Here is a 57,671-nt window from a genome sequence, read left to right on the forward strand (position 1 = left end):
GGAGTGGGCGGCACGATAGAGTTCGTCACCACGAACCCATCCGTCATATTGCCCGTCACGGCCGACTTATACCCCTCAACGGCAACTTCCGCGATCTCGTAATTAATGAGATAACCACCCGCGCATTTATCCACCTCAGCGAAGGTAGCCGTCCAACCTTCCGCTTCACCAACAGTCTTTCGGGCGACTTCCTTGCCGTCAGCGAGCAGAACGAAAGTGATGTTCTCCGGGCGGGTCTGCTTGGCATTATCGTTATCCTGCCAGGCCTTCGTTGCCGAGACATCAGTGGCCAGAGTATTCGTGAACTTGAGGGTGCCATCCGGATTCATGCCCACATCGCTGCGGTACCCGGGCGTGGGAATTTCGGTGATATTGTACTCAACCTCGTTATCTCTCCAGGTAGGGCCGGCAAGCTCATACTTGGGGACGCTGAAGGTGAAATTCCAGTCGTCAACCGTTGAGGGATAATTGATGACCACGAATTGGTCCTTACTTGCCTCGTAGCGTGGATTGATCCAGATTTGTTCGCTGCGATCCTGGTAGACCTTGAAGACCGCGTACTTGATCGTTTCCTTCGGGACCTCCGTGAGCAGATTACCTTCGGCGTCGCGCGTGTACTGCGTTCCCCACAGCTCCAGGGTGATGAAATCCGGGTGTTCCTTGGCCGGGCACTCTATCCGCGCGGCCGGACTATCGGCCGGTTGCGCTTGCGCGGAGGATGCGATCCCCAGCAAAGCCAGAAGGAGCGCTACCGCTGCAGCACCGAGTTTTCGCATATACGTCATCTTCGTCCTCCCTTCATCAGCTCAGCCATACCCGGGGCGCAGGACATCATCATCGCCGCATTCCGGTCGCGAAAAGGCGTGTTTTCTTGTTTTCGCGCGGCTGCTTGTCTCATCCTCGCCCATCGAAAACGTGACGTGCGGGCTCTAAGTCCCGCACTTTAAAAACGACGACGCAGCCACCTCCCCCACCAGCGCATATGCCACGATGGCGCGGAAAAATTGATTATGAGAAACTGGGGTATGTCCCAAGAATTGCGCGTCATCACGCCTAAATATCAAGCCACGCTGGAACCGCCGGTTATCGGAGCTGCGCTTGTGGAGGCCTCTATTAGCTACGACGGTTTGCCGGTGGCGATCTGGAGCACTGCTGAGGACGTGCGTAAGTTTTTCGGGCGGTCGGACGATGGCTGTCACCCTAATGTACATGTCAATGGTGTTGTTGAGGCTCTGCTGACACGTCATAACAGTGCCGGCAAGGTTATCCAGAAAACACCTATTTTTCGATTCCCAGTTTGTTTCCCCCACATCCAATCATTACCCTCGGGAGCTTTTCTTCTCGTCGGGTCACGGTGCCGATGGCATGCAGCGGAGAAGCGTGCTGACCACAACGCTTTCATCTATGACTTCGAAGGCAAGCTACTCCGGAGCGGCGCTGTTGGAGACGGAGTTACCGATGTCCAAGCACTCAGCGACGGTACCTTCTGGACCGGATATTTCTACGAAGGAATTATTGGTAATAACGGATGGCATGCGCCGTTTGACCCCGATGGCGCAGATAAGGAAACTCGCGAACCAATCGGCACGTGTGGATTGATCCGCTGGGACAACAACCTCGAAAGCGTCTGGCGCTACCCTACTGCTGAGGAGCTGACTCCCGCCTTCGGTGAAGAGCTTGCCCGCCGTGCATATATCGACGACCATCGTGCGTTGCACTGTACGGATGAGGTCACAACAATATGCCCAAATTACGACTTTGCCATCATGAGCATTGCCGGTAATCAGGTAACCCGTATTGTTGAAACCCACGGCGCACTACGCGATATTCTCGGCCTCGCCGTATCAGGTTCACACATTCTGGCCTACTGCGTGGAGCGCGGTGGCGGAGACCACTACTTCGTCTTATCAGATACTACGAACGGGTATCAGGAAATTGAGAAGTGCCACATCGATTGTCCAGAAGAAGTCTATGGTCCATGGTGGCTTGCGAGTTGCCGAGATTCAAAAATACATTGGATTGACGACTTTGGCGTGTGGTTCACTGTGGATATCAACGACGTGTGGCCGGATGAGTAGCGTGAACGGTGCGGCGTCGTCGTACCTTAGCGTGAAAAAGTGAAGCGAGGGAAACTAAAGCATGGCTGAAGAAATGCGCGTTATTACGCCCCGGTACCAAGCAACTCTGCAAGCGCCGGTCAAGGGCGCCGTGCTTGTGCAAGCCTCCATTAGTTATCACGGGTTGCCGGTGGCGATCTGGAGCGATGCAGAGGGATACGCGCGCTTTTTCGAACGTAACGAGAATTTTCCGAGGGTTTTCGTTTCTGAAGAAGCGGATGCGATTTTCGCGCTGCACAATGCTGACGGGACAGTGCGCATCGCATCGGCACCCGTCGATCTGCCCGTTTCCGTTCCCTGTATCCAATACTTGCCTGACGGTACGTTCCTTGCCGTCGGCGCGCGATGCCGATGGTCCAACGACCGGCATGAAGCCACGCACAATGCCTATATCTATACAGTGAACGGGGAGCTGGTGCGATCCGGGGTGTTCGGTGATGGCATCCAAGATGTTCAGGCGCTCAGCGATGGCAGCATCTGGACAAGCTATTTCGATGAAGGAATTCTTGGTAACTTCGGCTGGGATTTCGGAGTACGCGGGGAGAAAAGCGGCGAGGCGGAGAACCTCGCTATCGGATTTTGTGGGCTCTGCCGCTGGAATAGCGAGCTGAAAGCCGAATGGCTGTATCCTGACCGGCACGATGTGGAACCGGAGTTCGGTGAGGAGCTGGCCCGCCTGACCTTTATTGCCGATTGCTATGCCATGAATTGCACCGAAGAGCAGACGGTTATTTGCCCCTACTCAGACTTCCCGCTGGTTACGATCGCAGGGGATCGGATTACGCGGATTATTGATACCCGCAAGGAAATACCGCGGCTGAGAGGTTTGGCAGTTTCGGGAAATCATGTGCTCACCTACGGCGATTACCGCGAACCTATCTGCGCCTTTGCAGATACGAGCGACGGCTACCGCGAAATCACCCGCTGCCAGGTACAACACGCGGACGATGCCACGCTCCCGTATTATCCCGCCGGGTCCCGCGGCTCTGCGATCCACTTCATTGACAGTCTGCATCGGTGGTTTGTGCTGGATGTGGATGAGGTGTGGGTGGAAGCGTGAGGCTGGCCTGGAGAATACTCCTGTGGCTAGCGTCGGATCCGGGTTCGATTCCCGGAAATCTCCACCTAAAGCTGCTCCCCTCTCCAATACATCGACGTGACGAATTTAAAAATAGGTACAGATTCTTACTCCGAAATAGAATTCGGACTTCATTACATAGCAGCGGGAATAGCGCATGCGGCGCCGTCGTTGTAGACTAGTGAATCCACCGCGTTGCCGGCGTTGAATGCCGGGCGGGTGGGACTGTTTGATAACAGCATACGGGGATGATCGGTTTCGACGGCGGTAGTTAGTCGGAGGGAAGCGGGCCGAGGATGTAGAGTCACCTCGATAACGCTCTCTGCAACCTATAGGTGCCAAGAACAAGAGCACCGATTTCGCCCTCGCTGCCTAAGCTAAGCGACCTGCGAAATCTGCTGAACTAGGTGTGCTTTCCGCCTAGACCTCAGCATCGTTGAGAAAGCCACTGGTGAGTACGTTTGCTACGGGCGTGCTCGCGACACCAACATAGATAGGTTCGTCAGGGCCTGGTTCGTGTGGAACCCTGGAGCCGAAAACAACTATCAACGAACTGCGCCCGGAGAATACTCCTTTGGCTATCGTCGGACCCGGGTTCGATTCCCGGCATCTCCACTTATGATGAGCACCCGCTCCGATTTTTCGGCGCGGGTGCTTACTTTTGCACGGAGATTCTTGTAGAATCAAAGTGTAGGGAGAGTGATTCAGTATGAGTGCTAGTGAAGCTAGGATCGGCCAGCGTATTGCCGCCGCGCGTGCGTGCGTGGGAATGTCGCAGCGCGATTTAGCTGCAAGTTCGGGCCTGTCCCAATCCACAATCCACCGGATAGAGGCGGGGGAACGCCCTGCAACTCTCATTGAGCTTTCCCTTATTGCTGATGCCTGCGGAGTTCTGGTCGATCATTTACGGGGTACGGACTCAATTCAGAGTGAGGTCCGTTATGCCGGCCGTACGGACACCGCGGGCGCTGAGGGTCTCTATGATTACCTTGTCTACGCTCTTGGTCTTGCCCGGCGTCTTGACGATATTGGGATTCCGGAGGCGGCATGAGCAACGAAGAAATTGCCCGGAAAGCCGCTGCGCAATTCCGCCAGGAACACGATTTAGGATCCGCCCCGATTCTCAGCGTGACCCAGCTACTTGAACGCGTTATGAACGTTGGTGTCGCGTTTGTTGCTGGTGCCGCGCCGGGTCACGGGATGGTGGTGGACTGGGAAAATAAGCGGCTTGTTGCGGTGGGTTGTACGGATCAGCCCATGCAGCTACGTTCTACACTTGCCCATGAACTTGGCCATCTGTGGCTAGGGCATCTTGACCGCCACATGAGCACTTCACAGGAATGGAGCACAGGTACTCCGCGGGAGGATCAGGCAGATGCTTTCGCTCGGCATTTCCTTATGCCAGCAGAAGCTGTAGCTGATGTCACGCAAGGAAAGGAACCCACTCTAGCTGTGTTATCAGATCTTGTTCACAGCTACCTGGTTTCGCCGGCGGACGCTGCCGTTCAGCTTCGTGAGAGTGGTGTTATCGACCAGAGTACATGTGAAGAATGGAGTGCTATTCCCGCACCTTCACTTGCCGCGCAATTTGGATGGTTGTCCGAATACAAGCTCCTCGCTGCGCTGGCAGAACAACCACGCGCTCCTCAGAAACTTCTTGCTCGGGCGATTGAAGGCTATCGATGGGGTGCCATTGGCCCGGCCGCTATAGCGCGCCTGACGGGCAGAAATGATTACCACGTTCTGATTAAAGAGTTGCGAGCAGCTGGAATCACTCCTGTTGAGATGCCGGATATTACGGCTACTGCCCCTCACGATACCGGTGCGGAATTAACTGCTGAGGAATTGGCCCTTTTGACAGGTGAATCAGGCCGCGCCACCCGGAAGCTGGCGATCCCAACGGGCGGATAGCTGCGATGTATATTCTCGACACGGGACCGATCTTTAAATTCTTCGCCACAGATTGTGTACCACAGCTAGTGAAAGCACTGGGCGGTAACCCTGTGCACGTACCGGAAGCTGTGGAATTTGAAATCTATGACACTCCGAAACGTCGTCCTCAATTTAAACGAGCTGCTGAGACATGGCTAAGGCTTCCGGGACGGTTCAAAAGCATTATCTCGGATGCTCCAACAGAGGATATGCAGCAATGTTGTCGCGATGTACTGGGAGTTGAGTTTGATGATATGTACTCTCTTACGAAGGACAGAGGCGAGAATATGGCCATCTTGCACGGTGTCCTTCTGGCGCGATCCGGGGAAAAAGTTGTCCTTGTTTGCGATGAGGAAAATGGAACTTCCCTGATCAAGAAACAGGCTCGTTTGCTGATGATCCAGCATCAACGGGGGCTCCATGTGCCCGGCGGTGCGATAACGCATGCCACCACTCTCACTCTTCTGCAGTGGGCAATCGAACGGGGCGGGTTTAAGAATCGTGCCGAATTCATCAAGAAATACCATGCGATGGCGTCTTTAGATGAAGCGCTACCGAACGACATCAAAGCTACTGGTCTCACAAAATCGCCACCTTGGCCGAGAGAATCACGCTCGAATGATTCGCAGTAGGTGGCAGCTTCGCGGCATTCTCTGTAACTGACGGCCGATCAATCCTTAAGCTCTGGAGGTCTCTGCCTGCGTGGCCGAAAGAATAAGCGCACCGGGCCAAGGCGGAATACTGTGGGACTTGCAGCACCGCCCAGCTCAGGCAACCACAACTAAAATTAGGGTGTGAAACGGCAGATTATCTTAACCATGATCGCCGCCCTCGCTCTCACCGCGTGCGGCACCACTAGCAAGTCCAAAGAATCAGCATCAACGCCAACCCCGACTCCCACAACAACGGCCACATTCAATAAATACAAGGGTAAAAACCTCGAGGTGAGCATCATCGATAAAACACCTTTTGGCAACTCGAAAAATAATGGGGACGGCACCTGCACTCTGCTCGAGAACGTCGATATCGGCGTATACGAGCAAAGTGATACAAATCGGAATAACGTAATTGCCTTCGGTAGCGCCCCGGCCGGAACCCTAGGCGAGCTTCGGGATAACTTCTGCGCATATTCGCCAATTCTCACCCTGCCCGCGAAAAGCTGGAACAATGGCGACGCATGGTTCATCGACTACATCACGCCAAGTAAAACCTTCATAAAAGCAATGCATGCGGATCGCACCGTCCGACTGGTCATCTCAGCGAACGGGCTGCGTTAGGTCAGGATGCTGCGCCTTCACAGGGCGATTTCACCAACCCCGAGATCTGCAACCTCAAGCCTTGCCACTCATTGCGAGGAAACGCTACCGCACCAGCCCTTCGCGGCGGCGTGCGGCAGACATCGCCCGCTGCGCCTCCCGGTCCGCTTCGCGCCGGCGGATCGTCTCGCGCTTATCCCATTCCTGCTTGCCCTTGGCCACCGCGATTTCCAGCTTGGCCAACCCGCGCACAAAATACAGCTCGAGGGGCACAATCGTATAGCCCTTCGCCTCGACGGCCCGCGCCAGCTTCTCGATCTCCGATTTGTGCAGCAGCAGGCGCCGCTTGCGGGTGGGCGCGTGATTCGTCCACGTTCCCATCGCGTAAATCGGGATATTGATCCCGTGCGCGTACACCTGCCCGCGATCCACCTCGATCCAGCCGTCCACCAGCGAGGCCCGGCCCATGCGCAGCGCCTTCACCTCGGTTCCGGATAGGGACATCCCCGCCTCAAAGGTGTCCTCAATGAAATAATCGTGGCGCGCTTTCTTATTGCGCGCGATCACCTGATGCGCATCGGCCGCCGCTTTCGCCTGCTGGGCCGCGCTCAGCTTTCCTTCTTTTTTCTTCGCCACGCGGGCTTCTCCGTTCTAATCCTTGAGTTCGCGCTGGTCAGTGATGAGGAACCACACAAAAATCAGGGTTCCGGCCAGCAGCACCACCGCCGGCGCGCTCACGTCCAGCAGATGATCGGTGAAGAACGACGGCGCAGCTGCCGCATCGGTATTCACCGTCAAGGTGATAATCAATCCAATAACAAAAGTAGTCACGCCGGTAGCTACCCCGGCTACCGCGATTCCCCGCCGCGTGGCAATCGTATTAATCATGCGGCGTACCATCGCCAACACAATGAGCGCCGCGAAACCAACCGCGAAAAGCAGCGTGCCGACCGCGTAAGGCGAATCGGTGATAGCAGCCCGATCCCACACAAACCAGGCGAGCACCAATCCCAAAACACCGGTGAGCACCTCATAGGCGGTGGCTTTGCGCTGCCCACGCGCGTAGCGTTTCTCCAATTGCCGGCGCGAATACTCGCTCACATCAGTTTTCTGCTTCTTCTTCGCCGGCGCGGATGTTTCCGCGGAAGTCGGAGCACCTGCGCCCTCACCAGCCGGAACTGCCTTCTCGGTTTCCCCGAGTTTGGTAGCGGCACCGGGCTGAGCAGCCACCCCGGCCGGCTTCTCCGCACTAGGCAAGCTGCCCGGCCCTTGCGGCGGCGTCGTACTAGAAACGCCCGGCGCGGTGTCACGTACGGTTGAGGGTGCGTCGGTGGTGGGAGCGGGATCGGTTGAGCCGTGTGCTTGTGTCATGACATCCTCTTCGTCAACTTCGCGTCAGGCCGCTCCTTGCGCCGGGGCATTCGGCCACGGCGACGCGAACGGGTACGCCGCGCTATTCGTAGAATCCGGGCAGGGACATCGGGTCGATGACCACGCCGTCCTGCCACACCTCAAAGTGTACGTGGCAACCGGTGACCATGCCCGTCATACCGGTCCAGCCAATCACATCGCCCTGGCCCACGCTCTGCCCCACGGACACATTGAAACCGGAGAGGTGGTTGTACACCACCACGTAGGACGAGCCGTTGATATAGCCGAGGTTGAGGATGACCTGGTTGCCGTGGGTGCCGTTGCCGGAGGCCGGGCGCACCGCCGCCACCACCCCGGCGGCCGCCGCGTATTGCGGATTACCGCAGGCAGAACGCAAGTCCACGCCCTCGTGCATCCACCAGCCGCCGTCGAAGGGATAGACACGCATCCCGAAGGGCGAGGTCACGTACAGTGGGGCCGGCACGGGCGGAATGAGCGCACCCGAAGCTGCCGGGGGCGCCGCCGGGGCACCTCCCCCGCCACCGCCCTGAGCTGCTGCTTCCGCGGCGCGCCGCCGGTTTTCTTCATCAATGCGAGCGATCTGCGCGGCGGTGTCATCGCGGGCCGCGTTCATGGCGGACAGCGAGTTCTGGAATTCCCCGCGCCGAGCCTCCAAAGCCTGGGATTGCTGGGTGACGGAAGCTTCCAGATCCGCGAGCTCCTTGGTGCGGGCCGCGGCCTGCGCCTCCTTCGATTTCTTTTCCGCCACCGCGGCATCGGCCTGGCTCTTGAGCTGGGAGATCTCCCCCTGCACTGCCTTTTGCCGCTGGGCGCGGGTCCGATTCGCGGCCGTTGTTTGGGTAACGTCGGTGAGAGTTTGGGATTGCACCCGGGTGATCGCCTGGTTCGCGGACAGCGCGTTGAAGAAATCCGCGCTCGACTTCGCGCCGATCAGAAGCTCCACGGTGGAAACCCGGTTATCACCGCGGTATTCGGAACGCGCAATCTCGCCGAGGTTATCGCGCGTTTCGCTCAGTTTCTTCTCCCCCTGAGCAATCGAGGTGGTGATGGAATCGAGCTCCCCCTCAGCCGCATCCAGGCGCGCCCCAATCTTTTCTTGTTCGCGCTGAGCTGCTGCGGCGTCGTTCTGCGCCTGCAATAACGCGGCCTGCGCCCCGGGGACCTGCGCCTGCGTTTCCTGCAACTTGAGGTAAACGTTCTGCAAATCCACGTCCACGCCCTCGAGGGAGGAACGCAGATTCTCAATTTCGGCTTCCTGCTGTTCTTGCTGGCGGACGAGGTCGTCGCGGTCATCGGCACGCGCCGGCGTCGCTAACCCGGCAACGCCCAGCGCCCCCGCAGCCAGCGCTCCCAACCATCGTCTGCTCCCGATTCTCACCGGTTCACCTTTCCTATCCGTATGCGGTACGACGACGCCGCGGCGCCGTCGCCCCACGTTCACTACACGCGCGCGTACCTGCGCAAAGCGATCCAGGACGCCAGGCCGGACACCACAACCGAGCCGATGAGCAGCCAGGGCGCTACCTGGAGGGCTTCGCTGACGCCGATCACGCGAATCCACGGCAGCGATTGGGAAATCCAGTCCTCGAGCAGGAATTTCGCTGCCAGCCACAGCCCGCCGACCGCGAAAATCGCACCGACGAGCGAGGCGATAATTCCTTCGAGGATGAAGGGCAGCTCGATGAAGAAATTCGAGGCGCCCACGTAGCGCATAATCCCCGTTTCGTTACGCCGCGACATTGCCGAGAGGCGGATCGTGGTGGGGATGAGGAGAAGCGCGGTGAGGATCATGACCGCGGCCAGCCCGCCGGCAATTGCGGTGAAGCGGTTGAGGGTGGCGAAGACCGGCTCGATTTGTTCGCGCTGGTCGTACACGCTCTGCACTCCGGGGCGGTTGCCGAGGTCTTCCACGAGGACCTGGTACTTTTCCGGGTCGTGTAATTTGACGCGGAAGGAGACCTGCATCTGGTCGGCGGTCACCGTGTCACGCCACACCGAATCGCCCATTTGTTCGCGGTAGTTCGCGAAGGCTTCTTCTTTGGTTTCGAATTCGTAGCGCTCCACCTGGGAGGCGAGCGGTTCGGTGGTCAGGGCGGTATCGATGGCCTTGATTTGTTCCTCGGTGGCTTCGTTACCGGCGCAGGGTTCGGTGGCGTCATTCGCCGCACACATAAACACCGAGACTTCCACCTGGCTGTACCAATCGGCACGCAGGTGGCTGATCTGGGTTTGGAGCAGCGCGGCCGCGCCCACGAAAAGTAGGGAAACGAAAGTGACGAGGGAAACCGAGGCAGCCATCGCCTTGTTATTGATAAGTCCCTTGAATGTTTGGGACAGGACGAAACGACTGCGCATTAGTGTTGCCCTCCTCCGTACTGGCCGCGATCCTGATCACGGACGATCACGCCGTTGGCCAGCTCAATAACGCGTTTCCGCATCTGGTTGACGACGGTGGCATCATGGGTGGCCATAACCACCGTGGTTCCCGAACGATTGATGCGATCCAGGAGGCGCATAATCGACAGCCCGGTATTTTGGTCCAGGTTGCCGGTCGGTTCGTCGGCGAGGAGGATTTCGGGGCGATTGACCATGGCGCGGGCAATGGCTACGCGCTGCTGTTCCCCGCCCGATAGTTCGTTCATGCGGCGGCGTTCCTTACCGTCCAGGCCCACCATTTCCAGCACTTCCGGCACTTCGGTGCGGATGCGGTGGCGGGGCGCGCCGATGACCTGGAGCGCGAGCGCCACGTTATCGTGCACGTTCTTATCGGGAAGGAGCCGGAAATCTTGGAACACCGTGCCGATGCGGCGCCGCAGGAAGGGGACGCGCCGCTGGGAAACAGTGGCTAGATCCTTGCCGAGCACCTCGATTTTTCCGGATGTTGGCCGTTCGGCAACATTGATGAGCGAAAGCATCGTTGATTTTCCCGAACCGGAGGGGCCCACGAGGAAAACGAATTCGCCGCGGTCAATATCCGCGCTCACCGAATCCAGCGCGGGTTTCGCGCCCTTCTGGTAGAGCTTCGTCACCTTGGTAAATGTGATCATAAACTTGCCCTTAGATTACTACTATCGTGCTTTACCCTACGGAACAGGCCGTAAAATCGCGCGGGACGCGCCGCGTACCCGGGGAAATTCATGCGTTTCCTCCCCCGCTTTCCCCACTTAGTCACCGGTTTTGTCGCCTGCCTTATCGGTGGTCTTGCTGCCGGTTTTATCGCTGCTCTTTTCGCTCGCCTTTTCGCCGGCTTTTTCGCCTGTGGCGCGCCAGCGGATACCGGCGTCGATGAAACCGTCAATATCGCCGTCGAAAATCGCGTCGGTATTCCCCGATTCGTACCCGGTGCGCAGATCCTTGACCATCTGGTAGGGCTGGAGCACGTAGGAACGCATCTGGTCGCCCCACGAGGCTTTGATATCTCCGCGCAATTCTTTCTTTTCGCGCGCTTCCTCTTCCTGTTTGAGGAGGAGCAGGCGCGATTGCAGAACCCGCATCGCGGCGGCGCGGTTTTGGATCTGCGATTTCTCATCCTGCATGGAGACCACGATCCCGGTGGGAAGGTGGGTGATGCGAACCGCCGAATCGGTGGTATTCACGGACTGACCACCCGGCCCGGAAGAACGGAACACATCGATGCGAATGTCCGTATCGGGAATATCGATATGGTCGGTTTGTTCGATCAGCGGAATAACTTCGACGGCGGCGAAGGAAGTCTGACGCCGCCCCTGGTTATCGAAAGGCGAGATGCGCACCAGCCGGTGGGTCCCGGCTTCCACCGAGAGCGTGCCGTATGCGTAGGGAGCACTCACCTCAAAGGTGGTTGATTTCAGCCCGGCTTCTTCCGCGTAGGAGGTATCGAGCACCTTGGTGGCGTAGCCGCTGCGTTCAGCCCAGCGCAGGTACATGCGTTGCAGCATCTGCGCGAAATCAGCCGCGTCCACTCCCCCGGCCCCGGAACGAATGGTCACCACCGCATCGCGCTCGTCGTATTTGCCGGAGAGCAGGGTGCGGATCTGGAGTTCTTCCAACGCTTTTTCGGTGCTCGTCATCTCTTCGCCGAGCGCTTCGTAGACTTCACGAGCCGAAGCCGGATCCGAGAGTTCTTCTTCCTGCGCGATTTCAAGGAGCGCACCGGCATCGTCAATACGGGTACGCATTTTCTCGAGTTTCTCCAGTTCGCTTTGTGCGTGGGAGAGTTTCGAGGTGACCTCTTGGGCGCGGGCGGTATCATCCCAGAGCCCGGGTGCGGAGGATTCTTCCGTCAGCGCGGCGATACGCGCGGTGAGGCCCTCCACATCGGTCACCGCTTCGATTTGGTGAAAAACACTGCGCAGATGGTCAAGACGTTCGGAAAAATCACTCACGGCATAAGGCTACCTCAGGTCAAGGCGCGCCCGGGCCTGCGCACGTATCGGCACGGGAAGGTCCAGTACCGGAAGCCGCACCGTTTTTTCCAGGGCGACGACGACGCCGGCGCTATCCGCGCGGGTATCTGGCAGCACGCGCTCCGCGGGGAATGTTGCGGCGGCGAGCTGGCGCACGGTGGCTGGGCTGGGATGGCAATCGCTCAGGGGCGCGCTGCTGAAATAGCATTCGCGGGTGATCTCTTGGCTGATCGCGAGCGCGGCGGAATCGGCTTGCCCCTGGAGTGCGTGCCGGGCGGTGAGGATGGTGGCGAGGTAGATGAAACCTAAGCACAGCACGGCGCTGAGCGCCCAGGTTCCCAGGCCCAGGATGAGGATATTGCCGAGTTCCCGGGGTGCTGCTCGTGCCTGCAGTGCCCGAGCTTTCGCCAGGGTGTTCACGGCCGTACCTGTCGAAAACGGTCTAAGGTTGTTCACGGCCGTGCCTCTCGAAAACGATCAACGGTTGTTGAGGCGCTCTGCTCGATAAGAACAGTGCGCCCGAAATAAACGAGCGGAACCGATACCTCAACCGTGACGGTGATGCGTGCTCCCGGGCTCAGGCACGGGTGTGCGGAGCAGGAGATCCGCGGGGGCGCGCCGCTTAGGCCGGCGCTGCTAACCGCAGCATCGCTCACCGCGGCGTGGACAACCGCCCGAGCTCGCGCTGTTCCACTGGCAGTGTTGTCCGCAGTTGCAAAACTGCGGGCTGCTTCCTGGGCTGCCTGCGCGGCGACCGCTCGGGCGCGGGTAATCCCGGTGCTTTCCACGGTAAACATGAGGAGCGGGAGAACAAGCACAATAAGGACCGCAAGGGCTTCCAAGGTGCCGTTTCCCTTTTCGCGGATGCTTCGGTGGTTCACCTGGTTTTTCATAACCGCGCTCCTTTCGCGGGTGGCGGGTGAGTGTTAGCCCCGCGAGCGGTGAGGACGTGTGCGTGGGCGCGCAGTTTGACTGGGTGTGTTCCCAGGAGGGAAGAATATGTTCCGGTGATCTCGACTCGTAGGAAGTCCTCTTCCCCAATGCGGATCATGCTCGCGCTGGCCGTGCACTGACAGGCGGGTAGGCGCGCGGTAATGTCCGCGGTGGCCTGCGTGGCTATTTCAGGAAGGCTGAGCTGGCGCACCGCTCCCGCCCGAGCGGCCCGCGCTGCACAATCACGTATCTGTTCGATAGCAAAGACGCGGGATCCGAGAACCGCGAGTGCCAGGGCCGCGAGGACCACCACCCCGGCAAGGAGGCAGAAATCAACGACTGCACTGCCGCGTTCGGAATCTGGCGCGCGAGGAACTGGCGCGCTAGACGTATGCGCGTCAGATGGTGACTTACCGGGAACTGGCGCTCCAAACACATGCGTGTCGGAGAGCGGCTTGCCGGAAAACTGTGCTGCGGGTTCAGGTATCGGTGTCATGAAAAACTCGAGATGCGTTCGATGGCGGTGGAGAAGAGATTCGTGAGGGCCGGGCCGGCTACTGCCCAGATGGCGAGCACAAGACCCACGGTCATGAGGGTGACAAGTACCCAGCCGGGCACGTCTCCGCGTTCGCCGGAATCCGGAGCGGTCCACGTTGCGGTTGGTAAATCAGGGTGGATAAGCGCGCCGTGCGTACTCACTGACATAAGTAGTTCCTTTCGCTAGATAGGTTGGTTGTGGCGGTGGTTTATGGAGAGGTCAGGGGAAGGAAGGTGAGTCGGGCCAGGCCCGGGTAGAGGGCGATGACCACGATGAAGGGCAGGATAAGGAAAACAACGGGAACCATCATGAGGATTTCGCGGCGTCCTCCACGTTCGAGGAGTTGGCGGCGCGCGTAATCTCGTGATTCTTCGGCTTGTACCCGCAAGGTATCTGCGAGTGGGGAACCGTGGGCGAGTGCGGCAAGTAATGCTTCGCATAGGCTTTGCAAGGCCGGGTTGTGTACCCGTTCGTTGAGGTGGCGCAGGGCCGTGGTGAGCGGGTCGCCGGCATAGACATCTCCGAGGGTTCGCCGCAGTTCTTTTCCCACGGCTCCGCCGGCTAAGCTCGCAACGTATTCGATAGCTCCCACGATGCTGGTGCCCGCCCCCACCGCGATACTCAGGAGGTGGGCGATATCGGGAAGTTCGGCGGTGATAGCGCCGTCATGGCGGCGCAGGCGCGCGGTGAGCTGGGAGTCCACTGCAAGGATGGCACCGATGAGGAAGAGGAGGGGGCAGGCGGCCGCGAGCGCCGCGGGTAATCCGCGGGCAAGGCAGGCGAGCCCGAGTGCGATACCGACTGCTCCCGCGAGTACTCCCGCGCGTAATTGGGCAAAGCGGAAGTCTGCGACGTCGCCCTCCCCTAAACGGTGGAGGCGGCTCGTGACCGATGCGTGAGTGGAACCGAATTTTTCCGCACCGCGCAACACCATCCGGACGATGCGATGGGGCAGGCGCGGGCGGGCACCGCCCAGGTAGGGCGCGATGCGTGAGACCAGTGCAGGGCCTGGCCAGAGCCACCACCAGCCCAGGAGTACGAGGCCAGCCGCGGTGATGCTACCGGTAAATACAGGAAGGGGTGCGCGAACAAGTGCGGAAAGGGAAAGAAACATAGGAGCGGCCCCTTCTATACTGCGGCGCGCCGGGCGCGACTGGGACGGGGCGGCGAGGATGGATCAGCCTGTGAGGCTGCCGGCACAGCAGTAGGCAAGGCAACCTGCGAGGCTCCCGGCGATGCTCTCCGTGAGGTTCCCGGTGATACTCCCGGTGAGCCGGCCAGGACGCGTTGCTCTTCGGGGAGTCGGCCCAGGCGGAGCATGAGCCCGTAGGCGAGCAGTGTGGTGCCTAGGCCAATGAGGAGGATGAGGGTGCCGGTAGGCGAGGTGAAGGCATCCATTGTGCCCGGCCTGGTGGAGAGCAGGAGGAGAACGAGCCACGGGGCAAGTGCTGCCACCCGTGCTGCATTGACGGTCCAGGATTGCCGGGCTAGGAGTTCGCCCCGGGCCCGGTTTTCTGCTCGCAGGGATACCGCGAGGGATTCCAGGACGCGGGGTAGATCGTGGCCGCCGTGGCGCACCGCGAGCCGAAGAATTTCGAGGACCCGGTCTGATACCGGGTCGTGGAAGGAATCTTTGAGGCGGGTCAGGGAGGCGTCAAAACTTCCGGTTGTTTCCAGGTGAGTGGCGAAGGAGCGCAGCGCGGGCGGGGCGTCTGGCCGGGTGGCGAGATAAAGAAGAGCTTCGGGGATAGTGCGCCCAGCCCGGAGGGAGGACAGTAGCTTATCGATACGGTCGGGCCAGGCCAGGCGTTGTGTATCCCGCGCTTTCCTACCGGCGTGACGAGAATGCCAGAACGGCAGCCAGAGCCCTACTACTCCCCCGGCGGCGGCGAGGAAAGGATGCCCGGTGCCGAGCACAGCAGCTAAGGCCAGGCCGAGGCCGCAGCAGATACTTATCCCGAGCCGGCGCCAGGAAATTGCGACGCGAGCCGACCCGAGGCGCCCCGGTAGTCCCGGCCAGCGCGGGTCGCCAGTGTGGCGCGGGCGAGCCAAACTACGCGCCCCACCCGGAGTGGACAGAGCACGAATAACCGTGAGGATTCCGGTGGTGAGTAAAGCTCCAACGATCAGTCCCATGGTTAGCTCACCGCCCGGGTAAGAATGCTGCCATCTGGCCCAAGGCCCATGACCTCCAGAATCTGGGCAACCTTACGCTGCCCGCTGGCCGCCCGGGTCACGTGGATGACGAGGTTAATAGTGGCGGCAACGGTGGGCGTTACGAAGCTTGGCGTGATGTTTTCACCGGCGAGGAGCGGGAGGATCTCCAATTTCGTGAGGGCTTCCCGTGCACTATTGGCGTGAATGGTACAGGCCCCGGGGATGCCCGCATTGAGGGCCACAAGAAGATCGAAAGCTTCTGCCCCGCGTACTTCTCCGATAACGATGCGGTCCGGGCGCATACGCAGACTTTCGCGCACGAGGTCGCGGAGCGTCACCGCGCCGCGCCCTTCCAGGGACGGCGGGCGCGTTTGCATCGCAACAACATCGGGAAGGTCGATACCCAGCTCAAAAACTTCTTCAGCGCTGATAAGCCGTTCGGTTGGCGCTATCCCGCCGAGGAGCGCACGCAGGAGGGTGGTTTTACCGGCCCCGGTTGATCCCGATACCAAGATATTGCTCCCGGCGCTCATGGCTGCACTCAGGTAGTCTGCCTGCGCTCCTTCCAGCATCTGCACATTCACCAGATCGCTGAGCTTGCGGGCCCGGACCGTGTATTTTCTGATATTGATCGCCCAATATCGCGCGGTGATATCGGGAATGGCCACGTGGAGGCGTTCCCCGGTAGGAAGCTGGGCATCAACAAACGGGGTGGAGAGGTCCAAGCGCCGCCCGGAGGCATAGAGCATCCGCTCGACCAAGGTGTGGATCTCACTTTCTGCCATCGTGAGATCAATACGAGTGGAAACACCGGAGCGGGCCACAAATATTTTATCCGGGGCGTTGATCCAGATTTCTTCTACCTGCGGGTCGTCGAAGAATTTCTGTAGCGGCCCGTAGCCGCTCAGCTGCGAGATGAGGTGGGAGCGTACGCTCTCCGTATCCGCCAGGGCCGCGTGGTCCCCGCGCACTGATTCGTCATTAAAAGTGGTGAGGGTTTCTCCCACGATGGTTTCCAGGAAGGCGGCGTCACGGCGCGGATCAATTCCGCGGTGCCGAATCGTTTCCCGCACCCGTTCTTCTATGCCCTGCCGGGTGGCGGAAGCAGCGCGATATGCACGGCTGGCCAGGTGCGGTGGGCGAGCCGAGGCGAGGCCCGCGGGCCGGGGATATGCCGTGTCGTGCATGGCACCTCCTTTGAATATTGGGGTGGTGATCGTGGTGAGGTGCTCTCACTGTAGGGTCTCCCGTGTCTGGGAATAGCATCTAGCCGGCTGGCTGTGGATAGGGGATGCATTTCGCGATCATGTGGATAGTTCCGGCAGCCGGCCTATATCCGGGGTGTAGGCAAGCACGTGGCTGAGTTTTCGGATAAATTGAGGGGGTGACTACTTCTCCGCTCTATCTTGCTGCGCTTGCCGTCGGGGCTCTCGGCGTCGAGATTGTCTCCACGCGCCAACCGTTTGTTGAGACGGAAGATTTTGTTTCCGGGTGCGTCCTTGATTCTCAGGGGCGCCACTGGATGGTCAAAGTTCCTCAGAATGGCACGGCGGCGACGTCGTTAGAAGCCGAAGCGGCTCTGGCTCCCCAGCTTTTGGAGGAATTGCGGGCCGGGCGCCTGCCTTTCGATATTATGCGGCCGGCCGGTTTTGTTGATGCTGATACCGGGGGTCGCGCGGTGGTCTACCCGGAGCCTTTTGGGCGGGCGCTGGTTTTCGAAGCTCTCGGTGAGGAAGAAGTGCGGGAAATGGGCCGCACGCTTGCCGCGATTCACAGCATTGACCGGGATGTGGTGGCTCGTTCCGGGTTGCCTGTCTATACGGCTGAGCAGTGGCGCGCGCGGGTGCGGGCCGAACTGGAGGCAGCCGATCAGGAAACTTCCCTTCCTACGATTTTGCGCCAGCGCTGGATGGATGTGCTGGATAGTGACGAGGTGTGGGATTTTGAGGAAACGGTTGTCCACGGTGATGTGGCTTCTGATAATTTCTTGTGGTCGAATGGCTCGGTTGCGAGCGTGCTCGGTTTCGGTGAGGCGCACGTGGGCGATCCGGCCCGGGATTTAGCGGCGATGCTTGTTCTTGATGATGAACAGTGGCCGAGTTTTATTACTTCTTATGAGAATGCGCGCTCGGTTGAGCTGAGGGAAACGGATTACACCCGTATTATTTTCACGTCGGAGTTCGCGATTATTCGCTGGCTCATGTACGGGATTCGTACGGGCAGCATGGAGATTAGGAACGACGCCGTCCAGATGCTCGGCGCGCTGGCCGAGGACGTACGTGAGGCCCCGGATTTGCTCCCCGCTCCCCCGGCATCGGAGCCGGCTTTCACTGACAGTGCTTCCGATGCCGAGGCGAGCGGTGCGGATGAGCTGACCGGGGAAACCGCGGTTACTGCTCCTGATTGGGCAGACCCGCACGAAGCAGAATTTCCTCCTCGCTGAGCTTCCCAGCCCGTAGTTCCTCAGCCCTATTTCCCCGCAGGTATACGAAGGACGCGTCAATATCCCCGAGGGGGATTCCGTGGGCCCGGGACCAGGCAAGCCGGTAAAGGGCAAGCTGGAGTTCGCGGGCCGCTTTCGTTTCCTCGTCGGGGCGCCGCCCGGATTTCCAGTCCACGATAGTAACCGGCGCACGCCCGGGTACCCGTGAGGTGTCGAAAACAGCGTCGAGTGCGCAGTGGACAACATGCCCTCCGATGACCACACCGAGTTGCTGTTCGATGGCGAGGGGCGGATAGCTGGCCCATTCGGATGCTTCGTAATTTTTATACATACACGCGATGTCTTCTGCGCTGAGAACCGGATCATGCTCGAGGGGATCCTCGCTATCAATATCGAGCACGGCGGCGCTCGCGTAACTATCAGCGATTTTTTCGTGCAAGATCGTCCCTAAACGCGCAGCTCGCGAGGGCTGGCGGGGAACCGGGCGGCGTTTATTGAGCAGATATTCTTCGCGGTGTTCGGCCCGATAGACGAGCTCGGTGGCGGTGTAATGCCCGCCCGCCTCGGTGTACTCGGATGTTTCGGCTTGCTGTTTGCGTGCGATAAGCCGGCCGATGACCTGAGTGAGTTCGGCGCGCTGGTCAGCGTCGAGAGTTTCCGCCTCAATGGGGAGGCTGCGGGCCAGGTCACGCGGCCAGGCAAGCAGGTCGGGCGCTTCGAAATAATGCGGTACCGGTTCGAGGGCCGGCGGGTACACAACGTCTTCCCCGAAAATATCGACGAGCTCATCCACGCTCAAGCTATCCGGTGCTATATCCGGGAATCCTTCCGGCAGCTGCACGGAGGAAACCGTGGCAGGCGAGGCAGCCAGCACCAGCTCCCCGCGGGCGGCAGCTTCCCGCACCGCGCTCAGGAAGCACGAGGGCTGCCGCGCTTCAACGCCGAGTGCGTTATCACTCCCATCTGCCGGGGTTTCGGCAGCGTTTTTCTTCGCTTGCTTTTCTGCTTTCTGTACCCGGCCAGACACATCCTTGTCATCTTGGAAACAGTATCCGGCCAGCAGGAGCTCCCGGGTGGAACGGGTAAAGGCCACGTAGGCGAGGCGCCGCATTTCTTCGCTTTCGTGGTACGCCAATTCGTCGAGGAACCGTGCGTAGGTATTCGCGACGGTGATTTTATCGAGATTGCGAGCACCGGCCAGCGTGAATTGGGGCAGGTACGGATAGTCGGTACGCAGGGGGTACGGGAAAATACCGGTATTGCGCGGCCAGGCTTTCACTCCTTCGGTCACTTCGGAGAACTGGCCTTTCACGAGTTCAGGTACGACGACGAGGTCACGCCATTCCAAACCTTTGGCAGCATGGACGGTCATCAATTGGATAACCCCGGGAGTAACATCGACCGCGCTCTCCACCCGCGGAATATCTGCCCCGGATTCTTCTTCCCCGCCGTGTTCTTCTGTTTCCACCACATCGAGCCATTCCACGAATTCGCGCATGCTCCGCTGGCTATCACCGTGCTCGTAGGTGCGGCCCAGGGAGATGAATTGGTCGATGGAGGTACGGACCCGCTGCCCGCCTTCACTGCGGGTAGCGGCCGCGGTATCGAGGCCGAGGAGGTGGACGGCCCGATCAATCTGATCGCCCAAAGCATTATGCAAACCGGAACGCAAGGACGCGAGGGTGGCATTCAAGCGCCGCAAGCGCTCCCAGCCAATGCCGGAGAATTCGGCGCGCGCGGATCGGGCTGCTTGCCTGAGCTCAGCTTCGCCCGTTCCCGCCAGCTCCGCCACATCCGCGTGCTCCCCCGGGTGATCACCAGGGGTGCTTGGGGTGCTTGCCAGGAGCATAAGCGCGTGGAGTGCCTCACCCAAATTGGCTTCGTCACGACTGTTGAGAAGGGGTTGCGCGGTGGCCGACATACCTTCTGCGCCAGGCTCGCCCTCGTGGCCGGGTGCGGCGTCGTCGTTAATAAAACTGGCACGCACGTCACTATCAACTTTGGTGACCGCCACGGCCGCGTAGCGACGCGCCCAGCGCGAGAGCGCGCGGATATCCGCCACCCCGATATTCCAGTGGGCGAGTAAGCGCGCGAGGAGGTCGCCGCGGGCCGGGTTGGCGGCCAGGCCGAGGGCGGCCCGCAGGGTAATGATTTCCGGACGTGCCACCAGCGATTCCCCGCCCACAATCTCAAAGGCGAGGGGTTGAGGCGTGGTGCCTCCAGGGTGTGCGGCAGATTCCCTGGCGAGCTGGCTGTTGAGTTCGCGCAGGGCGGCGGCCATCATATCGATATAGGCACGTTTGCGGCACAGGACGGCGATCTCGGCCCCGCGCGGTGCTTCACCGCGAGCGCGCCGCTCTTCGTTTTCCGCGGCTACCCGCTCGCGTACCGCGAGGATATGCCGGGCGATACTCCGGTAGGAGTCTTCGCGAAGGAGGGTACGGATTTCGCTGACGCGCCCGGCTCCCGCTCCGGGGCGTTCACGCAACCGCAGCGGCGCGATATCGGCACTATCCCCCGCGCTCCCCGCCGTTCCCGCGCTTGTTGGGGCAGGCCTAAGTTCGGGTGGGAAATTCGGGTGGTCGCGATCTTCGCGTAGGAACGTGTCCCGATCCAAGGGAGTGGCGACGGCGTTGCCTGCCGCGAGCACGGCCCGATCATTACGGAAAGCGGTGGAGAGCTGGAGTTTCTCTACGTGCCCGAAAATCCGGGTGGTGTGGCGTGCGAAGTTGGTCAGGGCGGCGGCGCTGGCACCCCGCCACCCGTAGATGGCCTGGTTCGGGTCGCCTACCGCGGTGATGGACAGGAAGCCGTCGCGTTTCGCGGTGAGGGCGCTGAGGAGGAATTGTGCCTGGTTTTCGTCGGTGTCTTGGTATTCGTCGAGCAGGATGAGGCGATACCGGGAGGAGATTTCCTTGGCGATTTGGGGATAGCGGGTCATGATACGCCCAGCGATGGCGACCTGGTCGGCGAATTCGGTGACGTTGAGTTCTTTTTTGAGCTGCAGGTAGGACTCCACTAGCCCGAGCACGACCTGTTGCTGTTTGGGTACTGCCGCTCCCCCCTTCAAATTGGTGAATTTCTTGGAGGCATCCGGGTACCAGCAGCGTGCACTCATGATGCGTGTTGAGTCGGCACATAGTGTTTCCAGTGCGTGATCTTGGGCAGTGAGGAAAGCCCGGGCTTCTTCAAGCTCCACGCCGTTGGTGAGGATTCCTTGGGCGAAGGTGAGGGCATCGTTAATGAGGCTGGAGCGACTGCGTTCGGCAAGGACCGCGGTGCTAGCGCTGCTGGGCAGGGCGCTGACGACCTGGTCCATGAGCTGGACGCGTTCGGCATCGGTGATGAGGCGGGCGGTGGGATCGGCTCCGACCAGCATGCCGTAGGCTCCGGCGATGTCGTTCGCGAAAGAGTTGTAGGTGGATATCACGGGCCTGCGCATGGTGCTTCCCGCGTTGCTTCCTTCCGGGGTGAGGAGGCCGAGTTTTTCCAGGCTGGTGTTAACTCGTTCAGCTAGTTCCCCGGCGGCTTTCCGGGTGAAGGTGAGTCCGAGGACTTCATCCGGGCTCACGTTGCCGCAAGCGAGGTGGTAGGCGATCCGGTCCACCATGGTTTTTGTTTTGCCCGATCCGGCTCCGGCAACGACGAGGATAGCCGGGACCGTGGAGGTGATGACCCGGCGTTGTTCCGCGGTGGGTGGGTGTTCTTGGCCGGCGAGGATGCGTTCTAGAGCGGTATCGGGTTCCGCTGGCGCCTGCGCTTCAAAGTATTCGTGGGGTGTGGGTGTCATGAGAAGATCCGTCCTTCTTGCGTCAGGGGACTAATGGATTGAACCCGGTCATTGGCTTCTTCCAAACTGGGCGAGACCGGTACGAAGCCGCTCACCGCGATCTGGGCGGCGCTACGCACGCGATCTTCCGCGCGAGCTGCACTCACCTCATCAAGAGGTGCTTGGGTGAGAACGGAGGGGCTGTGCTGTTTCTTCAGGAAATTATGCGGGTGGACGTACACGAGTTCCGCACCGGCAGCCGTGTGTTTTTCATTGAGTGCCCACTGGTAGACCTGGAGCTGGGCGTGGTCCTCCGCTTGTGCCTCGCTGGGCTTATATTTTCCGGTTTTCAGGTCAATGACCCGGGCTCCTTCCCCGCGGTTGACGAGGCGGTCAATGGAGCCGGATACCCGTACGGGCGGGGTGCCGGGTAGCTCGCGGCTAATCCGGTGTTCCACGCCTAGCAAGGTGTCCTCCCGGTGGGAATCAAGATAGATATAGAGGTTATCGACCATGTCACTGGCTTGGTCGAAAAGGAGTTTGTCGTAATGTGTGGGAGTTTCGGATAGTTTTTCAGGCCAGAGTTCTACCAGCCGGGCGTGCATCTGCTCCTGGTTGGGTTCTTCGGCGAATTCTTCCGCGATACGGTGAACTAGGGTTCCGATGGAGGCGCTTTCGGTGCCTTCTTCCGAGCGCAGGCCCACCGCGGAACAGAATCCGTCAAGCGGGCAGGCAAGAAGGGATTCCACCGCTGAGGGGCTCACGTAGACCGGGCCGGGTACCGCTGCTTCGGTTGAGGTGGCGAGCTCATCCATCCAGGTGTGCGGATCCGCCGCGCTAAATCCGGCGCCACGCATTTTCTCCAACGCGGCCCGGGCGAAATCGCTAGATTCTCCCCCGGCGCGCAGTGCCCGGCGCAGTACCCCAACGGTTTCCTCACCGCTGAGGAGCGCGGGCGGAATCGGTTGGGCAACGAGGGGCCGGTGCCCGAGGGGAAGGGTCATACCCCAGCGTGGATCACTCAGCGAGCGCACGGTGCGTGGAAGATTAGAACCGCTCAAGGCTCCCGCTCCGGCACGTGCACCCACGCCCGCGCTAGTACTTGTTCCGGCTGAATTTTCCGACATATCAAAACCGAGCAGGGGGAAGAAGCGCGAGGGGGTATCTCCCATACTGTCCGTGGTGGTCACGAGGAGACTGCGCCGGGCCCGCGTGACCGCGAAATGTAATTGGCGCAGTTCATCAGCGATAACCGCAGACGTGGAATCACGATAGACCACACTGCCTGCGTTAGCCGCGCTTCCTGCACTAGCCGCAGTTCCTGTGGTAGCTGCACTTCCTCCGCTAGCCGCGCTTCCTGCACTAGCCGAATCGCTTGCACCAATCGCAGTGCTTGCATCAACCCCGGTGCCCGAACTGGCCCCACCGGTGAACCTTCCGGTCACAAGTTCGCTGAGAAGTCCGGTACCCGTGAGGGCATCACGCGGGCGCGGATTAGGCCATACTCCATCCACCACGTGCATGAGGACAATATGATCCCATTCGCGCCCTTGGGCCCCCGCGGGAGTGAGGAGGGAAACGCTATCAGCTTCCGCCCCGCCCCGAGCGATGGAATCTTCGGGGAGTTCTTGAGAACTCACTTCCTCCAGGAGAGTATCCACCGTGACAGCCGGGTCGCGATCAGCCATGCGTTGCGCCACCCGGAAGAGGGAAATAACCGCATCGAGATTCCGGTTGGCCCGATCCGCATCCGGGCCGTGCCCGAGGGCTAGTTGTTGCCATTCTTCGGATTTTCCAGCTCCCTCCCACGCGGCCCACAGTACTTCTTCCGCTTGCATGGCGCAGGCCTCCCCCGCTTCCCGAATACGGGCAAGTAGAGCGCGCAGAGGTTCGAGTTCCGCTGCGGTGGGCCCACCGCCCCCTAGGACTGCCCCGGTGAGAAGTTCTGCTTCACTCCCACGCTGCCCGGAGAGGAGAGCTTGGGCGCGCAGCCACCGGCCTACCCTTTTGATTTCGAGGGGGTCCATTCCGATGATGGGTGAGGCGAGTAATGCCGGGATATCAACGCTCTCAGGGGTGGCGAAGGCGTGCGGGCCGCTGGTGAAGGCAGCGCGGATGAGATCAAAGAGTGCGGCGACTGCCGGTTCGCGATGCAGGGGCTCATCACTAGCCAGGGGCGCTACCGGTATGCCGCGCCGCACGAGTGCATCGCGGATCCGCCCGTGGTCACTGCGCGCACGGGTAAATACCGCCATCTGCGCGTAGGGGACGCCGGTGCGCAGGTGCATTTCTTCCAGGTAGGAAGCCACGTAGGCGATTTCTTCTTCCATGTGGGCGAAGCTGGCTCCGCGCAGTGCATCATTCCACGGATCGGTTGGCCCGCCGGGAAGTTGATCGGATATCCGCGAACTTGCCGCTTCTGCATTCACCCTGGCACCGTCACCATTGCCACTGGTGCTACCGCTGCCATGATCCGAGAGCACCGGCCCGGCACCGCGGTGGGCGTGCACGCCCCCGCCCACCGGGAGGGCCTGCTCGATGCGCTGGGCTTGGCTAATAAGGGCGGGACCGCCGCGGTGCCGAACCTTGAGGTAAACAAGATCTGCATCCAAGCCGCGCGGAGCGGGATAAGCAAGATCGCCCGGGAGGGAATGCACCCCGCCGCGGAAGCCCTGGACCGCGCTATCGGGATCACCGGCTACGATGATCCGGGTTCCCTGATCACGCATCACCCGCAAGAGGGGAAGCATGGAACGCGGAGCATTCTGGGCATCATCAACAAGGACCATTGCCCAGCGCGGGCGCGGCACCGGGACCGTACGGCCCGCTGCCGCCAGGTGTTCTTCCCACTCCGAGAGCATATGGGTAGCCGCACCGACGAGCTGGCTGTGATCAAGACGGTCCGGGCTAGCGGCCGAACCGGCCAGCGCATCCCCCAAGGTGCGCACCTCATCGTACCGGCGCATAAGCGCGCCGGCCAGGCGCCACATCTGCGCTTGAAGTTCAGGCACGCTCCCGTTTTCTGCCCAGGCTTCCAGCTGGCTAGCATCCAGACCGAGTTCGCGAGCGCGAGTGATGAGATTGCGTAGCTCTTGGCGTAATCCGGGAAGATCACGCACATCCTCGGTAACAAAATCGGGGAAATGGATGCCCGAGTATTCATCACTGAGAATCTCACGCACGATGCGATCCTCATCAGGACCGGAGATCAATTCGGGGTTTTCCCGCCTCAGTGCTTGGGCATAGCGCTGCACAATGGCGTAGGCGAAAGCAGAAAGGGTGCGAACCTCCAGATTTTCGGGCCGCACCCCGGCCGCCAAGGTGAGCAGGTGTTGGAGGCGTGCTGCGGCCCGCCGATCTTGGGTGATGACCGCAATATTTCCTTCCTGGAGAGCCGCGCGGGCAATATGGGCGAGGACGGTGGTTTTCCCACTTCCAGGCGCGCCAATAATGCTCAGCGTGCCCGGGGCTAAGCCGCCCGCGGACCGTGCCAGAGCCGCGCTGACCGCTGCCTCTTGTGAGGCATCGAGTTGTTCGACGATCCTGTCCACCACGATCCTTTCTTCGCAGGTGCGTTGTTAGGATTAACCATACGAGAGGCTTACGACAAAATTTTTTGTCGTAAGGGGCCGCTACTGTGGAGGCATCGCAAACGCTACTGTGAATGCATCGCGAAGATGAGCTATCCGGCTCTCTCGCGGCGGTGCCCTCCGGCTCCGCATCCCTAGAGTATTCAAGGAGAAACATATGGAAATCGTTATTGGTTTTCGTGAAACTACCCGTGATCTGATTTTGGAAACGGATGCCTCGGTTGAGGAATTGCGCGCGCTTGTCGATGCCAGCCTGGGTGGAGAAGGCAAGCCCCTGCGTATCACCGCGAAGAAGAATCGTGAGGTAACCATTCCCGCTGATGCTATTGCTTTCGTGGAAATCCGCGAGCAGGATACCCGCCGGGTTGGTTTCGGTCTCTAGGAAATTCGTGGTGCGCGGGAGGTCGCAGCGGCCCGGCCGGCGTAGTGCCGTAGAATAGCCGGGAGCCTGAGGTCGTGTACACCGCCTCCAGGCGTGATTGATATGTGTAGCTGCCCGGTCGCTGGGGATTGTCGCGATCGGCTGCTACCTCGGGTGGCGTGCTCGGTCGCCGGTGCGTAATCGGCTGATGTGGCATATATCGCAACTGCTGCACCCACCCCTAGCTCGTGCGCGCTAGCGCACGCAGAAAGGACAGCATATGGCTTCCGGAGTGATTGATTCCTCCCGCGCTCATGAACCCACCGACACCTCCCCCGCCGCTGATATCACCGGCACAGGTGAAGGCCTCGAAACCAAGTCTTTCGCGGATTTCGGAGTTTCCGAACCTATCGTTCGTGCCCTGGAAGAGCACGGCATTACCCACCCCTTCCCGATCCAGGCACTCACTCTTCCCGTTGCCCTGACCGGGCACGACATTATCGGGCAGGCGAAAACCGGCACCGGAAAAACTCTCGGTTTCGGTATCCCGCTCCTCGAAGTCTCGATAGGCCCGGGAGAAGAAGGTTGGGAGAATATCCCGCCGGCAGATCAGGGTAAGCCCCAGGCACTCGTCGTGCTTCCTACCCGTGAGCTGGCCAAACAGGTTGCTTTGGAGCTGCGTAACGCCGCCGCCCACCGCACCTTGCGTATCGTCGATATTTACGGTGGACGCGCCTATGAACCCCAGCAAGAAGCCCTGGCTAAGGGCGTTGAAATCGTGGTGGGCACCCCGGGCCGCATCATCGACCTCATGAAACACGGTACCCTCGTGCTCAGCCGGGTGCGCACCGTGGTCCTCGATGAGGCCGATGAAATGCTCGACCTCGGTTTTTTGGACGACGTCGAAAAAATCCTCTCCGCCGTTCCACCTACCCGCCACACCATGCTCTTCTCGGCAACCATGCCCGGCCCCGTCATCACCATGGCGCGCCGCTACATGACGAAACCGACGCATATTCGCGCCCATACCCCCGGTGATGACAGCGCCACCGTGAAAAATATTCGCCAGGTTGCCTACCGCGTCCACGCCCTGAATAAAGACGAAGTGGTTGCGCGTATCCTCCAGGCCCGCGGCCGGGATCGCTCCATTATTTTCTGCCGCACCAAGCGCAACGCGGCCCGCCTGGCCGATACCTTGCGCGAACGCGGATTCGCGGTGGGATCCCTGCACGGAGATCTGGGCCAGGGAGCCCGGGAACAAACCCTTCGGGCCTTCCGCAAAGGCAAGATTGACGTGCTTGTTGCAACCGATGTTGCCGCCCGCGGTATTGACGTGGACGATGTCACCCACGTCATCAACTATCAGTGCCCCGAAGATGAAAAGATCTACATCCACCGTATCGGGCGCACCGGCCGGGCCGGAAATAAGGGCACCGCGGTCACCTTCGTGGACTGGGAAGATATGCCCCGCTGGTCGCTTATTAGCAAGCAGCTCAACCTCGGGATGGCCGATCCGGTAGAGACCTACCACACTTCAGATCACCTCTACACCGATCTTGATATTCCCACCGATGCTGGCTCTACTCTCCCCGAATCCCAGCGGGTGCTGGCCGGTCTGGATGCCGAAGAGATCGAAGATCTGGGCGAAACCGGCCATTCGCGAGGCGGGCGCAGGAATTCTCAGCGTCGCTCGGCCCGCCAGGGCGGGCGCCGCGGCCCGCGCGAACGCGGGAGCGAGCGGCGTTCTTCTTCCACCCGTGGATCGCGCCGTGCCACGTCCACGGCCACAACGACGGAGGGGCAGCGCTCGGGAAGCGGGCGTCGTCGTACTGAAGAAAAAGAGCAGCGCAGCGCTTCCGGGCGCACCCGCCGCAAGCTCGGCACCCCTCGCACGCGGGCCGAAACTCCCGCGGTTAGCGAGCAGGCAGGAACGCAACGGCGTCGTCGTAAACTCTCCCGCAAACTGGACTAACGCGGATTAACAAGCGCAGGCGGGCACCTCCACATTTCCCGGAGGTGCCCGCCTGAACTTTAAGAATTGCGTGGGAAAGAAGAACCTACGCGGCGCCCGGCCACACGGAAACTGCGCCGGCAATAATGAGCTGCACCGAAATAGCGGCCAGCAGCATCCCGGCAATGCGGGTGAGGAACACCGTGCCGCCCTCGCCGAGGAGCCGGTGCATGGGCGAAGCGAAACGCAATACCACCCATTCAATAATGTGCAGCAGGATAAAAGCGGCGATAATCGCGAGGATGCCGCCCAGGGTGTCGCCGGATTCCTCCACCTTGATCATGATGGCGACGATCGCGCCGGGGCCGGCTAGCAGCGGAATCCCCATGGGAACCAGGGCGATATTCACCGAAGAAGCCTTTGCCTCTTCTTCTTGCGGATTGGATTCGTCTTGCATGAGCTGGAGGGCGACAAGCAAGAGCAAAATACCGCCCGAAATCTGCATGGCGGCGGTGGTAATACCCAGCAAATCCAGAATGTATTTACCGAAAACCGCGAAAATCGCTAGCACAATCGCGGAGGTGAGGACCGACTGCCAGGCCGCGCGATTGCGTTCCTTATTGGTATTACGCGCGGTGAGCGCGATGAAAACCGGGAGGTTACCTAGCGGGTCGGCGATAACGAACAGGGTCATGAAGGTGGACAAGAAGATCGTGACATCAAAGACGGCCACGGGGCAGTACCTCCTGATTCTCCCCGGCGACCAGGTCCTCCACATCCGCAGGAGCGGTTTTACACCGAGCCGGACTTATAACGACACCATCCTAGGACATCCCCGCGAGAATCGAAAAGACATCCTGAAAATTTTCACGGCCGCGCCCGCGCCGGGTAGGAATGGCGCTCGCAGGTACCCGGCTCCCGCCGGAACGCTACGGCAGTGAAGCGCGTTTTAACCTAGCACAGGCAACGCGGTACCGTCGACCAGCTCGGCGATAGTATCCGGGCTCGTGGTGTATTGCCCGAGCCGATTCGTTTTCCCGCGCCCGTGATAATCACTCGCCCCGAAACCGCGCAGTTGCAAACGCGCCGCAATGCGTTCCAGGCCCGGTACCAGCGTCGGATCGTTTTCCGGGTGGCGCAGCTCCACGCCGAATAGCCCGGCCGCGGCCATCTCCTCAAAAGCGCGCTCGGGCACCACCTTATTGCGGGCGGGCGCCACCGGGTGGGCCAGCACCGCTTTCCCGCCCGCCGCCGTGACCATCCGGATTGCCTCGCAAGCCTGCGGCGCGTAATGCGACACATAGTAGGGTCCGTGCACGGAAAGATAGTGGGTAAAAGCCGCGCTCCGGGTGGGAACTACACCGGCCGCCACCAGGGCATCGGCAATATGGGGCCGCCCGACGGTTGCCCCCGGGGGCGTATGAGCCACTACATCATCCCAGGTGATAGGCACGTCCGCGCTGAGCTTTTCCACAATGGCCCGGGTGCGGGTGAGCCGCGATGCCCGCGTGGTAGCTATATGCTCCTGAATCGCGCCATCATGCGGATCGAAAAGATACCCGAGGATATGGCAGGTGATCCCTTCCCATTTCGTGGACAACTCCATGCCACGGATAAGTACGACGGCGCAGGAGGCCGCCGCTGCGGCGGCCTCCTCCCATCCGGCCACCGTATCGTGGTCGGTGAGCGCAATTCCGGTCAGGCCGATACTCCTGGCTTCCTCCACGAGTTCGCGCGGAGTGACCGTGGAATCGGAGGCGGTGGAATGAGTGTGGGTATCGATGGCCATGCTCTCCAGCTTAGTCGGCGTTGGCCGGGGCGCGGGGCCGCGGTGCTTCCTGGCGCCGGCCGGGGCGCGGGTAACCGCGGCGCCGCCCCGCACCCCAGCGCTGCCCGCGGCGCCGGAAAAGTTCGCGGGGCTTTTTATGTCGGCAAAGGGTGCGATAATGGACGGTATGACTACCAAGGGACAGCACGATCAGGATACTGCGCAGCAAAATTTGCGCGCCCGCGGAAATAACCGTTCTCAGCAGCCCAGTAACCTCGAGTTTCGGGAGTTCATGGGCTCGGATTGGGGGCCCCGGCCCGAACCGGCACCGCGCACGGAAGTGGCAGATTATTTGCCGGCCCGCCACGCCGCCCTTTCCGCGCTTTTCCCGGGTGAACGGCTGGTTATCCCGGCTGGGGAAACGAAAGTGCGCGCTAATGACACCGATTACCGCTTCCGCGCCCACTCTGCTTTCTCGCATATGACCGGCCTGGGCGGGGAACAAGAACCCGGCGCGGTCCTTGTTTTCAATCCGCGTGAAGAAGGTGGGCATGATGTCACCCTCTACTTCTACCCGCGCGCCTCGCGTTCCTCAGAAGAGTTTTATTCGGATCCGGCCCACGGGGAATTCTGGGTGGGGGCGCGTCCCTCCCTGGAAGAAGTCAGCCGCGCCACCGGCTTGGCCACCGATTCCCTGGATAATCTTCCCGATGCCCTCGCGAAGGATCTCGGGGAAGGCCAGGTGAGCATCCGGGTGCTCGCCGAAGCATCGGAACAGATCACCGCGCAGGTAAATGACTTGCGTGCCGCGGCCGGGCTTTCGCAGGATTCTGCCCAAGATGTGGAACTGGCCCAGGCCCTCTCCGAACTCCGCCTCATTAAAGATGATTTTGAAGTGCGGGAAATGCGCAAGGCGGTGGAGGCCACCTACTCCGGTTTCGATGAGATTATTCGTAGCCTGCCGCGCGCGGTTGCCCACCATCGCGGGGAACGCGTGGTGGAAGGGGCCTTCTTCGCCCGTGCCCGCGAAGAAGGCAACGGCCTGGGATATGACACCATCGCCGCCTCCGGCAACCACGCCAATACTCTCCATTGGATGACGAATGATGGTGAGGTCCGCGAAGGTGATCTCATCCTCGTGGATGCTGGGGTGGAACTCGATTCTCTCTACACCGCGGATATCACCCGCACCCTCCCGGTCACTGGCACTTTCACGGAAGAACAGGCGGAGGTCTATAACGCCGTGTTGGAAGCTGCTGAGCGCGCCCTGGAGGTGGCCGGCACCCCCGGCGTGAAATTCAAGGATGTGCACGCCGCCGCCATGGAAGTTATTGCCGCGTACCTGGAAAAGTGGGGCATGCTCCCCGGCACTGCCGCGCAGTCCCTGGCCCCCGAAGGCCAGTATCACCGGCGTTGGATGCCGCACGGCACCTCCCATCACCTCGGCTTGGATGTGCATGACTGCGCGGCCGCTCGCCGGGATATGTACCTGGATGCGGAATTGAAACCGGGGATGGTCTTCACCATCGAACCGGGCCTGTACTTCCGCGAAGATGACCTCAAAGTTCCCGAACGTTTCCGCGGAATCGGGGTGCGCATCGAGGACGATATCCTCATCACGGAAAACGGCGCTGAGCGCCTCTCGGAAGATATACCGCGGACCATCGCTGATATCGAAGAATGGTTCACGCGGGTGCAGCGCTAATGAAAACCTCGCAAAATTCTCGCGTTTTTATTGGGCGGCTGGCCGGTACCCCCGTCTACGATCCCATTGGCGACCAGGTGGGTACCGTCCATGATGTCGTCGTGGTGTTCCGCGTCAAAGGGGTACCGTCCGCGGTCGGGCTCACCATTGATGTGGTGGGGCGGCGGCGGGTCTTCCTGCCCATTACCCGCGTCACCTCCATCGCGAACGGCCAGGTCATCATTACGGGTGTGCTCAATATGCGGCGCTTCCAGCAGCGCAGTTCGGAAACACTCGTTATGGCCCAGCTCATTGACCGCGAAGTGGTGGTGCGGGAAACCGGCACCCGCATGAGCGTCGTAGACGCGGCCATTGAGCCGCTGCGCGGGCGCGAATGGGGCCTCACCCAGGTGTATGTGCGCGGAATCGGCACGAATTCCCGCCATTCGGAAATCCTCAAGGTGAGCGAAGTGGCCGGCCTGTCCACCGCGAGCCACACCCAGGGAGCCGCTTCCATCGTCTCCCAGCTGGTGGATCTCAAGCCGTGGGATATTGCGGAAATTTTGCGTGATCTACCCGAGGAACGGATGCAATCGGTCGCCCGGGAGCTTACGGACGAAAAGCTCGCGGACGTCCTGGAAGAACTCGGTGATGAGGACCGCGTCACGGTGCTGGCCGGCTTGGATGTGGAACGTGCCGGTGACGTTCTGGACGTGATGCAGCCCGACGACGCAGCCGACCTCATGGCCGATCTTCCTTCTGAAACAGCCGCGATCCTCCTCGACTCCATGAGTGAGGGCGAAGCGCAGGATGTGCGCCGCCTCCTCACCTATGACGAGCGCACCGCCGGTGGTCTCATGACCCCCAACCCGGTGATCCTTGGCCCGGATGATACGGTCGCCCAAGCTCTGGCCGCAGCCTCCCGCCCGGATATTCCTCCGGCGCTGGCCGCGGTAGCTTTTGTGTGCCGCCCGCCTTTGGAAACTCCCACGGGGCGGTATCTGGGCGCAGTACATATCCAGCGGGCGCTGCGCGAACCCCCGACCACGATGCTCGGTTCCATTCTGGATCGCAATACCGAAGGTGTGGATCCGGAAGCCCCCATCGGTTCAGTCACCCGCGAATTAGCCACCTATAACCTCACCGCTGTCCCGGTAGTAGACCAGGGGCTCCTCCTCGGGGCGGTCTCGGTTGACGACGTTCTCGACCACCTCCTCCCCGAGGATTGGCGTGATATGGACGATTCCTGGGAGGGCACGGATTCCGAAAACGCCACCGCATCCACGACGAACGAGGTGAACCGTGGCTAATGATTTCAATGAACCACTCGAACGCCGCAGCCGCTTGTTTCGGCGCCGGCGCCGCAAGGATCCGGAAGCTGCCGGGCGCGCCGCGGAAAGCATTGCCCGCTTCCAGGGCACCGCGAGTTTCCTGGTTTACCTGACCATTTTCGTGGTGGCGTGGCTGGCGTGGAACACCATGGCCCCCGAAAAATGGCAATTTGATTCTGCTGAATTCGGTTTCACCGCGCTCACGCTCATGCTTTCCTTACAGGCCTCCTACGCCTCGCCCCTCATCCTGCTAGCCCAGAACCGCCAGGATGCCCGGGATAAGGTGAGCGCTGAGCAGGACCGCCAGCGGGCGGATCGGAACCTGGCGGATACCGAATACCTCATGCGTGAAATTGCGGGTTTACGCGATGCGGTGGGCGATATGGCCACCCGTGATTTTGTGCGTTCGGAATTGCGCGATTTACTCCACGAACTGGATGACCGCAATATTGACCGCGCCGCCGAACGCGAAGAACGCATCCGCGAATTGCAAGAAGAACTCGATGCGGTCAAAGCCCAGCGCGAAGCCCGTGATACTCCCGTTGATCCGGGAGATGACCACGCCCGCGCCGCGCTCGACCGCCCTAGGGAGGAGCCCGGTGCCCACGAGTGATCCTGTTTCCAATTCGGTGCCGCGCTCACCCGCGGCCACTACCCTCACCAAGGATCGGGTTCTGGAAGCCCTCTCCGGGGTCATCGACCCGGAGCTACGCCACCCGATTACCGAACTGGATATGATCCACGGGCTGCGGGTAAGCCCGGAAGGTAATGTCACCCTCACGGTGCTTCTCACCACCGTGCACTGCCCGCGCCAAGACGTCATCGAAAAGGAAGTCCGCGAAGCCATTTCCCCACTTGAGGGCGTAGGTACTATCACCATCACCATGGGTGCTATGACGCCTCTCCAGGTACAGCACCTCCAGCAGAAGCTGCGCGGGGGGCGCACCACCCGGGAGATCTCTTTCGCGCGCCCCGACTCCCCCACCCGCGTTATTGCGGTGGCCTCCGGAAAAGGCGGTGTCGGTAAATCCTCCGTCGCCGCGAATCTCGCGGTTGCCCTGGCCGCCACCGGCCAACGCGTAGGCCTCATCGATGCCGATATTTACGGTTTTTCCATCCCCGGGATGATGGGAGTGGATACCCCCGCCCAGCAGCTCAACGGCATGATCATCCCCCCGGTCGCCCACGGCGTGAAAGTCATGTCCATCGGCATGTTTGTGCCCGGGAATACCCCGGTGGTTTGGCGCGGCCCCATGCTCCACAAGGCCCTCGAACAATTCTTCGCGGACGTGTACTGGGGGGATCTCGATTTTGTTTTCCTCGATTTACCCCCGGGGACGGGCGACGTCGCTATTTCTTTGGCACAGATGCTGCCCCGCGCGGATATCCTCGTTGTCACGACGCCGCAAACTGCTGCCGCGGACGTGGCTGAACGGGCCGGTGCAGTTTCCAAGCAAACTGAGCAGACTGTTATCGGCGTCGTCGAAAATATGTCCTACCTGGAACTACCGGACGGAACAAAAAATACTATTTTTGGTTCCGGTGGCGGGCAGCTCGTCGCCACGAATCTCAGCGCGACCCTCGGGTATCCGGTCGAGCTTCTCGCCCAGATTCCGCTGGAGCCGGCGTTGCGGGAGGGTTGCGATGCGGGGACGCCATTCGTCCTCGATATGGTGGACTCCCCCGCGCGTGATATTCTGCGCGGCCTAGCAGCGCGTATCCAAGAGCTGCCGCGGCGCGGGTCGCCGGCTGACTAGTCCAGCGCGCGCCCTGCCGCTTAGCCCGGCGCGCGTATCCCGCGTCATGGCACAGCGCACTATGATAGAAACACTGCTGCGCACGATCCCTGTTTTGGAGGAGGCTTATGTCCGATCGGACCCTAGCGTGGACATACGCTGAAGACGCCGTTATCGAGGGGGATATTACCCGGGCGGCCCGCGCCACCGCCGCTGAGTTTTCCATCCGCTGCGTGAGCCCGGCCTGCGGGAACTTCCTCACCGTGCTGGCGGCCTGCGCAAAGGTCACGAACGCGGTGGAAATCGGGACGGGCAGCGGAGTTTCCGGCCTCTACCTGCTGCGCGCCGGGGATATTCACCTCACCACGATTGACGTGGAGTCCGAAGCCCAGCACGTGGCCCGCTCGCTCTTCGCTCGGGCTGGGGCCAGGCCCGGGAAAGTGCGCATTATTAACGGGCGCAGTGCGGATATTTTGCCGCGGCTAGCGGCCCGCTCCTACGATATGGTTCTTGTCGACGGCGATCCCCTCGAGGCTGCCGGCGACTGTGAAGAAGCATTGCGGATTTTGCGACCCGGCGGCCTCCTGGTGGTGGCTGGCGCCCTTCAAGGCGGCAAAGTGGCTGATCCGGCACGCCGCGAAGAACCCGTCGTCGCGATACGGCACCTCATTAAGGCGCTTATGCGGGCCGAAGAACTCGATAGCAGCCTGGTGCCTCTCGGCGATGGCGTGCTGGTCTGCCGCCTGCGTTAACCGAACCGCCCTCCGGATCTAACCGGGCTGCCCTTCAGATCCAACCGCGACACGCTTGAGCACGCCGGTTCCTGAACGCATACTATCCGCCGGTTCCTGAACACATAGTGTCCGGGTTTCCGAGCACTCCGCGCGCTCCGAGCGCATAGCATCCGGGGGCCGCGCCCGCTGGCTGGCCCCCGGATAGGTAGTAGGTACAGATAGGTTGGTGGTGGTTACTTCTCCACGCTTGCGAGAGCTTCTTTGAGGCTGACGCATTCTTCGTCGTTGAGTTCTAGGACGAGGCGTCCGCCGCCATCCACCGGAATACGAACCACGATTCCGCGCGCTTCACGTTCGACTTCCAGCGGCCCATCACCTGTGCGTGGCTTCATAGCTGCCATAGTGGTTTCCTTCCTGTTCGCCGCAACTATGCGACTAACGTCACCCCTAATTCTACTAGAAGTCTGCCACCTGTTCGCGGCGAGCTTGTCGCGTGGCTTGTTCCGCCGTGAGGGAGCGCTGACCTGCGATAAGAGCATCAACAGCCTCGCGAGCGGTATCCACCACGGTGAAAATATTCGGATCTGCGGGCGAAATCATACCTTCGCTGACGAGGCGCCCGCGGATCCACTCCACGAGGCCACCCCAGAAATCACTGCCCACCAGCACCACCGGGAATCCGGCAACTTTACCGGTTTGTACCAGGGTGAGGGCTTCGAAGAGTTCGTCGAGGGTGCCGAAACCGCCCGGGAGTACCACGAAGCCTTGGGAATACTTGAGGAACATTGTTTTGCGCACGAAGAAGTAGCGGAATTCAATGCCGAGGTTCACGTATTCGTTGAGGCCCTGTTCGTGCGGGAGTTCGATCCCGAGGCCGATGGAGAGGCCGTCATTAGCCGCGGCGCCTTTATTGGCGGCTTCCATAATCCCCGGCCCGCCCCCGGTAATAATTCCGAAGCCCTGCTGGCTGAGGATATCGGCGGTTTCTTCGGCCACCCGGTAGTAGCGAGACTCACGCCCGGTGCGCGCCGAACCGAAAATCGAGACGCAGGGCGGCACGTGGGCGAGCGCCCCGAATCCTTCCACGAATTCGGATTGGATGCGCAGCACTCGCCACGGGTCGCTGAGGGTCCAGTCCCCGTTGCTGCGGTTGGAGAGCAGCTTGGTATCCGCGGTGACGGGCGGAATCTGGGTGCCGCGCCGGGTTTGCGCCCCGCGCCGATAGTCGCGTGTGTTCATGGTTTCTATTGTCCTTCGCTGCCTGCGCGCCTTCCACCCCGCTACGCGGAGCGGAAAACTATCTCAGATCCCTGAGCCCTGCCGCGTCCAGACCGTCGACGGCCTTTTTGACGTCCTGTGCTTTCTCCCGCGTGGTCACCAAAAGTGCGTTTTCGGTATCAATAACGACGGCGCCCGGCACTCCTACTACGACGACGGGCTTCGCCGAGCTGTACACCAGTGAATCCGGCGCATCAATGGCGAGCACCGGAGCCCCCGTGCTTCCCGGAACCCGTTGAGTGGTGAGTTCGCCGGCGGGGATGCCTTCGGCGAGGGAATCGTAATCCCCCACATCGGACCAGCCCATATCTGCCGGAACCACGGCCACTCGCCCGGCCGCCGCGGCCGGTTCGGCTACCGCCCGGTCAATGACTTCCTTGGGGATGGAGGCCCATAGTTCTTCTACCTGTGCGGATTGCTGGACCGAGTCCAGATCCCACAGCTGGGCTAGCTGGCGCAGCGGGGCCGCGATATCGGGGCGGTATTCGGTGAGCATATCCATGAGGGTGGCCGCGCGGGCCACGAAAATCCCAGCGTTCCAGTAGTAGCCACCCTGCGCGAGGTAGCTTGCGGCAGTATCCGCATCCGGTTTTTCCACGAATTTTTCTACCGCTAAGGCGGTGGTATCGCCCGTGAGCGGTTCACCAACGACCGATCCGCCAGCGAGCGGCTCACCGGCACGAATATAGCCGAACCCGGTGGCCGGCCCGGTCGGGGTAATCCCGAGGGTAACCAGGTAGCCGCGCTCTGCCGCGCCTAGCGCGGTGCGTACAGCAGTAGTAAACGCCGCGGTATTGGAGATGCGGTGATCGGCCGCGAAGGATCCGACCAGGGCATCCGGGTCGGAGCGGTGAGCGAGCGCGGCGGCGATGCCGATGGCGGCCATGGTGCCGCGCGGGCTCGGTTCAACCACGTAGTGGAGGGGCGTGTGGATATCGGCGAGTTGCTCGCGGACGGCCGCGGCGTGGGCGGCGCCCGTCACGGTGTAGATACTGGATGCGAGCGGGGCGAGCCGGGTTACCGTATCGTGAATCATGGTGTGCCCGGATCCGAAATCGACCAGGAATTTCGGGTGGCTGGCCCGCGAGAGTGGCCACAGCCGTGAGCCGGCTCCCCCGGCGGGAATAATCGCATGGAATGTCACGCCTAGCTGTCCTTTCGCTGCGAGCGGGCGAGTTCGCGTTGCCCGTTCACGTAGTGCGCGCGAGCTTCCTCAGCTTTGAGCTGTGCCTCACGCGCCTTTGATTCTAGCTTTTCGGCCCGGCGGCGAGCCAGGTTCCCGGCCAAACCGCCCCATTCGGGAAGTTCTTCTTCCTCATCTTCGGCGGCGTTATCCGGTTCGGGCAGCAGGGATCCGGTAATGGGGTCATGCGGCCACGTGAGTGTTTCCGGAACGGAAAGAGTGACGTAATTGGGAGTGGTGGTGGCCCGCAGTTCTTCCGGGTCCTGTGCCACGTAGGCCCGCGGCGGGTTGGCCATATAGGCGGAGACCATGAGCACAATACGCGAGGCGAGGTTGAGCCAGAGCAGCAGCGTGGCAATAGCGGCGAAGGGCGCGAGGAGCGGGTTCCCGGACACGCTGGATACCGCGGACGTACCGATTACCCGAATGAGGGAAAGGAGGAGCGCACCGAGGGCCGCCCCCGTGATGAAATCACGGCGGGGTACCCGTATTCCGGAGGTGAAGCGAATAATGAACATGATGACGAGCGCATCGACGGTGGCCGCGAGCAGGAAAACCGCAATTTTGGTTCCGAATTGCACGAGGGCTCCATCTAACCCCAGATGGGTGAGGAGCAGGGTTCCTACCGAGCCGACGAGGGAGCCGATAATCGCGGAGGTGAGGATTCCCAGGCCGAGCACCACGAAGCCCGCCAGCCGGAAAAGGATACTCACCGCCCCGTTTTCGGTTCGCTGATTCACCCCGAACATGGCTCCAATGGCGGTGGAGAGCCCGGCCATAATGGACATGGCCGTCCACAGCAGCACGGCTCCCGCGATGATGGTTGCCACCACCGAGGTGCCCGAGAGGATGAGGTCATCAGGGTTGATGAGTCCTTCCCCGGAGGAGTCTTGGAGGATGCCAGGCAGGGCCGCATTGACGGCATCCACCACGGTTTCCCGTAGCTGCGCGTTCCTGCCGAGGGTGGCCATAAACACGGTCCAGGAAATGGTGAGCGCCGCGGTGATGGCGAAAAGTGCCGAATAGGCGATTCCACCGGCGAGCAGGCCCCCGCGGGCTTTACCATAGCGGCCGATCCCCCGCATGATGCGCGTGCCTTGCACCCATTCAACCAGGGCTTTTCCTTTGTGTACGACGCCGCCCATGCCGCTTTCTGCCACCTGGGCTCCGCTGGGTGCACCGCGCCGGGCGGCTTGCCGCCCGCGCCGATCCACCCCGAGAGCCCGGAAAGTCCTATCCATCACTGTGTTCTGCTGTGTCACATAGCCATGGTACGTGAGGCCTACGACAAAAACAGAAGTTTTTGATTCCTCAACGAGCTTAGCCTTCGAGTTGGTAGTCCACCGTGAGCGGGGCGTGATCCGACCAGCGTTCCGCATAGGAGGCTGCCCTCCCGATGGTGAAGCTTTGGGCGGTGGCGGCAAGCTTCGGGCTGGCCATATGGTAGTCGATACGCCAGCCCACGTTGTTATCGAAAGCTTTGCCGCGCTGGCTCCACCAGGTGTAGGGCCCTTTACCTTCGTGCCCCTTGTGTTCCAGCAGAGCGCGTTGCACATCCACCCAGGGCCCACCGAACCACCGATCCAGGTAGGCGATTTCATCATCGAGCACCCCGGAGGTGCGGTTGTGGTTGGATTTCCAGTTCTCAATATCGGCTTCGGTGTGGACGATATTGAAATCCCCGGCAACGAGGGTGCGGGCGGCCGGATCGAATTGCGCTAAGCGGGCGCTTACCCGTTCCAGGTGCGCGTATTTTGCCGCCATCTTTTCTGGCTTATCCGCCACGCCCGAATGCAGGTAGGCGCTCACCACCCGCAGCTGGTAATCCGGGAGTTCCACTTCGAGCCAGCGCCCGCTATCCACCGGCGCTTCTTCAGTGACGGGCTTTCCATCCGCGCCCACGCCCAGATGATCCCGAACTTCACCCACATTGATGCCTTCCCGCACCGCGACCGCAACCCCAGCCCGGCCTTTGATATCCGAAACGGCCGTGTAGATGCGGTAGCCGGTGCCCGCGAAAATGTCTGCGGTGATATCCGCGGGGGCACGCACTTCTTGAAGCAGGATGATATCCGCGGCGGTGGCTTCCAGCCAGGCTGCGATTCCTTTGCGCGCGGCCGCGCGAATTCCATTGACGTTGACGGTGCTTATCCGCATCTCATTCCCCTTCCTGCCCCGCCCCGAACTGTTCCGGGAGGATCTGTGCTGCTGCGTACTCTCCTGCTGGGCCCTGCTGTTCGGTTGCGCGCTGCGCCGGCATGTCCGGGCCAGCTGCGCTTTGCTGTGCTGCCGCGGTCTGCTCCCCCGCGGCTTGCTCCGCAGCGCAGCGTTCGGCCATATCAACGACGTTGCTGAGCAGCATGACGCGGGTCATCGGGCCCACCCCGCCGGGATTGGGTGATACCCAGGCTGCGTGATCGCGTACGCCCGGGTCTACATCCCCGAGGGTGCGCCATTTTCCTTCCGCGGTGCGCTCCCGAGTTACTCCCACATCAATAACGACGGCACCGGGCGCCACCCAGTCCGGGCGAACGAAACCAGCCTGGCCCACCGCGGCGATAATGACATCAGCGCGCTGGCACAGTTCGGGAATATTCGGGGTGCCGGTGTGGCAGAGCGTGACGGTGGCATTGATATTTTTCTGGGTGAGGAGAAGGCCGATGCTTCTTCCCACCGTGATTCCGCGCCCGAGGACCACTACGTGTTTGCCGGCAAGGCTGAGCCCGTGGCGTTCGATCAGCTCCACGATGCCGGCCGGGGTGCAGGGCAGCGGGGAGGTGAGCTGGCCGCTCACGCCGGCCACCAAGCGCCCGAGGTTAATCGGGTGGAGCCCGTCGGCATCTTTATCCGGGTCGATCGCTTCGATGAGGCGGGCTTCGGGCAGCCCGGCTGGGAGAGGCAGCTGGAGAATGTACCCGGTGCAGGCCGGGTTGGTATTGAGATCGCGCAGCGCACCGGCCACATCTGCCGCGGTGGCGCTAGCCGGCAGTTCCACTTGTAGAGAGGCGATACCCACCTCCGCGCAATCGCGGTGTTTACCGCGCACATACGCCGCGGAGGCCGGGTTATCACCCACCAGCACGGTGCCGAGCCCGGGAGTGTAGCCGCGAGCGCGCAGGGCTTCCACCCGCACCCGCAGTTCATCTTTTATGGCGGCGGCCACCGCGCGCCCATCCAAAAGTTGCGCTGCCATTACTGAGCTTCCCCGTTCTGGGTGGCTCCCACTTGATCGAGGCCGGCGTAGAGCGGGAAGCGGTCCGCGAGCGCGCGCACCCGGAAACGCAGCTCCTCCACCGGTGCGGCGTGCCCGGCGATGAGGGCGCGGGCAATAATATCGGCAACTTCCGTGAATTCTTCCGGGCCGAAGCCGCGGGTGGCCAGCGCCGGGGTGCCGATGCGCAGCCCGGAGGTGACGAAGGGCGGGCGCGGGTCATAGGGGACCCCGTTGCGATTGACGGTAATACCGATGCTGCCCAGTAGGTCCTCCCCTTCCCGGCCGTTGATCGCGGCATTGCGCAGATCCACGAGGACCAGGTGCACATCCGTGCCCCCGGAAATAATCGAAATACCGGCCTGCGCCACATCTGCTTCTGTGAGCCGCGCGGCCAGGATCTGGGCGCCTTCCAAGGTGCGGCGTTGGCGCTCGCGGAATTCTTCCGTGGCCGCGTAGCCGAGGGCCACCGCTTTCGCGGCAACCACGTGCATGAGCGGGCCGCCCTGGTTGCCCGGGAACACCGCGGAATTGAGTTTTTTACCGTATTCTTCCCCGCGAGCGGAGAGGATCATTCCCGAGCGGGGCCCGCCCAGGGTTTTGTGGATGGTGGTGGTAACCACATCCGAGTACGGGAGGGGATTGGGGTGCAGCCCGGCGGCCACCAGGCCGGCGAAATGGGCCATATCCGTCCAGAGCACCGCGCCGACTTCATCAGCGATGGAGCGGAAAGCCGCGAAGTCTAGGTGGCGCGGGTAGGCGGACCACCCGGCGATAATCATGGCGGGGCGTTCGCGCAGCGCGGTTTCACGCACCTCATCCATATCGAGAAGATAGGTTTCCGGATTGACGTGGTAGGCGGCTACCTCATAGTTACGCCCGGAGAAATTGAGTTTCATGCCGTGGGTGAGATGCCCGCCCTGATCAAGGGCCATGCCCAGTACTTTGCCCCCGGGTTTCACCATCGCGTGGTAGACGGCGGCATTCGCCGAGGCCCCCGAATGGGGTTGCACGTTCGCGTAATCAGCCCCGAACAGGCTTTTTGCCCGCTCAATGGCGAGGGTTTCGGCCTTATCCACCCATTCGCAGCCCCCGTAGTAGCGCCGCCCGGGATAGCCTTCCGCGTACTTATTGGTGAGAACAGAGCCCTGAGCTTGCAGAACCGCGCGGGATACGAAATTCTCCGACGCGATCATTTCCAAGCCTTCTTGCTGGCGGCGCAATTCTCCGGTGAGAATCGCGGCAACTTCCGGGTCCGCCACGGCCAAAGGTTCATCCAGTGGTGTACTCATGTCTCTCCTCCACACCTTCCACGCCTTCGCTGTTAGGTCGACAGTCTACCGCGGGGGTGCGACACAAAAATTGCAGCGAAGCTTTCCGGACCACGCGGGCCGTTGCGGCATCGTCGTGCTACCCGAGGATGGGAACGACGACGCACGGCCCGCGAACAGCGAGCACCCGCGCAAAAGGGCCGCGCCGTGCAACAACGCCGCGCCGCACGCACAACGTGACACTTAGGAAATCTTGGGGGCGCTCAGATCGGCGTGCGCCAAATCCGCGGCGGGGCTCTTCGTGACGAGTTTGTGGCCCCACCACAGGCCGAAGAAAAGCGGCAATCCGATATAGGAGGAGAGCAGGTCGAGGGCGCCGCCGCCGGAGGTAATAATGAGGTAGCTCTGCCCCACAATCACCACCGCGCACATCACCAGCGCCACGATGGGGCCGGCCGGGTAGAACCGCGCTTTGAAGGGGAGTTCGTCGAGGCTGCGGCCCTGGGCGATGAAGGCGCGGCGGAAATTGTAATGGCTCCACGCGATGCCCATCCACGTGATAAAACCGGCCAGCCCGGAGGCATTGACGAGCCAGGCATAAGCTTTGCCGTCGCCCATGAAGGAGGAGATGAAGCAGGCGGTGGCCACCAGAATCGTGATGATCATGGCGTTGAGTGGGACGCCGCGGCGGGTCAAGCGCGCCAGGAATTTCGGGGCGCTGCCCTGTTCGGCGAGTGCGAAAAGCATGCGGGTGGATACGTAGAGTCCGGAGTTTCCGGCCGAGAGCACCGCGGTGAGAATAACGGCGTTCATAACCGCGGCCGCGAAAGCCACCCCGGCCCGCTCGAATACCAGGGTGAAGGGCGAGACGGCGATATCGGAGATGTCGGTGCGCAGCAGATTCGGGTCGCTGTAGGCCACCAGGGTGCCCACCACCACGATCGCGCCGATGTAGAAAATGAGGATGCGCCAGAAAATTGTGCGGGTAGCGCGCGGGACGGTGGTGGCGGGGTCGCGGGCCTCCCCCGCGGCGATGCCCACCATTTCGGTGCCCTGGAAGGAGAAACCGGCCACCATGAAGACCGCGAGGATTCCCGCCCCGCCGTTCACGAAAGGCGCCTCGCCTTCCGTCCAGTGCGCGAGCCCGGGGCTGGCCCCGAACACGCCGGCGATCATGAGCAGGCCCACCGCGATAAAGGCAAGGACCGTCACCACTTTAATGAGGGCGAACCAGAATTCGCCTTCCCCGTAGGTGCGCACCGAGAGCGCGTTGAGCAAAATGAGGAGGGCCAAAAAGACCGCGGACCACACCCAGCCGGGGGTGTCCGGGTACCAGTACTTCATAACGAGCGCCGCGGCGGACAGCTCGGCGGCCACGGTGATGGCCCAGTTGTACCAGTAGTTCCAGCCCGTGGCGAAACCGAAGGACGGGGAAACGAAACGCCGCCCGTATTCTTCGAAGGAGCCGGCGACCGGCAGGTAGGCCGCCATTTCCCCTAAGGATTGCATGAGGAGGTAGACCATCATGCCGATGAGCCCGTAGGCCACCAGAGCCCCGCCCGGGCCGGCCTGGCTGATTGTTTCACCCGAAGCCACGAAGAGCCCGGTGCCAATCGCCCCGCCCACCGCGATCATGGTGAGGTGGCGGGCGTGCAGGCCGCGTTGCAGCTGCGGCTCGGCGGATTGCTCAGACTGCGCAGATTGCGCGGCTAGCTCGGGTTGTTCGGCCCGCTCAGCTTGTGCAGCTCGCCCAGGTTGTCCAGCTTGCTCTGGTGCCACGTTTTCTCAGCTCCTTCATCGCGGCGCCCTGTGGGCGGGCCCGCTCCCCGCGGTGGTCGCGCCACCGCCTCAGTGCTTCGTTCGTACCGGCACACGGTAGTGTACGCTGCCACCGCCGCGCTATTGCTTCTCACACAGCGAGCCGCGGGTCTATTTCCGGCCGGTTCGGGGTGTAGCGGCGGCTTCTTCGGGGTGTAGCGCGGTTTAGGACCGGGTGTAGCTGCGGTTTTAGTGCGCGCGTGCGGCCCGCCGCACCTCGCTATTGTTCTGGTATTCAATAAGAACGACGGCGCTGGCCACGTTGCCATCATGACTCATCGACACATGAATATTCACGCTCCCGAGGGTTTTATGGACCGCCCCCGCTATGGGTGCCCCGAGGATAATCGCGGGGCGCCCCCAGCGGTCATTGGTGATCTCAATAGCGTCCCAATGCCCCTCGGGCAGCACCGGTTGGGAGCCGTACAGGGCCGCCGACCACGCCTTAATAAAAGCTTCTTTGGCCGCCCAGCGCGCCGCCAGATGCGGGGCGAGCTCCGCGGCCGGGATAACGGTCTCAAATCCGGCTTCTTCCGCGGCCGGGGTGGCGAAGGCCCCGGCGGCCTCGGTGCGGGTATGGCGCTGGGCCCGGCGGATCGCGTAGCGCATTTCCCGCGCGGTAAAAACATTGCGGAAGCGGGAGCCGGGTAAATCCAGCTGCTGGGCGAAGGCATCAATGGCCACGGTATCGGTTCCAATTCCCGCGATCACGGCGTGCTCCTTCCCGGTGACGTATCCGTTTAGCCAGCTCAGAGCCAAAGTGGCGCCGTCGTTCCTATGACTTTCGCTCCCGTGTGGCTTTTCCCTTTTATGGTAGACGAGGCCGCCGCTCGCTGTCTGCTCTTCCCGAATTTTGCTTTTCCTCTACCATTCGCCGCTGAGCTGGAGAAAAATAGTCCCTATGGCATCGATAGAGACAACCGGTATCGAAATAGTCGACGATAGTGAGCGCACCGCGAAACCCCGGCATCTGTTCCTGCCGTGGTTCGCCTCGAATATCTCCGTTTTCGGGATGAGTTACGGGGCGTGGGTGCTTGGATTTGGTATTTCTTTCCCGCAGGCGCTGATCATTACGGTGATCGCCGTGATTCTGTCCTTCGCTATTTGCGGGGTGATCGCGCTGGGCGGCAAACGCGGCTCGGTGCCCACGATGGTCATGTCGCGCGCGGCTTTCGGGGTCAGCGGCGCGAAAGTTCCGGGCATTATTTCCTGGCTGACCTCCATTGGCTGGGAAACCTCGCTCGCCATTACCGCAGTTCTAGCCACTAATACGGTGCTGGCGCGGCTGGGCTGGGCCGGGGAAGATTCCACCACGGTCAAAGTGGTGGCGGCGGCCATTGTTGCCACCCTCATCGTGCTGGGCGCCGTGGCCGGGTATCACATTATTATGAAAATGCAGGCGGTTCTCACCTGGATCACCGGCATCACCACCATTATCTATATTATTTTAGTTTTCCCACATCTCGACGCCTCCGCGCTTTTCTCTCACTCTTCCGGCTCTGTTGCGGCCATGCTCGGCGCTTTCGTTATGGTGCTCACCGGTATGGGCCTGGGCTGGGTGAATATCGCGGCGGATTGGTCGCGCTACCAGAGCCGGCAGGCGCGCGGCAGCCATATTATTTTCTGGAATACCCTGGGTGGTTCCCTCGGCCCGGTGGTCCTCATTAGTTTCGGGCTGATGCTGGCCGGTTCGGACGACGCGCTCTCCGAAGCCATCGGCGCCGACCCGGTCGGGGCGCTGGCCACTATCCTCCCCACCTGGTTCCTCCTCCCCTTCCTCCTCACCGCGATTCTTTCGCTACTCTCCGGCGCGATTAACGGTATTTATTCTTCGGGGCTCACCCTCCTGACCCTGGGGATTCGGATTCCGCGCCCGCTCGCCTCCCTCATCGACGGCGTCATTCTCACCGTGGGAACCGTGTACGTCACCTTCTTCTCGCCCACCTTTATCGGCCCCTTCCAGTCCTTCCTGGTCACTTTGGGGGTACCGCTTGCCGCGTGGACCGGTATCATGATGGCGGATATTACGTTGCGTAAGCGTGATTACGACGACGACGCGCTCTTCTCCCCCACCGGCCGCTACGGCAAGTACAACATGACCTCGCTGGCCATCCTGGCGGTGTGCTGCGTGATCGGTTGGGGTTTGGTGGTCAACGGCTTCTCCGATGCCCCCTTCAATGATTGGCAGGGCTACCTCCTCCCCCTCATCGGCGGGGTGGACGGGCCGCTCGGCTCGGGCAATATCGGCGTGATCCTGGCTCTCATTATCGGCTTCGTGGCCTACTACGGGCTGTGTGGGGCGCGGGTGCGCCGCCAGGAAGCGGATATGCGCTAGCGAGTGCCGGCGAGGAGGGTGTGTTTTTCCGGGATGTACTTCGCACGTACGACAAGCGCAGTACAGCTCTGAAAACAGATCCCCCCTCCCCAGGGCGCATCCTGTTGGGCTGCTTAAAGAGCCAGATCGCTCATGAGCTCCTCGATGAGTTCTTCTTCGTATCGGCTTTCGCCTTCCGGCATGCGCCAGGTGGTGGTGTGGGGAAGTTCGAGCATTTTTCGCACGAAGCCCCAGCCGGCTGCATCGCCGTCGGCCCGGACATGCAGCCTGGCACATGCGGATAGCTGAGTGAGGAGCTGGACCGCGGCCTGGCTGAGGTTACCGTAGGTGCAGATGAGGGGCCGGCTGGCCGGCCCGAAGCGGTCCGCGGCAGTTTCAATGATCGAAGGATTCTCGCATACGTACACATCGGAAATACCCGGGCGCAGGCGCAGCCCGGAACCCTGGCCCGGCCCTGCTCCCACGCCAAGCCCCGAGTCCGAACTTGGTCCTGTTCCCGCGCCAGACCCCGAGCCTAGGCTGCGCAGGGTCAGCCATACGGGTTCACCCTGCACGGCAGCTAGGCGCGCCGCGGGCGCCTCCCCCACCAGGGGCAGATTAAGAACCAGCACTTGGGAGGAGACCCCGTCGCAGGTGATCCCGACCCCGGCCCAGGCCTGATGCCACGCGGCGGCGTCGGCCAGCGGATCGAGGTAGGGCTCCGCTCCGAGCGCGGCGGCGGTGCGCGCTACGGCCTGCCCGAGCGGCCGGGAGCGGTCCAGGGCGTGAGCGTCGGAAAACAGGCCGGCAGCCAGCACGGACAGCAACTGGCCTTCGAACCGCGGCAGTTCGTGGATAACCGCGGCGATCTCCTCAGCGCGCTCCCGCCAGGACGGGGCGCGGCCCAGAATGGAGAGAATTACGCTCTCCTGCGCTATCCCGAGCCCCTGCAAAATCCGGGTACCGGCCGCGCGATCCAGCGCCACGTGCTCCCGGGCGGCCTCTTTTTCCGCGGTGATATCACGCAGCGGGCCACCCAGGTAGACCAGCAGCTCCTCAAGATCCGCCCCGTTATCACGCAGGCTCGCCCGCAGCTGCCGCGCCTGGAGTGGCTTATGCCCGCGAGCCCACCCGGCCGGGGTGAGCCGCTCCACCTGGATACGTTCCGCATCCGTGAGGCCCTTGCCCAGCTGCGAACGTTCCGCCAACTTGCCTTTCTCGATTTTCTCCCGCGCCTGGCCGAGTAACTTGCGCGGCCCGGGCAGATTCGCCCACTCCAGGATATGAGCGGGAATCACAACAGCATCCCCTCAGCTTCCGGTTCTCCCGCGGGAGATGGGCCGGCGTCGTCGACCCAAGAACACGGCAATTCAATGGACTCCAAAGTATTACCCGCCCACAATTCGAGGGTGACGTCCGCGCCTTCGAGGGGCGCGGGCGCCCGGACCACCTGGTAGATGGCGGCGGCCGGGACTTCCTTAATATTGACGAGGCGGCCGGGGCCAACGAGCAGCACGTCCAGGTCGAAGTCGCGGAGCATACTCATCATGACGCCCTTATTGGTGTCGTCCAGGCCGTCGAAAGCCTCATCGAACCAGATCGGGCGCGGCGAATTTTCCGTTTTCAGGTAGAGCGCGGCCAGGGTGCTGATAAGCGGCGCCATGAGCATCACGGCGCGGGCCCCGCCGGAAAGCTCCGAGTAGGAACGCGTGGTCAGCGGCCCCCAATTGCCCTTATCGAAGCGGCGTTCCAGGTTAATCTCATACCAGGTGCGGTAGTCGAGGCGCCGCGCCAATTCGTCGGTCCAGTCGTTGAGGGCCTGGTCCTGGGCGCTGCGTTTGGCCTCGTCGATCTTGTTTTTGAGGGCGGCACGCACCTGATCCTGGACCTCTTTTTTGAAGAGCGTGGAGCCGGTGACCGCGTTGAGCAGATCAGCATTCGCGCCGGGCTGGAGTTTCACGCGCAGGGTGGTTTTATCGGTGCCGGTGGGGTGCTTGGCGAGCACCGTGTTAATACCCGCCACGATCTCCTCCGCCTCACCAATCTGCTCGCGCAAGTACTCCAGGAAGGTCGAACCGAGGAGCTCATCGAGGGTTTCGCGTTCGCGCATGCCGTAGGTGGTGGCGATATCGTCCACGGCTTTGCCCAGGCGCACGATCGACTCGTCAATGCTCACGCTCTGGCCGTTGGAATCGATGCGGATATCAATCTCGAGGAGCGGGCGGTCCACCCGAGCCGTCACGGTTCTGCCGCCGTCTTCAAGTTTGGCGCGCAGGTCCCGGATGGCATCCTCGGCTTTGCGCCGCAGCTTATCGCGGGTGGCGTAGTTATCGGCGCGCTGCTCGGGGCTGTCTTTCCAGCCCCGCACCGTGACTTCGCGGCGGACTGTCGCCACCTGCTCGCGCACATTCGTAATCGCCGAAGACTCACTTTCGGGTAGCTCCAGCTGGATTCTGCGCGCCAGGCCGGCATCGATAAGCTCGCGGAAGGCAGCGTAGCAGGTATCGCGATTCGCGAGGGCGCGCTCGCGTTCCTCGGTCACACGCTCCAATTCATTACTGGCGCGCTCCAGGTTGACGAGGGCCTCAGAATGCTGTTTCTGAGCTTGCTCGCGTTCGGCTTCCAGCCGGGTGATTCGGGCCGCGCATTCCTCAACCTGCTCCAGAATAGCCACGTCACTCTGGTTCGCGGTTTCTTCAAGAACCCGCAATTCTTCACTGTGGGCGGCCAAGGACCGCGCGGTTTCCGCCAGGCGCTGGCGGGCCTGCTCCAGGTTCGCGCGGGCCTCCTCCAGGCGCCGCTGTGCTTTCTCCAGCTCGCCGCGGGCGGATTCTTCGGCGAGGAGTGCTTGGCGCCACGCATCCAGGTGGCGCAACCCCCGCTGTAAATGCTCGCGTAAATTATCCAGGCCGTCCCGGTCTTTGGGCACGGCATGCTCCGCGGCGTACTGCGCGAGCTCGGCCTGGTGGTTATCGCAGCGGGTGCGGGCTTCTTCCGCTTCCTTCTGTTTCGCCGCGGCCTCGGCCTCATCGGCCCGGGCGCGCTCATCGTCCTTATTCCAGGCGGTCAGCAAGTTTCGCAGCGTCATATCACTGGGGGCCTGCGCGTACTGGGCATCGAGCTCAGCGCCGCGCCGCTCCAGTTCTTCGACCTGGCCGGTATGCGATGCGATATCTGCCAGCAGCTGGTCTTTTTGGGTGGCCAATTCGGCTAGCCGCCGCCGGCGCTGCGCGGCCCGGGCTTCTTCACCCAACCATTCGGCTACCTCGCGGACCGGCAGCGCGGTACCGGCCAGGCCGGCCGCCTGCCAGCGCCCGTCCACGCTGATGGCCAGGCCCTGCGCGGGCATCGCCGCGCCCGCCGGCACCAAAGCCACTCCCGCCAGCAGATTATCCGCCTGCCGGCCCAGCACGCCGGCAGATTCGCCAGTTTCCAGGGCATCGGCCAGCGTCCGGCTAGCGGTGCTGGCCGGGAGGGGCGCGAGGAACGTGTCGGCGTCGTCGTATATACCGTTTTCCGCAACCCAGGCGTCGAGGAGACCGGCGGCGGCAAGTGCCGCTTCAATATGGGCGAGGTCGGCGGGCGCGATGCCCGCGCGCGGGTTGAGGAGCTGCCACAGGGCGGCGCCGGGCGCGCCGTGGCGCGAACGCCGGCGCCACAGTTGCGGGGCGAGTGGGGCCTGGACGCCGGTGGATTCCAGCGCGGCCACCTCGGTGTCGATCTGCGTGACCTGGTCGCGTAGCCGGCGAATCTCCCCGAGTTCACGCTCGGTGCGGGCCTGAATCTCGTTTTTACGGGGCTGGTACCAGTCGCGGCGGATCGCTTCCGTGAGGGTGCCGGCCGGGCAGGGGTAGCTGGTGGGGAGCTGGCTCAGCCACGCCTCGGTGAGCTTCGCTCCGGCTTGCTTCGCTTCGGAGTTCTGCGCCTCGCTGAGCTTCGCGCCGGCGCCATCCGCATCAACGCTACTCGCCCACTCCGTCACGCTGCTGGAAAGCCGCTGGTATTCTTCTTCGACCCGATTCCAGGATTCTTCGGCGCTGCGCTTGCTTTTTTCCGCGCGAGCCAGGGCATCGCCCGCGGTATTTTCCAGCAGCACCGCCTGCTGCGTGGCCTGCTCAACAACCTTGAGCAAGGTGCGTGCCTGCCGCAGCTCCCCTTCGCGCTCGTCGTGCCATTGGCGCAACCACACGATATCGACGGATGTTTCGCCGGTATAACCGGCCGCGCGGAAGGTGCTTACGGCGGTGTCTTTCGCATCCACCACGCGGCGCTGGGCCTGATCCAGGTTCGCGGTGCGCTCATTCACCTCGCCAGAATCGTGTCCTTCACGCTGGCGGCAGCGCTCCACATCCGCGCTATCGCGCTCGTGCTGGGCAGTGTCAACCCGCACCAGTTCCCGCAGGGAACGCACCTGCGCCGCGCGGCTTTCCGCATCGCGGTAGGCGGCCGAATTGCGCAGGGTCTCATGCTGAGTTCTGGCCTGATCCAGCTGGGCACGCACCTCTTCCAGCGCGCTATCGAGGGCCTCTTTGCGTTCCCGGTTCTCCGCTAATTTCGCGCGGGAATCGTTTTCGTTCCGGGTGACCTTATCGAGTTCGGAGCGCGATTGCGCGGCTTCGTCCGCGGCGATGCGCAGCACCGCTTTGGTCCACGGCCACCAGTGAGTCTTAATGAAATCCTTAACATCGCCGAGGGCCTTTTTGGTGGTATCGAGGTCTTTACGGATGCCGTCGAGGGCATCCCAGCCCTGCGCCAGTTTGGTTATCTCGGTGGTTTCCAGGGCCGGCAGCGCCTCGCGCAGCTTATCGGTCACGAATTTGGATTCCAACTGCGCCCCGAGTTTCGGGGTGCGGGTGACCTTGAGGATCCGCCCGATTGCTTCCAGTTTCTCCCAATCGCAGCTGAAGAGTTTGCGCGCCACGGTTTTCCGGTAGGAGGTGGCATTATCGTGCACCTGCCAGCCGGGGGCGGTTATTTCTTTCGCGGCGTTCACGGTTCGCCCGGAAAAGATCGCGAGATCCCCGCGCACCCGGCTGTCCTCGCAGGTACACCACCTGGCGTGGAACCGGGTATTGCCCTCCCGCCAGTAGGTATAGAGCAGGGTCGTGAAGAAATGGGGCTGCCCGTCAACAACCCGGCCGTATTCCACCCAGAGCCAGCCGTGGTAGAAGGAGAGGTCGCTGGTGCGCCGGTCGGAGCCTTCGTGGGTGGGCCGCACGTAGTAGCCGAATTGTTTCCCGGACCGCCCCAGGGTGTCGATTTTATCCGGGGAGGTATCGCCGAGCAGCGGGATGAGCGTGGTGAGGGCCATGAGGGTGGATTTTCCGGTTTCATTGGCTCCGAAAAGCTGGGCCCAGCCGTCCGCGAACCAGTATTCGACGGCTTCGAATTCCCACAGGTTGACCACTCCGGCGCGCAGCACCTGCCAGCGGTCCAGGCGGGGCATGGGGAAGCCGCCGTTTTGCCAGGCTTCGCGCCAGGCTTTCAGTTCATTCGCCTCCATGGCTCCTTGCTCCTCCTAAAACAAACTTTCGTCGACGACGGCGTCTTCTTCCAAATCAGCTCCCCGGTAGCGCGCCGCGAGCGGGCTCAAGCTCCAGCCTTCGGGCCCCGCTTCCAGCAGGCCGGTCTCGCGCAGCCGTTCTTCGGCTTTCTCCGCCAGGACCCGCGGCGATTCCTGGAGCTCTTTGGTGAGCTTCGCCCCGAAGGTGGCGTGAATATCCGCGGCCACCCGCTCAATATCTGCGCGCGATACCCGCCGCCAACTACCTTCCGCGCCGGGAGCCAGGCGGTCAATAAAAGCCAGGCAGGCCCAATCGAGCGCGGTGCTGCTCGGGAACAGCACATGGACGGCGCCCGGGAAGTTGCGATCTTGCGGAAGGGAAAGGAGGGCGACGTCGCTCCGTATTTCCACGATGCCCCCGGTCATTTCTTCCACGAGCGCCGCGATTCGGCCACGTTGTGGGCCGTACAGGTAGGCGCGTTCCTCGTCGGTGAGCTGTTCGGGGTAGAGAGCCTGCTGTTCGATGAGGGCACGCATAATCACTTTGCGCCGGGTATCTGTTTCTTCTACCGGGGATAATCCCAGATCCACATCGTCGACGTTAATGAGCATCATGAGGCAATCGCGGTGGATGCGGTAGCCGGCCCCGAAACCGGAGCCTTCCCGGGCCCAGGTATCGAGCCGGATTTCATCGGTGAGCCGGCTGAGTACCCCTTGGTCGCACAGCCATTGCACCGCGGCGATGAATCTTCTTCGATGCGCGAAGGTATCGGGATCGTAGGGCCAGCCGTTGCGGCTCGCGGAGGAATTGCGGACCTGGTCGGAGAGTTCTTGCAGGGTGATGGAGTCCCCCTGCTGGTCTTCCAGGCTGGCCGCCGCGTAGAGGCGCAGCAGCAGCTGGCCGCGATCCGGATGGGCGCCCACCGGCACGGAGTTTTTCCCGTCCAGCGGGGTGCGGCGCAGCCGGTAGCATTCACCCACGTGCCCGATCCGGTAACCCAGCCGCTCGCACCACATCTCCAGGTCTTTAAGATGGCGGCGCACCAATTCGGTCAGTTCCGGATTCGTCCACGGTGCCACCACGGGAGAACACAGCAGCCCGATGAAGGCCAGCTGTTTTTCGGCTCGATCCGAGCTAAACATCGTGACGCTCATCGAGTGAACTCCACAATTCCATTGGCGAGGACCAAACGCCCGGCTTCCGTTTCGATGACGGCCGAGCCTTCCGTCCGGGTGAATCGCAGGCACCATTTGCCGTCTTTGGTGCGGGATTCGTGCACGCGGGTGTCCTTTTTATGCCGGCGCGCCCCGGAGATCAAGTCGAGAAGCAGATCGGCCTGGGTGCGGTTCAAGGTGCCCCATTCGCTCAATGCGCTCCCGGATTTCTTGGCCAGGGCTTCCGCGGCGTCGGCTATATCGAGGTTGCGCTGGGCAGCCAAGAGTTTTGCCTTGCGGATATTATCTTGGCGGTTGATCATTTGCGCCGGCCGGCCCCGTACCGCGCGCGGCCCGCGCACCCGCAACTTGCGGCTAATGGGAACCGGCGGTGTTTCCCAGGCGGACTCTTGATGCCCGGCAGAGATATCCGGAACGGTATCGGTGACGTGCCTGGCGGAGTACAAACCCGTCGTCGCACACCATATATCCCAGACCGTTTCCTCATCGGGAGCCTGTTCGAGGCGCTCGGCTAGACGCAGGAGATCCGCTTTTCTGGATATCGTGCCGCTCACGGCCAGGAGGGCGCGGTGACCCTGGATGGTTGGGGCGACGGCGTCTCTAATCTGGCGGCGCAGCCGCTTGGCTTGGGAAGCTGGTCCGGTAAACCAGTTATCGAGCACGTCCAGCACGCGCCGCAGCTGCCGGGCGGTGGCGAGCAGAGTTTCTTCCGCGGCTTTCGAGCCGTGGCGCGGAATTGCCATGGCTTTCCACACGGACATATCGGTGGCCTGGAGCTGGGCAACGAGCCGGGAGATGCTTTCACTGCACGCATCTACCCCGGAGCCCCACACTTCCGAATAGGCCAGGATCGTTTCGAGGGTTGTCACGATTTTGTCACGGGTGGGTTCCCCACCGAGCGCGGAGGCGAGCCGCGATTGCCATTGCGAAGCGGTCTCCCGCATATCGGAAAGCGTGCTTTCCACCTGCGCGAATGACTGGCTGGCTTCCGGGTATTCCGCGTGCTGGACCTGCTCGAGTGTTTCTTCCAAGAGCTTGGCGAGGATGGCCGGGGCCAGCAGCGATGCCGTGGATTGGGTGCCCAGGTCGTTTTCTATCGCGAGCGCGGCTTCGTGGAATTTCGAGCCGGCTTCGGTGAGTTGGTAGCGGTACCTATTGCGAAGAAAATCTTCTTCGGTTTCGGCATCGTCCTGCCAGGCGGTACAGGTGCCCCACTCGACCAGGCTCGCCATGCGCGCATCAAAATTGAATTCTTCGAGGAAGCGCTCGGCTCCTTCGGTTGGAAGGTAGCCGCGCACTAGCTCGAATAAATCGTGATGGCTCACCCCGGTGAGGGTGAATTCGCGTTGTTCGTACAGCACCTTGACGATCAGCCGGTACTGCCGCGCCAGCTCGCTGGTGAGGAAGCTGGCGGCTTTGAGCGCGGCAGGCAGATCGAGGCCCGCCCACGCGGGAATATCCCCGGTGGGCGTGTCCGGCTGAGTCATCCCAGCACTCCTTGTCATTTAGTTCTTTTTGACCACCACTACGATAGCCCAGATGGAGAAGGCAATATTCACGATGGTGGCGAGCATAAGGAGAATGAAACCAGATCCAAGGTTGGCGAATCCGGAGATGTCAGGAAGTTTGGACAGAGCGTTCATGATTCCGATCAACCACAGGAGTCCGAAGAGTAAGCCCACCCCGCCGGCGGTGGCCATGGTCCACTTCTTCTTGATAACCAGCGCGAGCGTGGAGAAAACAGCCGCGATGAGGTAGCAGAGCAGCACCATCCAGCCGATTTCCGAATCGGCGGTCATGAGGCTAACGGAGAATCCGAAGCTCGAAACCAGAGGCAGGAAAACGGAGAGCATCGCGAGCACCTGGGCGCCGATGAGCACCGCCGGAATAATCACATACCACTTGGAAGCACGTCCCGCGGAGGCAGCCGCGAAGCTTTGGCGCATCGCGCCGGCCTGCTGGGCGACCGCCGGAGCCACCCGGTTACTCACAAAGTCCTTCGCCCCCGTGGCGAATTGCTTGAGGCCTTCTTTCATATCCCCTACGGAATTATCCGGAATGCCTGGCCCGGCCACCGCACCCTGGGCGACGGCCTCCTGGTATTCCCGCAAGGTGGGTTCGCGGCCGTTATCCAGCTGGAAGCGGGCCTGCCACTGCTCGGCAGTGAGCGGTTGCGGGGCCTGTTGCGCGTGCGCGGCGGGCTGTTCTTCCGGCTGCGCTACCGGTTGCGCTTCCGGTTGCTGGACCTGCGCAAACTGCGGGGCCTGCTGCCCTTGAGCTTCGGCCTGGCGCTCGCGAATCCAGGACACCAGTGCCGGGTAGCACTGCGGATGAACCGCGATAGCATCCCATAGGTCGGGGCGCTGGGCCGCAATATCGGCAAGATCCCGCGCGGTAATCTGCGGGTCGCCTAAGTTTTCGAGGGTCATTGTGCGCGGATCGTACATCATAGCGGTTCCACTTTCTCCCATAGAATTTCCGTACCGCAAAAACGCGGACGAAAACCCCGTGTAGCTACCAATACTTTCTACGGTTAATATACGGAGTTTTCTCCTGTAGCAACACTATCCCAGTTACCCTAGATACGTGGAGTTTATGAAAAACTCTACAGGTACGACGGCGGGGCTCATCACGCGAGTTCCACCTTCCACGTCACCGTACTCTATCTGTGAGGAAGGACCTCTTATGACTAACGGACCTGACCACTTCCCACCGTCCACGCCGGTGCCGCCACCTCCGCCTCCGCCACCCTCCGCGCCAACGCCTTCCGCGCCGAGCCCCGAGGAAGCGGAGCTGACCCGGACGATTCCGCCCGTCGAGGAGGCACCTGTAGCACAGCCTGAGGCTACTCCGGCGCATCCGCTCGCGGTCCCGGTTCCTCCCCCGCCTCCCGCACCGCCGGCTTCCACACCGCCGGCCCCCGCGCATGCTGCAGATGAGCAGTCCGAAGCCGATTTCTCTGAGGGCAACTGCTCCGAGGTCGGTCAGCCCGACGAGCACCATACCGAAGAAGCTACCCCGCAGCCCGATCCGGAAGCCACGCTCTCCGCGGAGATCCCCGCGGCGGATTCGCCCACGCCAGCGGCGCCGTCGCCCCTATCCCCAAGTGAGCCGGAAGCGTGGATCACGGCCGATGTTGATGCGGGCGCGCCCACCCGTACCGCGCTTCCGCGGATGCTCGAGGAGATTCCGAGTGCGGCCAGTGCCGGGGCTGCCCCGGATGCGGTACCGGCCCCGGGTTATCCGCCCGCTCCCGGTTATGCGCCGCAGCCCGGTTACGGCGCCCCGCCGCAGGGCTACGCACCTCCGGGCGGGTACGGCACCGCGCCGAGCCCGGCCGCCGGCCCCGGAATGCCGGGCGGAATGTACGCCGCTGCCCCGGCCCCGTCGCTTCCGCGGGAGAAGAAATCCCATAAGAAATTGTGGATTAGCCTGGTGGTTTTGCTGGTGCTCGTCGTGGCGGGAGTTATTGGTTTTAAGGTGACGGCCAGTAAGTTCGCACCGGAGAAAACGGCCGAGGCGTATCTCTCCGCGATTGTGGACGGGAAGGCCAGCGCCGCGCTCGAGGTGTACGACCCGAATGTGCGCTCCGGGGAACGCCTGTTCCTCAGCGACGAGATTTACAGCAAGGCCACGAATCGGCCCACCGATTTTGAGGTCATTTCTGCCTTTAAGCAATCGCAGCCGGGCGGGAAAGATACCGTGCGCGTGAGCGCCGAATTCACCATCGATATGAAGAAATATCCGGTTGATCTCACTCTCAGTGAGCGCGGCAAGAAATTCCTGTTCTTCTCCGAATGGCAGGTCACTGATGCGCCGCTGGGGACCTTGGTGCTACGTTCCGCAACGCCGCAGCTCAGCGTCAATGGGGTCGACGTCGATCTTTCCACCACGGTGGACCCGGCCGACAAGAGCGAGCGTGCCAGCGGGTACTATTCGCTGCCCGCTTTCCCGGGTACCTACACGGTGGGTGCCCAGGGTGGAAACACGTACGTGAGTTTCGGGGAGGCGGAGAGCGTAACCGTTCCGGTTCTTGACTTGAGCTCCCCGGCCGTCATTGAACCGAGCTTCACACCGGAAGTGGCCGCGGAAATCCAGAAGCAGGTGAATGCGCGGTATGAGGCGTGCATGCCCGCCGACACCTTCGAGGTGAAAGACTGCCCCGAATTGAATATGAGCGATCCTGTTTTCCAGGCGGTGACGGAGATTCGGCGCTCGTGGAAGGAAGAACCCAAGGTCGAGGTGGATGCCACGAAAGTGAGCTACGAGAATGGCGCCTACGTGGGCACCGCCAAGGTCAAGGGCAAGGCCATTATTAATTACAAGCAGCGCTACAGCGAGAAGGATCCCTGGAAGGAATCGGAGTGGCCGGTCAATATCTGGGTGAACCGCACCCTGCGCTTCGAAGTGAAGGACGGGGCGATCACGGTGGATTTCTCCAAGGATAATTACGGCTGGTAAAAGCGGCTGCAGTCACAGAGCGCTGATGTGACTACGTACTGCTAGACAGCAACCGGGGCGGGGTGGTTCGTCATGAACTTCCCCGTCCCCTTTTTCTACCCAGTTTGCAGTTGTCACCTAGTTTTCCGGTACAGCAGTCGGGCTTTTCCTCAGTTCACCCACGATTCCAGGAGACTCGTTATCTCGCTTCGAATACCCTCGGGTGAGAAGCCCTCATCCACCTCGAGGTTTTCTATTGCTACGTGCCCATCTTTTACCCGCGCCGCCACGCGCCCGATAATCCGCTCATCGCACAGAATCG

The 57,671-nt window shown here is 61.8% G+C and carries 49 protein-coding genes and 1 other RNA gene (2 of these 50 running past the window's edge); 17 read left to right on the forward strand and 33 right to left on the reverse strand.

What is annotated here, in order from left to right:
- Nucleotides 1-785: the 5' portion of a Cna B-type domain-containing protein gene (locus ACRQEC_RS02510; RefSeq protein ID WP_284889100.1), read on the reverse strand. Its footprint begins 235 nt before the window's first position; 785 of the gene's 1,020 nt are visible here — the first part of the coding sequence; it begins with the start codon at nt 783-785; its stop codon lies beyond the left edge, outside the window.
- Between the two features lie 240 nt (nt 786-1,025).
- Here ACRQEC_RS02510 and ACRQEC_RS02515 point away from each other — a divergent pair, with 240 nt between their 5' ends.
- From ACRQEC_RS02515 to ACRQEC_RS02545, 7 genes are all read left to right on the forward strand, one after another.
- Nucleotides 1,026-2,078, forward strand: coding sequence for a hypothetical protein (locus ACRQEC_RS02515; RefSeq protein ID WP_284889101.1), 1,053 nt, complete (start codon nt 1,026-1,028; stop codon nt 2,076-2,078).
- Nucleotides 2,079-2,214: 136 nt separating this feature from the next.
- A complete protein-coding gene (locus ACRQEC_RS02520) occupies nt 2,215-3,177 on the forward strand; it encodes a YxiH-YxzG fusion protein (protein ID WP_435731132.1) in 963 nt (320 codons plus the stop codon).
- 262 nt (nt 3,178-3,439) lie between these two features.
- Nucleotides 3,440-3,813: a transfer-messenger RNA gene (gene ssrA, locus ACRQEC_RS02525) on the forward strand.
- A 91-nt stretch (nt 3,814-3,904) separates the two neighbouring features.
- Nucleotides 3,905-4,246 (forward strand): helix-turn-helix domain-containing protein, encoded by a 342-nt coding sequence (locus tag ACRQEC_RS02530; protein WP_284889105.1) that lies wholly within the window; start codon nt 3,905-3,907, stop codon nt 4,244-4,246.
- A complete protein-coding gene (locus ACRQEC_RS02535) occupies nt 4,243-5,106 on the forward strand; it encodes an ImmA/IrrE family metallo-endopeptidase (RefSeq protein WP_284889106.1) in 864 nt (287 codons plus the stop codon). Before ACRQEC_RS02530 ends, ACRQEC_RS02535 begins: the two co-directional genes overlap by 4 nt.
- 5 nt (nt 5,107-5,111) lie before the next feature.
- Nucleotides 5,112-5,759, forward strand: a complete 648-nt coding sequence (locus ACRQEC_RS02540) for a PIN domain-containing protein (protein WP_284889107.1) — start codon at nt 5,112-5,114, stop codon at nt 5,757-5,759.
- Nucleotides 5,760-5,921: 162 nt separating this feature from the next.
- Nucleotides 5,922-6,404 (forward strand): hypothetical protein, encoded by a 483-nt coding sequence (locus ACRQEC_RS02545; protein ID WP_284889108.1) that lies wholly within the window; start codon nt 5,922-5,924, stop codon nt 6,402-6,404.
- An 84-nt stretch (nt 6,405-6,488) separates the two neighbouring features.
- Here ACRQEC_RS02545 and smpB read toward each other — a convergent pair whose 3' ends face one another.
- The 13 genes from smpB to ACRQEC_RS02610 form a co-directional block, all read right to left on the reverse strand.
- Nucleotides 6,489-7,019 (reverse strand): SsrA-binding protein SmpB, encoded by a 531-nt coding sequence (smpB, locus tag ACRQEC_RS02550; protein WP_026429507.1) that lies wholly within the window; start codon nt 7,017-7,019, stop codon nt 6,489-6,491.
- A gap of 15 nt (nt 7,020-7,034) precedes the next feature.
- Nucleotides 7,035-7,754: a hypothetical protein gene (locus tag ACRQEC_RS02555; RefSeq protein ID WP_284889109.1), complete on the reverse strand. Its 720-nt coding sequence runs from the start codon at nt 7,752-7,754 to the stop codon at nt 7,035-7,037.
- 82 nt (nt 7,755-7,836) lie between these two features.
- Complete coding sequence (locus ACRQEC_RS02560) at nt 7,837-9,153, reverse strand: murein hydrolase activator EnvC family protein (RefSeq protein ID WP_284889110.1); 1,317 nt, start codon at nt 9,151-9,153, stop codon at nt 7,837-7,839.
- Nucleotides 9,154-9,215: 62 nt separating this feature from the next.
- A complete protein-coding gene (gene ftsX / locus ACRQEC_RS02565) occupies nt 9,216-10,130 on the reverse strand; it encodes a permease-like cell division protein FtsX (RefSeq protein WP_126135352.1) in 915 nt (304 codons plus the stop codon).
- Nucleotides 10,130-10,822, reverse strand: coding sequence for a cell division ATP-binding protein FtsE (gene ftsE, locus ACRQEC_RS02570; RefSeq protein WP_026429511.1), 693 nt, complete (start codon nt 10,820-10,822; stop codon nt 10,130-10,132). The genes ftsX and ftsE overlap by 1 nt, the downstream gene beginning before the upstream one ends.
- Before the next feature lie 117 nt (nt 10,823-10,939).
- Nucleotides 10,940-12,139 (reverse strand): peptide chain release factor 2, encoded by a 1,200-nt coding sequence (prfB, locus tag ACRQEC_RS02575; RefSeq protein WP_284889113.1) that lies wholly within the window; start codon nt 12,137-12,139, stop codon nt 10,940-10,942.
- 9 nt (nt 12,140-12,148) lie between these two features.
- Entirely contained in the window at nt 12,149-12,616 is a 468-nt protein-coding gene (locus ACRQEC_RS02580) for a hypothetical protein (RefSeq protein ID WP_284889114.1), read from the reverse strand.
- Complete coding sequence (locus ACRQEC_RS02585) at nt 12,613-13,053, reverse strand: hypothetical protein (RefSeq protein WP_284889115.1); 441 nt, start codon at nt 13,051-13,053, stop codon at nt 12,613-12,615. Before ACRQEC_RS02585 ends, ACRQEC_RS02580 begins: the two co-directional genes overlap by 4 nt.
- The gene (locus ACRQEC_RS02590) at nt 13,050-13,589 is read right to left on the reverse strand and encodes a hypothetical protein (protein ID WP_435732171.1); all 540 of its coding nucleotides are present in this window, start codon (nt 13,587-13,589) and stop codon (nt 13,050-13,052) included. The genes ACRQEC_RS02585 and ACRQEC_RS02590 overlap by 4 nt, the downstream gene beginning before the upstream one ends.
- Nucleotides 13,586-13,798, reverse strand: coding sequence for a hypothetical protein (locus ACRQEC_RS02595; protein ID WP_284889118.1), 213 nt, complete (start codon nt 13,796-13,798; stop codon nt 13,586-13,588). The genes ACRQEC_RS02590 and ACRQEC_RS02595 overlap by 4 nt, the downstream gene beginning before the upstream one ends.
- A 41-nt stretch (nt 13,799-13,839) precedes the next feature.
- Nucleotides 13,840-14,745 carry a type II secretion system F family protein gene (locus ACRQEC_RS02600; RefSeq protein WP_284889120.1) on the reverse strand — a complete coding sequence of 302 codons (906 nt, stop codon included), beginning with the start codon at nt 14,743-14,745 and terminating at the stop codon, nt 13,840-13,842.
- Between the two features lie 14 nt (nt 14,746-14,759).
- Nucleotides 14,760-15,767, reverse strand: coding sequence for a type II secretion system F family protein (locus ACRQEC_RS02605; RefSeq protein ID WP_284889122.1), 1,008 nt, complete (start codon nt 15,765-15,767; stop codon nt 14,760-14,762).
- Nucleotides 15,768-15,769: 2 nt separating this feature from the next.
- Nucleotides 15,770-16,975 (reverse strand): TadA family conjugal transfer-associated ATPase, encoded by a 1,206-nt coding sequence (locus ACRQEC_RS02610; protein ID WP_284889123.1) that lies wholly within the window; start codon nt 16,973-16,975, stop codon nt 15,770-15,772.
- Between the two features lie 197 nt (nt 16,976-17,172).
- Between ACRQEC_RS02610 and ACRQEC_RS02615 the strand changes: the two genes are divergently transcribed.
- On the forward strand, nt 17,173-18,231 hold the full coding sequence (locus tag ACRQEC_RS02615) for a phosphotransferase (protein WP_284889125.1): 1,059 nt from the start codon (nt 17,173-17,175) through the stop codon (nt 18,229-18,231).
- Here ACRQEC_RS02615 and ACRQEC_RS02620 read toward each other — a convergent pair.
- Together ACRQEC_RS02620 and ACRQEC_RS02625 are read right to left on the reverse strand one after the other, a co-directional pair.
- A complete protein-coding gene (locus ACRQEC_RS02620) occupies nt 18,179-22,021 on the reverse strand; it encodes an ATP-dependent helicase (RefSeq protein ID WP_284889126.1) in 3,843 nt (1,280 codons plus the stop codon). The genes ACRQEC_RS02615 and ACRQEC_RS02620 overlap by 53 nt on opposite strands.
- A complete protein-coding gene (locus ACRQEC_RS02625; protein ID WP_284889127.1) occupies nt 22,018-25,551 on the reverse strand; it encodes a PD-(D/E)XK nuclease family protein in 3,534 nt (1,177 codons plus the stop codon). Before ACRQEC_RS02625 ends, ACRQEC_RS02620 begins: the two co-directional genes overlap by 4 nt.
- Nucleotides 25,552-25,747: 196 nt before the next feature.
- On the opposite strand from ACRQEC_RS02625, the gene ACRQEC_RS02630 reads away from it, so the two are divergent.
- Both ACRQEC_RS02630 and ACRQEC_RS02635 read left to right on the forward strand, forming a co-directional pair.
- Entirely contained in the window at nt 25,748-25,972 is a 225-nt protein-coding gene (locus tag ACRQEC_RS02630; protein WP_087070621.1) for a DUF3107 domain-containing protein, read from the forward strand.
- A 259-nt stretch (nt 25,973-26,231) separates the two neighbouring features.
- Complete coding sequence (locus tag ACRQEC_RS02635) at nt 26,232-27,923, forward strand: DEAD/DEAH box helicase (protein WP_284889128.1); 1,692 nt, start codon at nt 26,232-26,234, stop codon at nt 27,921-27,923.
- A gap of 85 nt (nt 27,924-28,008) precedes the next feature.
- Here the strand turns inward: ACRQEC_RS02635 and ACRQEC_RS02640 are convergent, their stop codons facing one another.
- Entirely contained in the window at nt 28,009-28,635 is a 627-nt protein-coding gene (locus tag ACRQEC_RS02640; protein ID WP_026429521.1) for a MarC family protein, read from the reverse strand.
- A gap of 216 nt (nt 28,636-28,851) precedes the next feature.
- Nucleotides 28,852-29,691: a PHP domain-containing protein gene (locus tag ACRQEC_RS02645; protein ID WP_284889129.1), complete on the reverse strand. Its 840-nt coding sequence runs from the start codon at nt 29,689-29,691 to the stop codon at nt 28,852-28,854.
- Between the two features lie 157 nt (nt 29,692-29,848).
- On the opposite strand from ACRQEC_RS02645, the gene ACRQEC_RS02650 reads away from it, so the two are divergent.
- From ACRQEC_RS02650 to ACRQEC_RS02670, 5 genes are all read left to right on the forward strand, one after another.
- A complete protein-coding gene (locus ACRQEC_RS02650) occupies nt 29,849-31,375 on the forward strand; it encodes an aminopeptidase P family protein (protein WP_284889130.1) in 1,527 nt (508 codons plus the stop codon).
- Nucleotides 31,375-32,664, forward strand: coding sequence for a magnesium transporter MgtE N-terminal domain-containing protein (locus tag ACRQEC_RS02655; protein WP_284889132.1), 1,290 nt, complete (start codon nt 31,375-31,377; stop codon nt 32,662-32,664). Before ACRQEC_RS02650 ends, ACRQEC_RS02655 begins: the two co-directional genes overlap by 1 nt.
- The gene (locus tag ACRQEC_RS02660; protein ID WP_026429524.1) at nt 32,657-33,298 is read left to right on the forward strand and encodes a DUF1003 domain-containing protein; all 642 of its coding nucleotides are present in this window, start codon (nt 32,657-32,659) and stop codon (nt 33,296-33,298) included. The genes ACRQEC_RS02655 and ACRQEC_RS02660 overlap by 8 nt, the downstream gene beginning before the upstream one ends.
- Nucleotides 33,285-34,442, forward strand: coding sequence for an Mrp/NBP35 family ATP-binding protein (locus tag ACRQEC_RS02665; protein ID WP_284889135.1), 1,158 nt, complete (start codon nt 33,285-33,287; stop codon nt 34,440-34,442). The genes ACRQEC_RS02660 and ACRQEC_RS02665 overlap by 14 nt, the downstream gene beginning before the upstream one ends.
- Nucleotides 34,443-34,549: 107 nt before the next feature.
- Nucleotides 34,550-35,173 carry an O-methyltransferase gene (locus ACRQEC_RS02670; protein WP_284889137.1) on the forward strand — a complete coding sequence of 208 codons (624 nt, stop codon included), beginning with the start codon at nt 34,550-34,552 and terminating at the stop codon, nt 35,171-35,173.
- Between the two features lie 215 nt (nt 35,174-35,388).
- Here ACRQEC_RS02670 and ACRQEC_RS02675 read toward each other — a convergent pair whose 3' ends face one another.
- The 9 genes from ACRQEC_RS02675 to ACRQEC_RS02715 all read right to left on the reverse strand — a co-directional run bounded on the left by ACRQEC_RS02675 (nt 35,389) and on the right by ACRQEC_RS02715 (nt 44,627).
- Nucleotides 35,389-35,556: a DUF3117 domain-containing protein gene (locus ACRQEC_RS02675; protein WP_016442993.1), complete on the reverse strand. Its 168-nt coding sequence runs from the start codon at nt 35,554-35,556 to the stop codon at nt 35,389-35,391.
- A gap of 55 nt (nt 35,557-35,611) precedes the next feature.
- Nucleotides 35,612-36,394 carry an LOG family protein gene (locus tag ACRQEC_RS02680; RefSeq protein WP_026429527.1) on the reverse strand — a complete coding sequence of 261 codons (783 nt, stop codon included), beginning with the start codon at nt 36,392-36,394 and terminating at the stop codon, nt 35,612-35,614.
- Nucleotides 36,395-36,452: 58 nt separating this feature from the next.
- The gene (locus ACRQEC_RS02685; protein WP_284889139.1) at nt 36,453-37,577 is read right to left on the reverse strand and encodes a mannose-1-phosphate guanylyltransferase; all 1,125 of its coding nucleotides are present in this window, start codon (nt 37,575-37,577) and stop codon (nt 36,453-36,455) included.
- Between the two features lie 2 nt (nt 37,578-37,579).
- Nucleotides 37,580-38,878, reverse strand: a complete 1,299-nt coding sequence (locus ACRQEC_RS02690) for a YihY/virulence factor BrkB family protein (protein WP_284889141.1) — start codon at nt 38,876-38,878, stop codon at nt 37,580-37,582.
- Between the two features lie 58 nt (nt 38,879-38,936).
- Nucleotides 38,937-39,773 (reverse strand): exodeoxyribonuclease III, encoded by an 837-nt coding sequence (locus tag ACRQEC_RS02695; RefSeq protein WP_284889142.1) that lies wholly within the window; start codon nt 39,771-39,773, stop codon nt 38,937-38,939.
- Nucleotide 39,774: 1 nt separating this feature from the next.
- Nucleotides 39,775-40,809, reverse strand: a complete 1,035-nt coding sequence (locus tag ACRQEC_RS02700; protein WP_435729888.1) for a bifunctional methylenetetrahydrofolate dehydrogenase/methenyltetrahydrofolate cyclohydrolase — start codon at nt 40,807-40,809, stop codon at nt 39,775-39,777.
- Complete coding sequence (gene glyA, locus ACRQEC_RS02705; RefSeq protein WP_284889144.1) at nt 40,809-42,119, reverse strand: serine hydroxymethyltransferase; 1,311 nt, start codon at nt 42,117-42,119, stop codon at nt 40,809-40,811. The genes ACRQEC_RS02700 and glyA overlap by 1 nt, the downstream gene beginning before the upstream one ends.
- Before the next feature lie 222 nt (nt 42,120-42,341).
- A complete protein-coding gene (locus ACRQEC_RS02710) occupies nt 42,342-43,877 on the reverse strand; it encodes an amino acid permease (RefSeq protein ID WP_435729886.1) in 1,536 nt (511 codons plus the stop codon).
- A 228-nt stretch (nt 43,878-44,105) separates the two neighbouring features.
- Entirely contained in the window at nt 44,106-44,627 is a 522-nt protein-coding gene (locus tag ACRQEC_RS02715; protein ID WP_284889146.1) for a holo-ACP synthase, read from the reverse strand.
- Nucleotides 44,628-44,817: 190 nt separating this feature from the next.
- Between ACRQEC_RS02715 and ACRQEC_RS02720 the strand changes: the two genes are divergently transcribed.
- Entirely contained in the window at nt 44,818-46,251 is a 1,434-nt protein-coding gene (locus ACRQEC_RS02720; protein ID WP_284889148.1) for a purine-cytosine permease family protein, read from the forward strand.
- Between the two features lie 113 nt (nt 46,252-46,364).
- Here ACRQEC_RS02720 and ACRQEC_RS02725 read toward each other — a convergent pair whose 3' ends face one another.
- The 5 genes from ACRQEC_RS02725 to ACRQEC_RS02745 are packed head-to-tail and all read right to left on the reverse strand — an operon-like array spanning nt 46,365 to nt 55,359.
- The gene (locus ACRQEC_RS02725) at nt 46,365-47,528 is read right to left on the reverse strand and encodes a DUF2399 domain-containing protein (RefSeq protein ID WP_284889149.1); all 1,164 of its coding nucleotides are present in this window, start codon (nt 47,526-47,528) and stop codon (nt 46,365-46,367) included.
- A complete protein-coding gene (locus ACRQEC_RS02730; protein ID WP_284889150.1) occupies nt 47,525-51,733 on the reverse strand; it encodes a TIGR02680 family protein in 4,209 nt (1,402 codons plus the stop codon). The genes ACRQEC_RS02725 and ACRQEC_RS02730 overlap by 4 nt, the downstream gene beginning before the upstream one ends.
- A gap of 15 nt (nt 51,734-51,748) precedes the next feature.
- The gene (locus ACRQEC_RS02735) at nt 51,749-52,888 is read right to left on the reverse strand and encodes a DUF2398 family protein (RefSeq protein WP_284889152.1); all 1,140 of its coding nucleotides are present in this window, start codon (nt 52,886-52,888) and stop codon (nt 51,749-51,751) included.
- Nucleotides 52,885-54,396 (reverse strand): DUF2397 domain-containing protein, encoded by a 1,512-nt coding sequence (locus tag ACRQEC_RS02740; protein ID WP_284889153.1) that lies wholly within the window; start codon nt 54,394-54,396, stop codon nt 52,885-52,887. Before ACRQEC_RS02740 ends, ACRQEC_RS02735 begins: the two co-directional genes overlap by 4 nt.
- An 18-nt stretch (nt 54,397-54,414) precedes the next feature.
- The gene (locus ACRQEC_RS02745) at nt 54,415-55,359 is read right to left on the reverse strand and encodes a variant leucine-rich repeat-containing protein (RefSeq protein ID WP_435729885.1); all 945 of its coding nucleotides are present in this window, start codon (nt 55,357-55,359) and stop codon (nt 54,415-54,417) included.
- Nucleotides 55,360-55,594: 235 nt separating this feature from the next.
- Here ACRQEC_RS02745 and ACRQEC_RS02750 point away from each other — a divergent pair, with 235 nt between their 5' ends.
- Nucleotides 55,595-57,370 (forward strand): zinc ribbon domain-containing protein, encoded by a 1,776-nt coding sequence (locus ACRQEC_RS02750; RefSeq protein ID WP_284889155.1) that lies wholly within the window; start codon nt 55,595-55,597, stop codon nt 57,368-57,370.
- A 149-nt stretch (nt 57,371-57,519) separates the two neighbouring features.
- On the opposite strand, the gene ACRQEC_RS02755 is transcribed toward ACRQEC_RS02750, so the two are convergent.
- Nucleotides 57,520-57,671: the final stretch of a DNA glycosylase AlkZ-like family protein gene (locus ACRQEC_RS02755; protein ID WP_284889156.1), read on the reverse strand. The gene runs 952 nt beyond the window's last position; the window shows 152 of its 1,104 coding nt (coding positions 953-1,104); the start codon falls outside the window, past its right edge — the gene reads right to left on this strand; the stop codon is at nt 57,520-57,522.

It is taken from the genome of Actinotignum saccati, assembly GCF_051265055.1.
Classification (GTDB): Bacteria; Actinomycetota; Actinomycetes; order Actinomycetales; family Actinomycetaceae; genus Actinotignum.

Excerpts from the sequence above, each read along its gene's own strand:
- ACRQEC_RS02515 (WP_284889101.1), top strand. The coding sequence starts at position 1,026 with ATGTCCCAAGAATTGCGCGTCATCACGCCTAAATATCAAGCCACGCTG.
- ACRQEC_RS02530 (WP_284889105.1), top strand. The coding sequence starts at position 3,905 with ATGAGTGCTAGTGAAGCTAGGATCGGCCAGCGTATTGCCGCCGCGCGT.
- ACRQEC_RS02535 (WP_284889106.1), top strand. The coding sequence starts at position 4,243 with ATGAGCAACGAAGAAATTGCCCGGAAAGCCGCTGCGCAATTCCGCCAG.
- ACRQEC_RS02540 (WP_284889107.1), top strand. The coding sequence starts at position 5,112 with ATGTATATTCTCGACACGGGACCGATCTTTAAATTCTTCGCCACAGAT.
- ACRQEC_RS02555 (WP_284889109.1), bottom strand. The coding sequence starts at position 7,754 with ATGACACAAGCACACGGCTCAACCGATCCCGCTCCCACCACCGACGCA.
- ftsX (WP_126135352.1), bottom strand. The coding sequence starts at position 10,130 with ATGCGCAGTCGTTTCGTCCTGTCCCAAACATTCAAGGGACTTATCAAT.
- ftsE (WP_026429511.1), bottom strand. The coding sequence starts at position 10,822 with ATGATCACATTTACCAAGGTGACGAAGCTCTACCAGAAGGGCGCGAAA.
- ACRQEC_RS02585 (WP_284889115.1), bottom strand. The coding sequence starts at position 13,053 with ATGAAAAACCAGGTGAACCACCGAAGCATCCGCGAAAAGGGAAACGGC.
- ACRQEC_RS02590 (WP_435732171.1), bottom strand. The coding sequence starts at position 13,589 with ATGACACCGATACCTGAACCCGCAGCACAGTTTTCCGGCAAGCCGCTC.
- ACRQEC_RS02595 (WP_284889118.1), bottom strand. The coding sequence starts at position 13,798 with ATGTCAGTGAGTACGCACGGCGCGCTTATCCACCCTGATTTACCAACC.
- ACRQEC_RS02600 (WP_284889120.1), bottom strand. The coding sequence starts at position 14,745 with ATGTTTCTTTCCCTTTCCGCACTTGTTCGCGCACCCCTTCCTGTATTT.
- ACRQEC_RS02605 (WP_284889122.1), bottom strand. The coding sequence starts at position 15,767 with ATGGGACTGATCGTTGGAGCTTTACTCACCACCGGAATCCTCACGGTT.
- ACRQEC_RS02610 (WP_284889123.1), bottom strand. The coding sequence starts at position 16,975 with ATGCACGACACGGCATATCCCCGGCCCGCGGGCCTCGCCTCGGCTCGC.
- ACRQEC_RS02620 (WP_284889126.1), bottom strand. The coding sequence starts at position 22,021 with ATGACACCCACACCCCACGAATACTTTGAAGCGCAGGCGCCAGCGGAA.
- ACRQEC_RS02630 (WP_087070621.1), top strand. The coding sequence starts at position 25,748 with ATGGAAATCGTTATTGGTTTTCGTGAAACTACCCGTGATCTGATTTTG.
- ACRQEC_RS02635 (WP_284889128.1), top strand. The coding sequence starts at position 26,232 with ATGGCTTCCGGAGTGATTGATTCCTCCCGCGCTCATGAACCCACCGAC.
- ACRQEC_RS02645 (WP_284889129.1), bottom strand. The coding sequence starts at position 29,691 with ATGGCCATCGATACCCACACTCATTCCACCGCCTCCGATTCCACGGTC.
- ACRQEC_RS02650 (WP_284889130.1), top strand. The coding sequence starts at position 29,849 with ATGGACGGTATGACTACCAAGGGACAGCACGATCAGGATACTGCGCAG.
- ACRQEC_RS02655 (WP_284889132.1), top strand. The coding sequence starts at position 31,375 with ATGAAAACCTCGCAAAATTCTCGCGTTTTTATTGGGCGGCTGGCCGGT.
- ACRQEC_RS02670 (WP_284889137.1), top strand. The coding sequence starts at position 34,550 with ATGTCCGATCGGACCCTAGCGTGGACATACGCTGAAGACGCCGTTATC.
- ACRQEC_RS02675 (WP_016442993.1), bottom strand. The coding sequence starts at position 35,556 with ATGGCAGCTATGAAGCCACGCACAGGTGATGGGCCGCTGGAAGTCGAA.
- ACRQEC_RS02680 (WP_026429527.1), bottom strand. The coding sequence starts at position 36,394 with ATGAACACACGCGACTATCGGCGCGGGGCGCAAACCCGGCGCGGCACC.
- ACRQEC_RS02695 (WP_284889142.1), bottom strand. The coding sequence starts at position 39,773 with ATGCGGATAAGCACCGTCAACGTCAATGGAATTCGCGCGGCCGCGCGC.
- ACRQEC_RS02700 (WP_435729888.1), bottom strand. The coding sequence starts at position 40,809 with ATGGCAGCGCAACTTTTGGATGGGCGCGCGGTGGCCGCCGCCATAAAA.
- glyA (WP_284889144.1), bottom strand. The coding sequence starts at position 42,119 with ATGAGTACACCACTGGATGAACCTTTGGCCGTGGCGGACCCGGAAGTT.
- ACRQEC_RS02720 (WP_284889148.1), top strand. The coding sequence starts at position 44,818 with ATGGCATCGATAGAGACAACCGGTATCGAAATAGTCGACGATAGTGAG.
- ACRQEC_RS02730 (WP_284889150.1), bottom strand. The coding sequence starts at position 51,733 with ATGGAGGCGAATGAACTGAAAGCCTGGCGCGAAGCCTGGCAAAACGGC.
- ACRQEC_RS02735 (WP_284889152.1), bottom strand. The coding sequence starts at position 52,888 with ATGAGCGTCACGATGTTTAGCTCGGATCGAGCCGAAAAACAGCTGGCC.
- ACRQEC_RS02740 (WP_284889153.1), bottom strand. The coding sequence starts at position 54,396 with ATGACTCAGCCGGACACGCCCACCGGGGATATTCCCGCGTGGGCGGGC.
- ACRQEC_RS02745 (WP_435729885.1), bottom strand. The coding sequence starts at position 55,359 with ATGATGTACGATCCGCGCACAATGACCCTCGAAAACTTAGGCGACCCG.
- ACRQEC_RS02750 (WP_284889155.1), top strand. The coding sequence starts at position 55,595 with ATGACTAACGGACCTGACCACTTCCCACCGTCCACGCCGGTGCCGCCA.